General features: G+C 58.5%; 34 protein-coding genes and 4 tRNA genes. 6 read left to right on the forward strand and 32 right to left on the reverse strand.

The window, feature by feature from the left end; all coding sequences use genetic code 11:
* Positions 1 to 10: 10 nt before the first annotated feature.
* The 12 genes from CBW22_RS08950 to mltB form a co-directional block, all read right to left on the reverse strand.
* Positions 11 to 87, reverse strand: a tRNA-Arg gene (locus CBW22_RS08950).
* A gap of 58 nt (positions 88 to 145) precedes the next feature.
* Positions 146 to 222, reverse strand: a tRNA-Arg gene (locus CBW22_RS08955).
* A 233-nt stretch (positions 223 to 455) separates the two neighbouring features.
* Positions 456 to 532 (reverse strand) — tRNA-Arg (locus tag CBW22_RS08960).
* A gap of 9 nt (positions 533 to 541) precedes the next feature.
* Positions 542 to 634: transfer RNA gene (locus CBW22_RS08965), tRNA-Ser, on the reverse strand.
* A gap of 307 nt (positions 635 to 941) precedes the next feature.
* Positions 942 to 1,127 (reverse strand): carbon storage regulator CsrA, encoded by a 186-nt coding sequence (gene csrA, locus CBW22_RS08970; RefSeq protein ID WP_088516490.1) that lies wholly within the window; start codon positions 1,125 to 1,127, stop codon positions 942 to 944.
* A gap of 249 nt (positions 1,128 to 1,376) precedes the next feature.
* Positions 1,377 to 4,004 carry an alanine--tRNA ligase gene (gene alaS / locus CBW22_RS08975; RefSeq protein WP_088516491.1) on the reverse strand — a complete coding sequence of 876 codons (2,628 nt, stop codon included), beginning with the start codon at positions 4,002 to 4,004 and terminating at the stop codon, positions 1,377 to 1,379.
* A 135-nt stretch (positions 4,005 to 4,139) separates the two neighbouring features.
* The gene (locus CBW22_RS08980; protein ID WP_223815705.1) at positions 4,140 to 4,655 is read right to left on the reverse strand and encodes a regulatory protein RecX; all 516 of its coding nucleotides are present in this window, start codon (positions 4,653 to 4,655) and stop codon (positions 4,140 to 4,142) included.
* Between the two features lie 107 nt (positions 4,656 to 4,762).
* On the reverse strand, positions 4,763 to 5,833 hold the full coding sequence (gene recA, locus CBW22_RS08985; RefSeq protein ID WP_021507334.1) for a recombinase RecA: 1,071 nt from the start codon (positions 5,831 to 5,833) through the stop codon (positions 4,763 to 4,765).
* 93 nt (positions 5,834 to 5,926) lie between these two features.
* A complete protein-coding gene (gene pncC / locus CBW22_RS08990) occupies positions 5,927 to 6,421 on the reverse strand; it encodes a nicotinamide-nucleotide amidase (RefSeq protein WP_058776003.1) in 495 nt (164 codons plus the stop codon).
* A gap of 102 nt (positions 6,422 to 6,523) precedes the next feature.
* Complete coding sequence (gene tam, locus CBW22_RS08995) at positions 6,524 to 7,300, reverse strand: trans-aconitate 2-methyltransferase (RefSeq protein ID WP_088516492.1); 777 nt, start codon at positions 7,298 to 7,300, stop codon at positions 6,524 to 6,526.
* Positions 7,301 to 7,513: 213 nt separating this feature from the next.
* Positions 7,514 to 7,849: a zinc ribbon domain-containing protein YjdM gene (locus CBW22_RS09000; protein ID WP_088516493.1), complete on the reverse strand. Its 336-nt coding sequence runs from the start codon at positions 7,847 to 7,849 to the stop codon at positions 7,514 to 7,516.
* 86 nt (positions 7,850 to 7,935) lie between these two features.
* Entirely contained in the window at positions 7,936 to 9,018 is a 1,083-nt protein-coding gene (gene mltB / locus CBW22_RS09005) for a lytic murein transglycosylase B (RefSeq protein ID WP_031279678.1), read from the reverse strand.
* A 323-nt stretch (positions 9,019 to 9,341) separates the two neighbouring features.
* On the opposite strand from mltB, the gene CBW22_RS09010 reads away from it, so the two are divergent.
* The 4 genes from CBW22_RS09010 to mutS all read left to right on the forward strand — a co-directional run bounded on the left by CBW22_RS09010 (position 9,342) and on the right by mutS (position 16,046).
* Entirely contained in the window at positions 9,342 to 9,884 is a 543-nt protein-coding gene (locus tag CBW22_RS09010; protein WP_088516494.1) for a fimbrial protein, read from the forward strand.
* A gap of 43 nt (positions 9,885 to 9,927) precedes the next feature.
* Positions 9,928 to 10,644, forward strand: coding sequence for a fimbria/pilus periplasmic chaperone (locus CBW22_RS09015; protein WP_088516495.1), 717 nt, complete (start codon positions 9,928 to 9,930; stop codon positions 10,642 to 10,644).
* 123 nt (positions 10,645 to 10,767) lie between these two features.
* A complete protein-coding gene (locus CBW22_RS09020; protein ID WP_176428099.1) occupies positions 10,768 to 13,248 on the forward strand; it encodes a fimbria/pilus outer membrane usher protein in 2,481 nt (826 codons plus the stop codon).
* A 254-nt stretch (positions 13,249 to 13,502) separates the two neighbouring features.
* Positions 13,503 to 16,046, forward strand: coding sequence for a DNA mismatch repair protein MutS (gene mutS, locus CBW22_RS09025; protein ID WP_088516497.1), 2,544 nt, complete (start codon positions 13,503 to 13,505; stop codon positions 16,044 to 16,046).
* Between the two features lie 95 nt (positions 16,047 to 16,141).
* Here mutS and rpoS read toward each other — a convergent pair whose 3' ends face one another.
* The 17 genes from rpoS to cysG all read right to left on the reverse strand — a co-directional run bounded on the left by rpoS (position 16,142) and on the right by cysG (position 33,982).
* Positions 16,142 to 17,134 carry an RNA polymerase sigma factor RpoS gene (rpoS, locus tag CBW22_RS09030; protein WP_021507339.1) on the reverse strand — a complete coding sequence of 331 codons (993 nt, stop codon included), beginning with the start codon at positions 17,132 to 17,134 and terminating at the stop codon, positions 16,142 to 16,144.
* A gap of 51 nt (positions 17,135 to 17,185) precedes the next feature.
* A complete protein-coding gene (gene nlpD / locus CBW22_RS09035; protein ID WP_058776000.1) occupies positions 17,186 to 18,310 on the reverse strand; it encodes a murein hydrolase activator NlpD in 1,125 nt (374 codons plus the stop codon).
* Between the two features lie 166 nt (positions 18,311 to 18,476).
* Positions 18,477 to 19,103 (reverse strand): protein-L-isoaspartate(D-aspartate) O-methyltransferase, encoded by a 627-nt coding sequence (locus CBW22_RS09040; protein WP_021507341.1) that lies wholly within the window; start codon positions 19,101 to 19,103, stop codon positions 18,477 to 18,479.
* 385 nt (positions 19,104 to 19,488) lie between these two features.
* Positions 19,489 to 21,333, reverse strand: coding sequence for a glycoside hydrolase family 9 protein (locus tag CBW22_RS09045; RefSeq protein ID WP_088516498.1), 1,845 nt, complete (start codon positions 21,331 to 21,333; stop codon positions 19,489 to 19,491).
* 11 nt (positions 21,334 to 21,344) lie between these two features.
* Positions 21,345 to 22,736 carry an OprD family outer membrane porin gene (locus CBW22_RS09050; protein WP_088516499.1) on the reverse strand — a complete coding sequence of 464 codons (1,392 nt, stop codon included), beginning with the start codon at positions 22,734 to 22,736 and terminating at the stop codon, positions 21,345 to 21,347.
* A gap of 79 nt (positions 22,737 to 22,815) precedes the next feature.
* Complete coding sequence (locus tag CBW22_RS09055; protein ID WP_088516500.1) at positions 22,816 to 24,183, reverse strand: PTS transporter subunit EIIC; 1,368 nt, start codon at positions 24,181 to 24,183, stop codon at positions 22,816 to 22,818.
* A gap of 30 nt (positions 24,184 to 24,213) precedes the next feature.
* Positions 24,214 to 25,284: an SIS domain-containing protein gene (locus CBW22_RS09060; RefSeq protein WP_088516501.1), complete on the reverse strand. Its 1,071-nt coding sequence runs from the start codon at positions 25,282 to 25,284 to the stop codon at positions 24,214 to 24,216.
* Between the two features lie 157 nt (positions 25,285 to 25,441).
* Entirely contained in the window at positions 25,442 to 26,485 is a 1,044-nt protein-coding gene (locus tag CBW22_RS09065; protein ID WP_088516502.1) for a LacI family DNA-binding transcriptional regulator, read from the reverse strand.
* 15 nt (positions 26,486 to 26,500) lie between these two features.
* Complete coding sequence (gene truD / locus CBW22_RS09070; protein WP_088516503.1) at positions 26,501 to 27,544, reverse strand: tRNA pseudouridine(13) synthase TruD; 1,044 nt, start codon at positions 27,542 to 27,544, stop codon at positions 26,501 to 26,503.
* Positions 27,541 to 28,023, reverse strand: a complete 483-nt coding sequence (gene ispF, locus CBW22_RS09075) for a 2-C-methyl-D-erythritol 2,4-cyclodiphosphate synthase (protein ID WP_031279680.1) — start codon at positions 28,021 to 28,023, stop codon at positions 27,541 to 27,543. Before ispF ends, truD begins: the two co-directional genes overlap by 4 nt.
* A complete protein-coding gene (ispD, locus tag CBW22_RS09080; protein WP_021507349.1) occupies positions 28,023 to 28,739 on the reverse strand; it encodes a 2-C-methyl-D-erythritol 4-phosphate cytidylyltransferase in 717 nt (238 codons plus the stop codon). The genes ispF and ispD overlap by 1 nt, the downstream gene beginning before the upstream one ends.
* Before the next feature lie 3 nt (positions 28,740 to 28,742).
* Positions 28,743 to 29,060, reverse strand: coding sequence for a cell division protein FtsB (gene ftsB, locus CBW22_RS09085; RefSeq protein ID WP_021507350.1), 318 nt, complete (start codon positions 29,058 to 29,060; stop codon positions 28,743 to 28,745).
* Positions 29,061 to 29,230: 170 nt separating this feature from the next.
* On the reverse strand, positions 29,231 to 29,551 hold the full coding sequence (locus CBW22_RS09090) for a DUF3561 family protein (protein WP_021507351.1): 321 nt from the start codon (positions 29,549 to 29,551) through the stop codon (positions 29,231 to 29,233).
* Positions 29,552 to 29,605: 54 nt separating this feature from the next.
* Positions 29,606 to 30,211, reverse strand: coding sequence for an adenylyl-sulfate kinase (gene cysC, locus CBW22_RS09095; protein ID WP_021507352.1), 606 nt, complete (start codon positions 30,209 to 30,211; stop codon positions 29,606 to 29,608).
* Positions 30,211 to 31,638: a sulfate adenylyltransferase subunit CysN gene (cysN, locus tag CBW22_RS09100; RefSeq protein WP_058759743.1), complete on the reverse strand. Its 1,428-nt coding sequence runs from the start codon at positions 31,636 to 31,638 to the stop codon at positions 30,211 to 30,213. The genes cysC and cysN overlap by 1 nt, the downstream gene beginning before the upstream one ends.
* Positions 31,639 to 31,648: 10 nt before the next feature.
* Complete coding sequence (gene cysD, locus CBW22_RS09105; protein WP_021507354.1) at positions 31,649 to 32,557, reverse strand: sulfate adenylyltransferase subunit CysD; 909 nt, start codon at positions 32,555 to 32,557, stop codon at positions 31,649 to 31,651.
* 9 nt (positions 32,558 to 32,566) lie between these two features.
* Positions 32,567 to 33,982, reverse strand: a complete 1,416-nt coding sequence (gene cysG, locus CBW22_RS09110; RefSeq protein ID WP_088516504.1) for a siroheme synthase CysG — start codon at positions 33,980 to 33,982, stop codon at positions 32,567 to 32,569.
* 248 nt (positions 33,983 to 34,230) lie between these two features.
* Here cysG and CBW22_RS09115 point away from each other — a divergent pair, with 248 nt between their 5' ends.
* Positions 34,231 to 35,250 carry an aminopeptidase gene (locus tag CBW22_RS09115; RefSeq protein WP_088516505.1) on the forward strand — a complete coding sequence of 340 codons (1,020 nt, stop codon included), beginning with the start codon at positions 34,231 to 34,233 and terminating at the stop codon, positions 35,248 to 35,250.
* 55 nt (positions 35,251 to 35,305) lie between these two features.
* On the opposite strand, the gene CBW22_RS09120 is transcribed toward CBW22_RS09115, so the two are convergent.
* From CBW22_RS09120 to cysJ, 3 genes are read right to left on the reverse strand one after another with little or no spacing between them, the layout of a single operon-like run.
* Positions 35,306 to 36,040: a phosphoadenylyl-sulfate reductase gene (locus tag CBW22_RS09120; protein WP_088516506.1), complete on the reverse strand. Its 735-nt coding sequence runs from the start codon at positions 36,038 to 36,040 to the stop codon at positions 35,306 to 35,308.
* Entirely contained in the window at positions 36,037 to 37,761 is a 1,725-nt protein-coding gene (gene cysI, locus CBW22_RS09125) for an assimilatory sulfite reductase (NADPH) hemoprotein subunit (protein ID WP_021507358.1), read from the reverse strand. Before cysI ends, CBW22_RS09120 begins: the two co-directional genes overlap by 4 nt.
* Positions 37,761 to 39,563: an NADPH-dependent assimilatory sulfite reductase flavoprotein subunit gene (gene cysJ / locus CBW22_RS09130; protein ID WP_088516507.1), complete on the reverse strand. Its 1,803-nt coding sequence runs from the start codon at positions 39,561 to 39,563 to the stop codon at positions 37,761 to 37,763. The genes cysI and cysJ overlap by 1 nt, the downstream gene beginning before the upstream one ends.
* A gap of 293 nt (positions 39,564 to 39,856) precedes the next feature.
* Here cysJ and queD point away from each other — a divergent pair, with 293 nt between their 5' ends.
* Complete coding sequence (gene queD / locus CBW22_RS09135) at positions 39,857 to 40,219, forward strand: 6-carboxytetrahydropterin synthase QueD (protein WP_176428100.1); 363 nt, start codon at positions 39,857 to 39,859, stop codon at positions 40,217 to 40,219.
* The last annotated feature ends 263 nt before the right edge of the window (positions 40,220 to 40,482 follow it).

The following is a 40,482-nucleotide window of genomic DNA, read 5'->3' on the forward strand; positions in this document are numbered from 1 at the left end:
TCGGAGAAGATGGTGCATCCAGGAGGATTCGAACCTCCGACCGCTCGGTTCGTAGCCGAGTACTCTATCCAGCTGAGCTATGGATGCATTGAGAGATTTTCTTACGATGGACTAACTGAAATCAACCTGGGAATGATACAAAGAATGGTGCATCCAGGAGGATTCGAACCTCCGACCGCTCGGTTCGTAGCCGAGTACTCTATCCAGCTGAGCTATGGATGCATTAAATGATTCTTGTACAACGCAGGGTGCTAACAACTCACCATGAAAGGAACTGCTCGTTCACTCTTACTACTCTGAAGTAAATACCATATCCGAAGATTGTGCATCCAGGAGGATTATTCGGCTTGCGCCTCACCCTGCGGGCCGTTGCTGAAGCAACGTTATCCTCCTTAGTACGCCCTGAAAGCTCATCGCTTCATGACACACTGAGGCACTTTCCATCCCGAAAAAGATGGTGCATCCAGGAGGATTCGAACCTCCGACCGCTCGGTTCGTAGCCGAGTACTCTATCCAGCTGAGCTATGGATGCATCGGAAAATGGCGGTGAGGCGGGGATTCGAACCCCGGATGCAGCTTTTGACCGCATACTCCCTTAGCAGGGGAGCGCCTTCAGCCTCTCGGCCACCTCACCTTACGCGTTCTTGCGAACCGTGCTTTTGAACTTTGTTTCCGCTCATCGGCACTGCGTGGCGCACATATTACTTTCCCGGACTTATAAGTCAAACAATTTTTCCCGACTTTTTACCGATTAAGGTTTGATTGCGCAAATGACGTGCAATCCGCATATTTTGCGGGCAAAAAGAGTGATTTATCAACAGTAAAAGCGTGCGGCAGCCGACATAATTCGCGGAAAAATCAGGAAAGCGTGAACGGATAAAAACAACGACGGGAGGGAGAGAAGCGGTAGCGCCTCGCCACACAGCGAGGCACTGAATACGTTATTGAGATGTACTCTGTGTTTTTTCAGCCTGAATACGCTGATAGATCTCTTCACGGTGAACCGACACTTCTTTTGGCGCGTTTACGCCTATGCGGACCTGGTTACCCTTAACACCCAGCACCGTTACAGTTACCTCATCACCAATCATGAGGGTTTCACCAACTCGACGAGTTAGAATAAGCATTCTTTGCTCCTTGAAAGATTAAAAGAGTCGGGCCTGTTCGGTCTCCCGGCCATATCCATCATATAACGCTGAACAATGCCTATGACAAATACACCATTGTATTCTGCCATGCCAATACATTCTGCTGATAGTTAGTTTAGCCGAAATACACTACATCAACCGGACTTTGTCATTACCTGGTGCACACCGCGTTAAAAAGCGCCGAAACAGATGTTTCTGGCGCTCTTCACGATGCTTAATTTTATTTCGTTACAGCCGGTTACTCACCCACTCCGGCACGCCAGCCAGCGCGCCAGAAAGTGCCTGGGCGTCGGTTCCGCCAGCCTGCGCCAGGTCCGGACGCCCGCCGCCTTTACCGCCGACCTGCGCAGCCAGTTCGCCAATCAGCTCACCGGCCTTCACCCGATCGGTCAGATCTTTGGTGACGCCAGCAATCAGCGACACCTTACCTTCTGCAACGGTTGCCAGTACGATGACAGCAGAACCAAGCTGATTTTTCAGATCGTCCACCATCGTGCGCAGCATTTTTGGCTCGACATTGCTGAGTTCGCTTACCAGCAGTTTCGCGCCCTTCACCTCAACCGCTTTGCTACTCAGTGAAGCGCTTTCCTGCGCCGCTTGCTGATCGCGTAGCTGTTGCAGCTCTTTCTCCAGCGCACGCACGTTTTCTACCAGTCCGCGCACTTTCTCGTTCAGATTACTGTGGTTGGCTTTCACCACCTGAGCAATGTCGGTTAGCTGATCGCTCTGCGCATGCAGTTGTGCAATCGCGGCTTCACCGGTCACCGCTTCGATACGGCGAATACCCGCCGCCGTGCCGGCTTCGCCCTGAATGCGGAACAGGCCGATGTCACCGGTGCGGGCCGCGTGCGTACCGCCGCACAGCTCAATGGAGTACTCGCCCATGCTGACCACGCGCACACGCTGATCGTACTTCTCACCGAACAGCGCGGTGGCGCCCAGCGCTTTCGCTTCTTCCAGGTCCATCACGTTAGTGGTGATAGGCAGGTTGCGGCGAATCTGGGCGTTAACGATATCCTCAACCGCACGAATCTGCTGCGGCTTCATGGCTTCGCCGTGTGAGAAGTCAAAACGCAGGTACTTGTCGTTGTTGAGCGAGCCTTTCTGACCAACGTGATCGCCCAGCACTTCGCGCAACGCTTCGTGCATCAGATGCGTCGCTGAGTGGTTGAGAATGATGCGCGAACGACGCACTTCATCAACCTGCGCTTGCAGGCGATCGCCCACCCGCAGCTGCCCCTGACGTAGCTTACCGATATGACCAAAGGCTTTGCCATATTTTTGCGTATCCTGCACGCTAAATTCAGCATTTTGCCCGGTCAGAGTGCCGGTATCGCCCACCTGGCCGCCAGACTCACCGTAGAACGGGGTCTGATCCAGAATCACCACCGCATCCTGCCCGGCTGTAACCTGCTCAACCTGCTGGCCGTCCACAAACAGCGCCTGCACCGTCGCCTCAAGCGACAGGTGGTCGTAACCTTTGAATTGAGTTGGCGTATCGAAGCGGATAACCGTGTTGTAATCGGTACCGAAGCCGCTGGCTTCACGCGCACGCTGACGCTGCTGCTCCATCGCCGCTTCAAAGCCCGCCTCGTCAATCTTCAGATTGCGCTCACGGCATACGTCAGCAGTCAGGTCCGCCGGGAAGCCGAAGGTGTCATACAGACGGAACACCGTTTCGCCGTCGAGGGTGTCGCCTTTCAGCTTCGCCAGCTCGTCGTCCAGCAGTGCCAGGCCACGCTCCAGCGTTTTAGCAAACTGCTCTTCTTCATTTTTCAGGGCGTTTTCAACGTGCTTCTGCTGACGCTTGAGATCCTCACCTGCTGCGCCCATCACCTCGATCAGCGGAGCCACCAGTTTGTAGAAGAACGCTTCTTTCGCGCCCAGCATGTTGCCATGACGCACCGCGCGGCGAATGATGCGACGCAGCACATAGCCACGGTTTTCATTCGACGGGATGACACCATCGGCAATCAGGAAGGCACACGAACGGATGTGGTCGGCGATCACGCGCAGTGATTTGTTGTTCAGATCGGTGGCACCGGTTACCTGCGCCACCGCGTTAATCAGCTTCGCGAACAGATCGATTTCATAGTTGGAGTTCACATGCTGCAGTACCGCGGCGATACGCTCAAGGCCCATACCGGTATCCACCGACGGTTTCGGCAGTGGCTGCATGGTGCCGTCGGCCTGACGGTTGAACTGCATGAACACGATGTTCCAGATTTCGATATAGCGATCGCCATCTTCTTCCGGACTGCCCGGAGGACCGCCCCAGATATGGTCGCCGTGATCGTAGAAGATTTCGGTGCACGGACCGCAAGGGCCGGTATCACCCATCTGCCAGAAGTTGTCAGAGGCGTAAGCACCGCCTTTATTATCGCCAATGCGGATAATACGTTCGCGCGGTACGCCGATGTCATTGGCCCAGATTTCAAAGGCTTCGTCATCGGTTTCGTATACGGTTACCCACAGACGCTCTTTCGGCAGCTTAAACCACTGCTCGCCCGTCAGCAGTTCCCAGGCGTAGGCAATGGCTTCTTTCTTGAAGTAGTCGCCAAAGCTGAAGTTGCCCAGCATTTCAAAGAAGGTGTGGTGACGCGCGGTGTAGCCGACGTTTTCCAGGTCATTGTGCTTACCGCCGGCACGCACGCAGCGCTGCGACGTGGTGGCACGCGAATAATCGCGCTTGTCCTGACCAAGGAAAACGTCTTTAAATTGCACCATGCCGGCGTTAGTAAACAGCAACGTCGGATCGTTGTTTGGTACGAGGGAGCTGCTGGCTACAACCTGATGTCCCTTGCTATGAAAAAAGTCGAGAAACGCTTGACGGATCTCAGCAGTGCTCTTGCTCATAAAATTCCTGGAATCACGCTAACGAACGTTCCCTTTCGCTGGCAAACCGCATGCGCCCGGCCCGCCACTGACTGAGGAACAAAAAGTGGGAATAAGATAAATTTTCTTCAATGGGAAGTAAAATCCCATCGCCTTTCAGTCGTCAATATTTCTGAAAATCGCCTGAATGTCTTCCATCATAAAGCCTTTCGACATCAGAAAGCGCTGGACTTTGCTTTTTTCCGCCCAGCTTTGCGGCAGCGGTTCGCCGAATTTACGTTTAGCGACCTCGGCCGCGCACTGGCTCCAGTCAACCTCGCTATCGAACAGCGCCTGGTTGATCTCATCGCGGTCGATGCCTTTTTGCTGCAGCTCCATGCGCACCCGCTGTGGACCATAGCCTTTACGCGCGCGACTCTGAATAAAGCGTTCGGTAAAACGCTGGTCGTTGAGCCAGCCATTCTCCTGACACCAGTCGAGCACTTTCTCCAGCAGCGCTTCCGGTATCGGCTGGCTCTCCTGTTGCTGTAGCCAGGCCGCACGCTGATTGTTCAGCTGCAGTTTGCGTTTCAGCTCGTCGCGGCTATGGTCGCGCTGCGACAAAATACGCATGGCACGATCGAGTACCCGCGAAAAGGTTGGCTCCGGAGCCTGTGATGAGGTCGATGACATAGGATTACCTTGTTGTGACTGTTGCGCAGGGTAAAGCAAGAAGGCAGAGAGGAAAAGCACGGGCGGGAAAAAGCAAAACGGGAGCATTGCTGCTCCCGTGGGTATGGTTAGAAATCTTCGTTGGTTTCGCTGGCTTCTTCGTATTTATCAGCCGCGCTATCCGCTGTCGCCGCTTCCGCCGTTGCACCGGTCAGCAGCATGTCACGCAGCTTAACGTCGAGCTCATTGGCAATCGCCGGGTTCTCTTTGAGGAAGTTGGTAGCGTTCGCTTTACCCTGGCCGATTTTATCGCCGTTGTAGCTGTACCACGCACCGGCTTTTTCCACCAGCTTGTGCTTCACGCCGAGGTCAACCAGCTCGCCGAAGGTGTTGATGCCTTCACCGTACATGATCTGGAACTCAGCCTGCTTAAACGGTGCTGCCACTTTGTTCTTCACCACTTTAACGCGGGTTTCGCTCCCCACCACTTCGTCGCCCTCTTTAATGGCGCCGATACGGCGGATATCCAGACGCACAGAGGCGTAGAATTTCAGGGCGTTACCACCGGTGGTGGTTTCCGGGTTACCGAACATCACACCAATCTTCATACGAATCTGGTTGATGAAGATCAGCAGCGTGTTGGACTGCTTAAGGTTACCCGCCAGCTTACGCATCGCCTGGCTCATCATACGCGCAGCCAGACCCATGTGCGAATCACCGATTTCACCTTCGATTTCCGCTTTCGGCGTCAGCGCCGCCACGGAGTCAACGATGATCACGTCTACCGCACCAGAACGGGCCAGCGCATCACAGATCTCCAGCGCCTGCTCACCGGTATCCGGCTGCGAACACAGCAGGTTATCAATGTCGACGCCCAGTTTCTTGGCGTATACCGGATCCAGCGCGTGCTCGGCATCGATAAAGGCACAGGTTTTGCCTTTACGCTGCGCAGCAGCAATGACCTGCAGGGTCAGCGTGGTTTTACCGGAGGACTCAGGTCCGTAAATTTCAACGATACGGCCCATTGGCAGGCCACCCGCGCCCAGCGCGATGTCCAGCGACAGGGAGCCGGTAGAGATGGTTTCAACATCCATCGAGCGGTCTTCACCCAGGCGCATGATGGAGCCTTTACCAAATTGTTTCTCAATCTGGCCCAGCGCGGCAGCTAAAGCCTTCTGTTTGTTCTCGTCAATCGCCATTTCCACTCCTAATCATGCCGGGTGAGCGGGCACCGTGTATGCCTGCTCGTTCTGTTGCCGCTAATTATACTGTATAGTCATACAGTATCAAGTTTAATTTGTCAGAAATTCATCCAGCAGCGCCTGCAGCGCCCAGCTGACCGACTGACGCCGGACAGCATCACGATCGCCGGCAAATTGCTGGCGCTGTGCCAGCACGCGGCCCTCCGGACCTGCCAGCGCAAACCAGACGGTACCGACCGGCTTTTCTGCCGTGCCGCCATCCGGTCCGGCGATGCCGCTCACCGCAATACCGTAGCCAGCGCCGGCCGCGGCACAGGCGCCGGTCACCATTTCGCGTACCGTTTGCTCACTGACGGCACCGTGCTGCGCCAGCGTCGCCGCCTGCACGCCAACCATCTGCTGCTTGGCCTCATTGCTGTAGGTAACAAAGCCGCGCTCAAACCACGCCGAACTGCCGCTGATGTCGGTAAATACCTTGGCAATCCAGCCGCCGGTACAGGACTCCGCCGCCGTCACCGTCGCCTGACGATGCCTGAGCTGTTCGCCAATACGTCGGCTGAGCTGCTGAAGTTGTTCGTCGTTCATCGCCTTCTCCTGTTGTGGCGCTTCACGTTAGCAGTAAATGGTGCGGCAACAAGCCCTTTTCAACCGCCGCCGTCGCATTTTGCGCGCTGCGTTCCGGCAGGGTCAGCGCGTTTTCACCGCCACCATAAATAAACGCGGGAAGGCCAGCAAAACCTGTCCATTACTGCGCGTCGGGTAAGCGGGCAGCAGCGCCTGATGATAATCGTGTAAAAAGTCAGCCTGCTGCACCTCATCCAGCGCGGTAAGGAACGGACGCAGCCCGGTGGCGCGCAGCCAGCTGATGATCGCCTGCGCATCCGCCATCGGATGATAGTAAGTGGTGCGCCAGATATCGACCTGACAGCCTGCATCGCTTAATAAATCATAGTAGCGATCGCTGCTCAGCAGGCGTTTACGCTCTGCCGCCTGAGGCGAAATATGCGCCTGCCAGCGTGAGCTGGCGGCCACCTCACGCATCAGACGATGCGACGGCTCCTGCAGGTTATCCGGCATTTGCACCGCCAGTGCACCGCCCGGTGCCAGCTGGTTTACCAGATGCGGCAACAAGGTTTCGTGGTCGGTCAGCCATTGCAGCGACGCGTTGGCATAAATGACCTGTTGCGGCTGCTCAGGCTGCCAGCTGCGGATATCGGCCTGACAAAAGTCACAGTCCGGCAGGCGTTGCCGCGCCTGTTCCAGCATCGCCTCAGAGCTGTCGATGCCGGTGATGTGCGCCTGCGGCCAGGCCTGCGCCAGCAGTTCCGTGCTGTTGCCCGGGCCACATCCCAGGTCCGTAGCAAAGCGCACCTCGTTGACGGGAATACGCGCCAGCAACTCCTGTGCCGGACGCGTACGCTCAGATTCAAACTGACGATACAGCTGGGGATTCCAGTCTTGCATAGCAACGCTCCTGTCTGTATGGAAGAGTCACACACTACCTGTTTTGCTGCGCGAGGTGCGAAGAGAAAAGTGCGGTTGCCGAAAAAGTGTGGGTGGCGCAGCGGAGTCAGGTGCTGCAGGCTCAGGCGAGGTGATAGCGCGCACGGGCGCGGATGTCATTACTTCCGCATCCTGCGGGGGAAAGCAACAGGACGGCGCATGGCCGTCCTGCAATTAGTTCTTTTTCACAAACTCAGATTTGAGTTTCATCGGACCGAAGCCGTCGATTTTGCAATCGATATTGTGGTCACCTTCAACCAGACGGATGCTTTTCACTTTAGTGCCGATTTTCAGGGTGGAAGAGCTGCCTTTCACCTTGAGATCTTTCACTACGGTTACGCTATCGCCATCTGCCAGCAGGTTACCGTTGGCATCGCGCACTACCAGACCTTCGCTGCTGTCATCCGCGCTGGCGGACCAGATATGGCCGCAGGAGGGGCAGTTCAGGTTATCACCCTCCTGCCAGGTGTAGTCTGCCTGGCAGGCCGGGCAGGCAGGTAAAGTCGTCATACATATTCCTCAGTGGTCGGTATGCGATGAAGAAGGCACCGCAAAACGGACGCCATCTTATACCCTCATACTTTATAAGGACAGTATTAAAGCATGTTGCCCTGACGCGCCTGGGCGACCGCCTGCCCCAGCTGCCATACCGCCATGGCATAGTGCGTGCTGTGGTTGTAGCGCGTAATCACGTAGAAATTAGGCAGACCGTACCAGTATTGATAGCTGGTGCCGAGATCCAGCCGCAGCAGGCTGACCTGGCTGTTGCCATCCAGCGAACCCTGCGGTGCCAGACCGCTGGCCGCCAGCGTATTCACTGAATAAGAGGTTTTGAAACCGTTCTCCAGCGCCGGTGCCTGACCGCTGGCGGGCACGGCGACGTTTTCACCGGAACGCCAGCCATGCGCTTTGAAGTAGTTGGCAACGCTGCCGATGGCATCCACCGGATCCCACAGATTGATATGGCCGTCGCCGTTAAAATCGACCGCATACTGCTTATAGGAGGACGGCATAAACTGGCCGTAGCCCATGGCACCGGCGAAAGAGCCGCGCAGATCCAGCGGATCGTCCTGCTCGGTGCGCGCCATCAGCAGGAAGGTTTCCAGCTCGCTGCTGAAGTAAGCGGCACGGCGCGGATAGCTAAACGAGAGCGTCGCCAGCGCATCCAGCAGACGGGTTTTGCCCATCACCCGACCCCAGCGTGTTTCCACCCCGATAATCCCGACAATGATCTCCGGCGGTACGCCATACACCTGCTGGGCGCGCTGCAGCGCATCCTGATACTGATTCCAGAAGGCGACGCCGTTCTGCACGTTATCCGGGGTGATAAATTTATTGCGATAGCGAATCCACGCGCCGTTCGGCCCACTCGGCGGCGTATAGCTCGGCGCCTGCTGATCCATCAGGCGCAGCACGTAATCCAGTCGCTTCGCCTGGCCAATGACCGCATGCAGCTGGTCGCGGTTGAAACCGTGCTTCGCCACCATCTGATCGATAAATTGTTCTGCCGCCGGATTACCGGCAAAGTCGCCAAACATCGGCTGAATGGCGTGAGAAGGTTCCAGTAAAAACCCCCCTTTCGGTGCAGGCACAACGGCGGATTGCTGCTGGGGAGCAGGCTTACTGCTGCAGGCAGCAAGCAAACAAATAAGCGGAAGAAGAGCAACCTTAAAACGCATCGGATATCCATAAGCCAGATGAAACACGAATGCTCATGGTAATCGTTCAACGAAGCGACTTACAGAGCAATGTCGTAAATTTACGCCGCCATACACCGGGTTCAGTTTTTGATCATTTTGTAGTCCGCAACTTACAAGTCGAAACACCCCGTCTGATTTTTCTCATCTTCACGCTGACTGAATATATCCCCGTGCCGGAGATACCGGACGCGCCAGTGTCGGTGCCTTAGGTACCTTCAGCAAAGAAAGGACGCTTCGTCCCGGAGTGCTCACCTGCACGCAGGCACTCCGCTCCCCTCATAACACGCATATGGATAGTAAAAATGAAAAAATTAACCCTTCTTTCTACTCTGGTCGCGATGGCTGCCGTATCAGGTGCACAGGCCGCCTCTTCAGGCACCATTACCTTCAACGGTGAACTGACCGCGTCTACCTGCGACGTCTCCGTCGACGGCAAAGGCCCAAGCTCGACTGTCGTGCTGCCAACGCTGAGCACCAGCGCTTTCCAGAAAGCTGGCGAAACCGGTGGTACGACGAAGTTCCTGATGACGCTGACTAACTGTAAGGGCACGCTGCAGACCGCGTCCGCCTTTTTCGAAGCCGGTCCGAGCGTAGACATGACCAGCGGCCGTCTGAAAAACACTACCGGCAGCGCCACCAACGTACAGCTGCAGCTGCTGGATGGCTCAAGCACCACTCAGGCACCGATTGATGTAGGTAACAGCAACCAGATGACCAACACCCAGTACGTGGATATCTCCAGCGGTAAAAACACCCTGCCCTATGCCGTACGTTACTACGCAACTAACGCCGCGACGGCCGGCACCGTGGTGAGCAACGTCACCTACTCCATTCAATACAAATAATTTTTCGGGGGCTGATGCTGCCCCCTTTCTTTCTGGAGCTTCCATGCGTTGCAACACCGGGCGCGCGGCCATGTCCGCGCTTTTATTGACTCTGCTTGTCCTGCTGTCCGGTGGTGCGCAGGCAGGGGTGGTTATCAACGGCACGCGGGTTATCTATCCGCAAAAAGAGAAGAACGTCACCGTTCAGCTGAGTAATGAAGGCACGGCGCCGGTACTGGTGCAGAGCTGGCTGGACAAGGGCGATATGAATGCCAACCCGCAAACGCTGCAGGTGCCCTTTGTCCTGACGCCGCCCATCAATCGCATCGAGCCGAAACAGGGGCAAACGCTGCGCATCAGCTATACCGGTCAGCCGCTACCGGCGGATCGTGAAAGCGTGTTCTGGCTGAACGTGCTGGAAATACCGTCGAAGCCAGCGGATGCCAGCAGTAACAACTTTCTGCAGATGGCCTTCCGCACGCGCATCAAGCTGTTTTTCCGGCCGACCGGACTGGCGGGCACGCCAGCGGAAGCCGCCAAATCGCTGCGCTGGACGCTGCATAACGGCGAAGTCACGGCAACCAACGCCTCGCCCTGGCATGTTTCGCTGGTCTCGGTGCGCCTGAAAGAGAGCAATGCCAAAGCCGCCAGCGCAGAGATGGTGGCGCCGGAGAGCAGTGCCAGCTTCAGGCTGACGGGCGCGGCGAGCGGAAAAACCCTTGTTGCTGATTGGGTAAATGATTACGGCGCCATCGTCTCCAGCGAAGCCGTTATTCACTGACGATCGGCCTGAACCTGCATAAACAAGTCTGTTATGACCACTAAAAACCCATTATTAAAAGCAGCGCGGCCCTCAGCCGCCGTCAAAACATTGTTATTATGCTCAGGCTTTCTGCTTCCCGCCGTGGCAGGCGCGGAGGCGGAAAGAGACGTCGCCACCCACGCGCAATTTGATCCTGCCTTTCTGAATAGCTTCGGCGGCCAGCACTATGATCTGTCGCGTTTTGCCGACGGGGCCAGCGCCACGCCAGGACGCTATCCGGCAACCGTTTATCTCAATGACAGCTTCATTGCCAGCGAAGACGTGGAGCTGCGGCAGCAAGGCAAGCGCGTCGCGCCCTGTTTATCGCCGGGGCTGCTGGCGCTGATCACTTTTCGCGAGTCGCAGCTCTCTGCGGCTATGCGTCAGGCACTGGCTCAGCCCGCAGCCTGTACCGACCTGGCGGCGATCATGCCGGATGCTCGCGTCAGCTTTAATAGCAGTGAACAACGTCTCGATATCTCCGTACCGCAGCGTTATCTGGATAATCATGCCTTTGGTGAAGTCAGTCCGTCGCGCTGGGACCGCGGTATTAACGGCGGCCTGCTCGGCTATAGCCTCAACGCCTGGCAAAATACCACGCGCTACGGCAACGAAAACTCTCTGTATGCGCAGGTTAACGCTGGCTATAACGTCGCAGGCTGGTATTTTCGCCATAACGGCGTGTTTAATCAGGGCAGTACTACGGGTGCCCGCTACAGCGCGCTGAACAGCTATATGCAGCGCGACATTACGCCGCTGCGCGCGCGCCTGCTGGCCGGTGAATCGGCCACCTCCGGCGTCTTGTTTGATACCCTGCCGTTTACTGGCGTGGAGCTGGCCACTGATGAACGCATGCTGCCCGCGTCACAGCGTGGCTATGCGCCCGATATTCGCGGCATCGCACGCACCAACGCCCGCGTCACCGTACGCCAGGCCGGCCAGGTGATTTATGAAACCACGGTTTCACCCGGTGAATTCCTGATCAATGATCTCTATCCCACCGGCTACGGTGGCGATCTCGAGGTGACCGTAACCGAAGCGGACGGTAGCGTGCAGCGTTTCAGCGTGCCTTATGCTTCAGTCGCGCAGCTACTGCGTCCCGGCACTTCGCGCTACTCACTGACCGCAGGCCGGCTGCGCAGCGATTTTGTCGCCGGACGTCCCGCACTGTATCAGGGCACTATCCAGCATGGCCTGACCAACGCTCTCACCGCCTACAGCGGGATGCAGCTCAGCCAGAACTACTATGCGCTGCTGTTCGGCGGGGCGGTATCCACGCCGATTGGCGCTGTCGCGGCCGACGTAACGCAGGCGCGTGCGCATCTGAGTAATCGTGGCGACAGCATGAGTGGGCAAAGCTACCGTCTGAGCTGGAACAAAACCATCACCGACACCGGCAGTAATATTTCGCTGGCCACCTACCGTTTCTCCACCAGCGGCTTTATGGATTTCATGACCGCCATCCAGTCACGCGAAGCGGTCCTGCAGGGGAGTGATGCCCGTGGCTTTAGCCGGATAAAGAATCGCGCCACGCTCACCGCCTCGCAGACATTACCGCCAGCGTGGGGGCAGTTTTATGTCAGTGGTTCGGTGCAAAACTACTGGAACAATCACGGTAGTGATGTGCAGTATCAGCTGGGTTATAGCAACCGCTACCGTTCCGTCACCTGGGGCATCAGCGCTGGCCGCTCACGCAATCGTCAGGGCATGCAGCAGGATACCTGGTTGTTCTCACTCAGCTTCCCGCTGGGGAGCGATGACAATGCGCATCAGCCTTACGTGCGCCTTGACTGGAACCGTGATAGTCAGGGCGGCAACAGTCAACAGGCGTCGGTCTCAGGCAATCTGGGTGACGACAATCAGTTTGGCTATAGTGTCACCGGCAGCCACGACGTGCGTAACGGCGACAGCGGATCGCTCAACGGTCAGTACCGTGCGCCGTGGAGCAGCCTGAATGCCAGCGCAGCCCAGGGTAACGGTTACCGCAGCCTCTCGGCAGGTGCCAGCGGCACGCTGCTGGTGCACAGCGGTGGTATCACCCCGTCGCCTTACAGCGGTGAAACCTTCGCACTGGTTGAGGCGAAAGGTGCGCACGGTGCGAATGTTTCCGGCTATCCGGGCGTGGAAATCGATAGCGCAGGCTATGCTGCCGTGCCGTACCTCAATCCCTATCAGCTCAACGATATTGCCATCGACACCAAAAACGCGCCGGAAGATCTGGAGCTGAACAACACTCAGCAGCGCGTCGCCCCCTGGGCCGGTGCTGTGGTGAAAGTGAATTTCAACGCTCAGCGCGGCCTGCCACTGCTGATCAACGGCAGCTTTGCCGGTAAACCATTGCCGTTTGGTGCGGAAGTGGTGGATGAGAGCGGTGCCAGCGTTGGCAGTACCGGCCAGGGCGGGCAGCTGTACGCGCGCGTGCACCAGCCGCAGGGTGTCCTGACGGTACGCTGGGGTAGCAACAGCAATGAACGCTGCCAGCTGCCTTATCGCCTGCCCGACGTGCGGGAAGGCGAGAAAGTGACGCTGACCGAACTGACGCTCACCTGTAGCGCGGCCGCGGCCTCGCCCGGCCGCGGCTAAGCGCCGAATTTGCGCGCTGGCTCCACAGTTTTCCCCGCCGCGTAAAATTTGCTTTTTACCGCCTGTCGCAATTTGATATGGTCGCCAGCCAGAAACATCGGCTGGCGGATGAAGCGGGCTGCGCAAAAATGCTAACATCTGCCCTTTCGTTATCCGCCAGTGTGATAACCATCCATCCCCGGCTGCCCCTGTCCAGCCAGCGGAAATCAAAAGAGTGAATCCTGAGTGAGAATGAGATGAAAGGAGCAGAGCAAATGGACTTCAGTGGCCACACCCCCATGATGCAGCAATACCTGCGCCTGAAGGCCGATCATCCTGACATCCTGCTGTTTTATCGCATGGGCGATTTCTATGAGCTGTTCTACGACGATGCCAGACGCGCCTCGCAGCTGCTGGAGATCTCGCTGACCAAACGCGGTGCGTCCGCCGGTGAACCGATCCCGATGGCCGGCGTGCCCTATCATGCCGTTGAGGGCTATCTGGCGAAGCTGGTGCAGCTGGGCGAATCGGTGGCGATCTGTGAACAGATTGGCGATCCGGCACTCAGCAAAGGGCCGGTTGAGCGTAAAGTGGTGCGCATTGTAACGCCCGGCACCATCAGTGATGAAGCGTTACTGCAGGAGCGCCAGGATAACCTGCTGGCAGCCATCTTCCAGAGCCAGCGCGGTTTTGGCTATGCCACGCTGGATATCAGCTCCGGGCGTTTCCGCCTCAGCGAACCGGGCGATGTCGAGACCATGGCGGCCGAACTGCAGCGCACCAATCCAGCAGAGTTGCTCTATCCGGAGGATTTGCAGGCCATGACGCTGATCGATCAGCGCCGCGGGCTGCGGCGGCGTCCGCTGTGGGAATTCGAAATCGACACCGCACGTCAGCAGTTGAACCTGCAGTTTGGCACGCGCGATCTCAGCGGCTTTGGCGTCGAGCAGGCGCATCTGGCGCTGCGCGCGGCGGGCTGTCTGCTGCAGTATGTCAAAGATACGCAGCGCACCTCGCTGCCGCATATTCGCTCGCTGAGTATGGAGCGCCAGCAGGACAGCGTCATTATGGATGCGGCTACCCGGCGCAATCTGGAAATCACCCAGAATCTGGCGGGCGGCAGCGAAAATACGCTCGCGGCGGTGCTGGATAAAACCGTCACGCCGATGGGCAGCCGCATGCTGAAGCGCTGGCTGCATATGCCGCTGCGCGACGTGGCCACCATCACGCGCCGCCAGGAATCAATTGCCGAACTGCAGTCGCTGAGCGAAGAACTGCAACCGGTGCTGCGCCAGGTGGGCGATCTGGAGCGTATTCTGGCACGTCTGGCGCTGCGCACCGCGCGTCCGCGCGATCTGGCGCGTATGCGTCATGCCTTCCAGCAATTGCCAGAACTCAATACCCAGTTAGCAGACGTGGCCGCGCCCCATCTCAATGTGCTGCGCGATCGGATGGGGGATTTCAGCGAACTGCGCGAACTGCTGGAAAGCGCCATTATTGAATCGCCGCCGGTGCTGGTGCGCGACGGAGGTGTTATCGCGCCCGGCTATAACGCCGAGCTGGACGAGTGGCGCGCGCTGGCCGACGGTGCCAGCGACTACCTTGACCGCCTGGAGATTCGCGAGCGCGAAAAACTGGGGCTGGATACGCTGAAGGTTGGCTTCAACGCTGTGCACGGCTATTACATTCAGGTCAGCCGCGGACAGAGCCATCTGGTGCCTATCCATTACGTTCGCCGCCAGACGCTGAAAAATGCTGAGCGCTATATCATTCCCGAACTGAAAGAGTACGAAGACAAGGTTCTCACGTCGAAAGGCAAAGCGCTGGCGCTGGAAAAGAGCCTGTATGACGAGCTGTTTGATCGCCTGCTGCCGCATCTCGAAGCGTTGCAGCAGAGCGCCGCGGCGCTGGCAGAGCTGGACGTACTGGCCAACCTGGCCGAGCGCGCCTGGACGCTCAACTACTGCCGCCCGGTGCTGCAGGAGAAAGCCGGGATTCGCATCACTGCCGGTCGCCATCCGGTGGTGGAACAGGTGCTGAAAGAGCCGTTCATTGCCAACCCGCTGTCGCTTTCGATGCAGCGTCGCATGCTGATCATTACCGGCCCCAACATGGGCGGTAAGAGTACTTACATGCGGCAGACGGCCCTGATTGCACTGATGGCCTGGATCGGCAGCTATGTGCCGGCGGAAGAGACAGTGATCGGCCCCATCGATCGCATCTTTACCCGTGTCGGTGCCGCCGACGATCTCGCCTCCGGGCGCTCTACCTTTATGGTCGAGATGACCGAGACCGCCAACATTCTGCATAACGCCACCGAAAACAGCCTGGTGCTGATGGACGAAATCGGCCGCGGGACGTCCACTTATGATGGCCTGTCGCTCGCCTGGGCCTGTGCCGAAAGCCTGGCGAATCGCATCAAAGCCATGACGCTATTTGCTACCCACTACTTCGAGCTCACGACCCTGCCGGAGAAAATGGAAGGCGTGGTGAATGTGCATCTTGATGCGGTGGAACACGGTGACACCATCGCCTTTATGCACAGCGTGCAGGATGGTGCCGCGAGCAAGAGCTACGGCCTGGCCGTGGCGGCGCTGGCCGGTGTGCCGAAAGAGGTGATTAAGCGTGCGCGCCACAAGCTAAAAGAGCTGGAAGCGCTGTCGGGCAGTTCTGCCGGCTCAACGGTGGAGGGCTCACAGCTGCCGCTGCTGGTGGCGGAAACCTCGCCGGCAGTGGAGGCGCTGGAAGCGCTCGACCCGGACAGCCTGACGCCCAAACAGGCGCTGGAGTGGATTTACCGTCTGAAAACCCTGATGTAACCTGCCACCGGCGCGTGCACGGCGCGCGCCGGCCTGAATGTCAGGCATAAAAAAACGGTGACCTTATGGTCACCGTTTTTATTGCCAGCTACGGCTTATTCGCGGAACAGTGCTTCGATATTCAGACCCTGCGTCTGCAGAATTTCGCGCAGACGACGCAGACCTTCTACCTGAATCTGACGGACACGCTCACGGGTTAAACCGATTTCGCGGCCCACATCTTCCAGCGTTGCCGCTTCATAGCCTAACAGGCCGAAACGACGTGCCAGCACTTCACGCTGCTTGGCATTAAGTTCAAACAACCACTTAACGATGCTCTGTTTCATATCATCGTCCTGCGTGGTGTCTTCCGGACCGTTGTCTTTCTCATCGGCCAGGATATCCAGCAGCGCTTTCTCGGAATCACCACCTAACGGCGTATCAACCGACGTAATGCGCTCGTTGAGACGCAACATACGGCTTACGTCATCAACTGGCTTGTCCAGCTGCTCGGCGATCTCTTCCGCACTCGGCTCATGGTCCAGCTTGTGCGACAGTTCACGCGCGGTACGCAGGTAAACGTTCAGTTCTTTAACAATGTGAATCGGCAGACGAATAGTACGGGTTTGGTTCATGATAGCCCGTTCAATGGTCTGACGAATCCACCAGGTGGCATAAGTTGAGAAGCGGAACCCGCGTTCCGGGTCAAACTTCTCTACGGCGCGAATCAGGCCGAGATTACCCTCTTCAATCAGATCCAGCAGCGCCAGACCACGATTGCTATAACGACGGGCAATCTTTACCACCAGGCGTAAGTTACTTTCGATCATGCGACGACGAGAAGGAATGTCACCGCGTAATGCGCGACGGGCGAAGAACACCTCTTCTTCCGCCGTTAACAGTGGTGAATAACCAATCTCGCCGAGGTAAAGCTGCGTCGCATCCAGAACGCGTTGCGTCGCACCCTGTGACAGCAACTCTTCTTCAGCTACTTCATTATCACCAGGTTCGTTCTCAACGAGAGCCTTCTCATCAAAAACCTCAGCTCCGTTCTCCTCGAATTCCGCATCATCGTGTAACTCATTAACTTTCAGCGTATTCTGGCTCATAAGCGGCTCCTACCCGTGATCCAAGGGCAGAACACCTAAGGTTCTGCCGGATTATCGCTGCGGTAAATAACGCAACGGGTTTACGGATTTCCCCTTGTAACGAATTTCAAAGTGCAATCTTACTGAACTGGTTCCGGTGCTACCCATGGTAGCGATTTTTTGCCCCGCCTTAACTTCCTGTTGTTCCCGGACCAGCATGGTATCGTTGTGGGCGTAGGCACTCAGGTAATCATCGTTGTGTTTGATGATGATTAAATTACCGTACCCGCGGAGCGCGTTGCCTGCGTATACCACTCTTCCTGATGCAGTGGCGACGACAGGTTGTCCACGCGACCCGGCGATATCGATCCCTTTGTTTCCGCCTTCCGCAGCGGAGAAGTTATCGATGATCTTCCCATCAGTCGGCCAACGCCAGCTTCCCACTGGTGTTGTGCTATTAGTTGTGCTGCTAACTGTGGGCGGTGCGGTAACCGGAGCTGTGGTCGTTGCCACATTATTTGCCCCTTTCGACGGCAGCATTTTCCCGCCTGTCGAACCCGAATCATCAGAATACGTAATAACAGGTTGCTGTGCAACAGGGGTGGATTTAATTTGCGTCTGATTCGATGCCACCGGAACGCCGCCCTGCGTGGCATCCGCTGCGGTTATCGCGTTACCACCGGTGATGGTCTGACCGTTACCGTTACCCACCTGTAACGTCTGCCCGGCGCTCAGGCTATAGGGCGCCGCGATATTATTGCGCTGTGCCAGATCGCGGAAATCATTGCCGGTAATCCAGGCAATATAGAACAGCGTATCGCCTCGCTTAACGGTGTAGGTTTCACCGCCGTAGCTGCCTTTAGGAATATTCCCATAATTGCGATTGTACACAATACGACCATTTTCGGTGGTCACATTATTATTGCCACTAACCATTCCACCCGCAGGCGCGGCTGATGGTGTACCACCGCTTAACATTCCACCACGCGGCATCGCCGGCACGGTGCTGTTCTGCGCGGCGATCATGCCGCCGCCTGTGGTGGGAGCAGCAGCCATCCCGCTGTCGCCGCTGTTGCTGCCAATCTGGCTGATGGGGGCTTGTGTGTTGTCGCCAGAGCTACAGCCTGCCAGCCAAAAACCGACCAGTGAAAGTGCCGCCAGACGGCGTAATTGAAATACTGTGCTTCCCGTGCTCATTGATCCCCCGTGATGGCAATCCTGGATAAAACTGTGTGTCGACGTTGACCGCATGATTCACTATCTGTGCCGTCAAAAACGCGCTTTCGCATTGATTAACAAGGATAGTAACAATATCAACTGCGCCATGCCATGTAACGATTGTGAAGAAATACGTAAGATGGCTTTATGCCAGATCGCCCTGAACCAGCGGCACAAAACGCACCGGCTCAATCGTTTCTTCAATAATTTCACCACCCTGACGACGCAGGCGCTTAAGTACCTGCTGGTCCTCACCCACCGGCAGCACCATTTTGCCGCCTTCTCCCAGTTGCGCTATCAGCGCAGTCGGAATTTCTGGCGGTGCGGCAGTCACAATAATGGCATCAAACGGCCCCCGCGCGGCCCAGCCCTGCCAGCCGTCGCCGTGGCGTGTGGAAATGTTATGCAGATCGAGCTGCTTCAGGCGGCGTTTCGCCTGCCACTGCAGCCCTTTGATGCGTTCAACCGAGTAAACGTGGTTAACCAGATGCGCGAGAATGGCGGTCTGATAACCCGAGCCAGTGCCAATTTCCAGCACGCGCGAGGTCGGGTTCAGCTCCAGCAGCGCCGTCATGCGCGCCACCATATAAGGCTGAGAAATAGTCTGGCCATTGCCAATCGGCAGCGCCACGTTCTCCCAGGCTTTATGTTCAAAAGCCTCGTCAATAAAGCGTTCACGCGGGACATCAGCGATGGCTTTCAGCAGATGCTCATCGTGAATACCCTGCGTGCGCAGTTGGGCCAGAAGCGTTTCGATGCGCCGGTTTACCATGCCGGATTCACCTCAGCCTGGTACAGCCCGTCGCCTGCCCTCTTCCGCGCCACGCCGGCGCCAGGATCAACCTGTCGTAATGTCTTCACGCCAGGGAACACGCCAATGCCGGGAGTCTGAATTCCATCATCGTTGCTGAGCCGTATCCGCATCTGATTCTGACCTTTTTCATTAACCGGTCCACCGACCGCCGCGCCCGTTTTGCACCTTCAGCGGCGCAAGCGGTCCTGCGCTGGCGGCACAAGGATGTTTGCATTCTAGCGGTGAGGCGCGGGAAGTGGTAGGCGTAAATCACGCAACCGTCGGCAGTTGTCGCAACAATAAGCAGTCAAACGCAATGGCACCCAGTAAAAAGCCCGGCGAAAAGCCGGGCTGATTTATCACCTCAATGACGATCCGGTAAGCTCACCGCATACAGATACCAGGCCGAGTGCGGTAGCCAGCCTTCCGCCCAGCGCCAGTCGTCATCCTTCCTTGTGACCGCATAACCTTCATCAAAGGCGATACCGTCCGCCACCTGATTCGACGCGCCGGTGATGCCGTTGACGATACCGCCCGGCAGCGTGGTGTATTTCCACGAATTGAAGAACAGATAGCTGATGTGACGATAGCCGCTGCCGGTCAGCATGCTGACGTCGTACGGATTATGACCGAGGATCCAGTTGAGCTGATCCCAGGCATAGCTCTGCAATTGCTGCGTAAAGGCTTTATCGTCCGCAAACAGCGGCATCGCCTGACGGGCGGCGGCGGCCAGCGAGGCGATACGCGCGTTTTCGCCCTGCCACCACGGCGCAGCTTCGCTGTCGTGCGGGAAGAAGAAGCTGGTGCGCTTCACGCCGTCTTTCAGCTGAATCAGCTGGCGCGCATAGCCAAACGGGTTACTGCTCTCTTTAGTCACCGCCAGTTCAAAGCCCAGCGAGCGTTTCACCGTCTGGCGGATGTTCGCCTGCTGCGCCTGCGGTGCGATGCGCGCGTACTCCAGCAGCGCGATCACCGGCAGACCGGCATCGGACGGATGGAAGAACGGGCGTTTTTCGCCGTCGGCACGCCAGTAGTCATGCCAGTTATCCAGCGACGTCAGTCGCGCCATCAGGCTCTCCGCGCGCTGCTGCGCCGCAGCCAGATAGACCGCTTTTTGCGAGGCACGATACAGTTCGGTTGCCGCCAGCAGCGCGGTGTAATCATCCACGATGTTCTCTTTGCCGTCGTTCACCATGCGCAGATTATTTTTCTGCAGGAAGGCAAAGGCATCTTCTGCGGTTTGCAGATACTGCTGCCGCGTAAAGTTACCGTCATTTTCCATGGTGCTGGCCAGCGCCAGCGCGGCAATTGACATGCCGGCACCGGAGCGGAAGCTGGCCTGCCACGCCAGCGGGCCGACCGCCTCTTCTTCAACAATGGTGGAATCTGACTCCTTCTCTTTGATCTGCGTGCGCCAGTTGGGATTGGCGATCACCCGGTCCTGAGCCAGCTTCTCTTTGCCCGGCGACGAGATCGCCTGGAAGAAGGATTCCCCCGGCCGCTTCATGCGCACCAGGAAATCGGCACCGTACAGCCCTTCGTCGAGCATGCGCCGGCGATACTCATCAAAGTTCGGGTTGTCACGCGCACCAAGATTTTGATAACCGCGCAGTAAGCTCCACGCCACCAGCGGCGCCTGCTGCGGATTGAAATAAGAGGTCAGATTCTGGTGCGACAGGTGCACGCCGTAATCGCCGGTGGCGTCATACCAGCCGCCGTGGACGTCAACCGTACCGCTGCCGGTGCCCGGTGGCAGCGGCAGTTTGCGGTCCGCCTTATCGAACAGGCCGGTGACGCGCTGGCTTTTGAAGTAAGCAATTACATCGGACAGCGTATAGCGCTCGAGCAGATCGGCACCAATAATGAACGGCCCGGAGCGCACATCGCCGTCGCTGCTGGTGGTTTGCAGCACGTAACGGCCCGGCGTTTGCCAGCCGGAGAAATCGGCACGATAGAAGGTGCGATCGCCCCAGCCCGGCACATCACCCTGCGGCTGCAGCGTGCCGCTCAGCACCGCTTTATTGGTCTCATTATCCAGCAGGGTAAATTTCACCGGCGGTTTGGCGCGCGAGTCGCCGGTCAGCTGCACGATGGCGTTTTTCGGCGCGGCAACATCGTAGCCCACCTGATTGATTAAAACGTGGGTTTCGGCGTGCGCCAGCCCGGCCAGTAACAGCGCTGCGGTCAGCGCGGAGAAGCGAATCCTCATGGTCATCATCCTTAGTGTCGTGAGTGATTGAACAGGCTAAAAGGGGCAATCATCATGAATTTGACGTCCTTTTCATCCTGGAAAACGTTGCCATAGCCGCCGCCCCAGCTGGGGTTATCGCTATGGTTGTTGTAGGCGGTGAGATGCAGCTTAAATACCGTGTCTTTGGCCCAGCCGGACTGCACCTGCCACACCAGATCGCCATTGATGGCGGTTTCCGTCAGGCGCTGCTGCTGCGACCAGTCGCCGCCGCGCGCCGGTTTACCGTCCCAGCCCCAGGCAAACGAGCCACCGATGCTGACGCCCGGCCAGACGATGTCGCTGAGATCGATCATCAGGCCTGCGAACAGCGCTTTTTCGCCGTCGGCGTTGAAGTCAGAGCGCGAATCCCACCACATATCGATGCGGCCCGCGGAGTTGGGATAGATCGGCGTCATCGCCACGGTGTAGTAACCCTGTTTCCCCGGTGCGTGTACTGAGCTGCCCTCGAGCCGGAACTGGTAGCGATCCCACTGGTACGCCAGCGTCAGGCCCTGCTGCCAGGCAAACTCATCGTAAACATCATGGCGGCCGGTACGATCCTGCGAGCCGTAGAACTGCCAGCTGACGCTGAACGGGTTATCCCACAGCGTGGTCTGGCGTGCCGCTTTGGCGAAATATTTGTCGAGATAATGCGGAGATTCCCCCCACGCCAGCTCCAGCGTGTTGCCGTTTTTGAAGTCATACTTCGCGCCCAGCGAGTGCAGATAAGGAATGCGTGTTTGCCGGTCGATTTCGCGAAACTCGTACATTTTGCGATACCACGGTGCTTTGTACTTGTTGGCGCCCATCCACGACAGCGACAGCGCGCCGGCAGCGCCATAGTCATAGACCGCCCCGACTTCCACGCCCTGGTAGGTGCCGGGCAGAAATCCCCATTGGGTGCCAAGCAGCGTCTGGCCGCTCGGCTGGATATAACCGGCCCGCAGCCAGTAGTCGCCGGCTTTGAGTTTCAGCGCGGCACGGTAGAGATCCAGCCCGTTACGTTCGCCGACGCCACGGTCTTCCCACATCGAAGGCCCGTGACTGAAGCTGATCTCGTTGGGATGCGCCGGGCTGCCTTCAAACAGATCCCAGGTGGCGAAGGCCGCCACATCAATGCCCACGGTATCGGCCAGATAGCCGGACTGATAATCGAGCGCGCCGGTCAGCGTGCTGTGATGCAGGTTGGTCTGATAGTGCTGATAGTGCGTGCTGTGCGGATCGAGATCTTTACGCTCACGGTGGCGCTGCCAGTAATAGACGGTGCCCTCCAGCGTGCTGTCTTCAACAAATCCTTCCGCCAGCGCCGGCGGTGCCGCGCCCAGCATCAGGGTGGCCAGCGGCAGCAGCGCTGCCTTTTTTCTCCTGGTGAATGTGTTCATGACCTTTCCTTAAGGTGCACGCGGCCCTGCGAAGCAGCCGCATGCGATTTCCCTGTTTTGGTGTTAACGAATCAGCGCATCAGGCGCCGGTTTTATTCACGCTGCGCAGCGTCCAGCGGCCGTAAATCAGCGTCAGAATGAATGGGGTGAGGAAAGCCACGGCAATTGCCGCCACTTCATAGATCATCTTCGACTCAGGACCTTCGAACAGGCCAAGTTCAAACACGTTCAGCACCGGCAGGAAACTGTAGGTTTTCACCTGCAACAGCCCGGTGATGCCACCGCCGAGCGCCGCGCCGATGCAGCCGAAGATAAACAGCATGCGGTACTTGAGATTGACGCCGTACAGCGCCGGTTCGGTGATGCCAAAGAACGCTGACAGCGACGCCGAGATTGCAATCTGCCGGTCGCGCAGGCTGCGGGCGATGAAGATCGCGCCGGTAACCGCGCCAAACTGCCCCATCACCGCCGACATAAACATCGCCATGATGGTGTCGTAGCCCTGCACCTGAATATTGATCAGCGCCAGCGGGATGATGCCCCAGTGCACACCAAACACCACGAACAGCTGACCAATGCCCGCCAGCAGCGCGCCGGAGATCATCGGGCTAAGCTGATAAAGCCAGCTGTAGCCACTGGCGATGCCGACGCCAACGTAATCCGCCAGCGGGCCAATCACCGTGAACACCACAAAACCACAAATCAGCAGTGACAGGCACGGCACAAACACCAGCGCTGCCACCTCGGGGATCCACTGTTTCAGCCGGCGCTCAACCTTGCTCAGCAGCAGCACCGCCAGAATCGCCGGAATCACCGCGCCGCCGTAAATCTTCAGGCTGATGCTCAGGCCGAACAGCGCAAAGTGCGCCGGCAGATCCGGCTGGGTGAGCGGAAACACCATCGCTGCCGTCAGCGCCAGCGCGGTGAAACGGCTGGCACCGAAACGATCCGCCGCGGTAACCGCAATAAACAGCGGCAGAAAGACAAACACGCCGCTGGCCAGCGCGTTGAACATGGCGAATAGCAGGTCATCGTCCGCCACCCAGCGCTGCGTCTGCAGCAGCACCATGATGCCTTTGATCACCCCGATGCCGGCCAGTACGCCAATGTAGGGCGTGAAGATAGCGCCGAGCGTGGCCAGCATTTTGCCCGCAACGCCGCGCTCGTCTTTGCCGGGCTTCACCGGCTCGGCCACCGGCGCTGCGCCCTGCTGCATCGCCTGAAACAGCTGTTCGACCTGCGGCCCGACCACAATCTGCAGCTGTCCGGACGCGTTCACCACGCGGATGACGCCCGGCAGGCTACTGATGGCCGGCATATCGACACTGGCCAGATCGTTTATCGTCAGCCGCAGCCGCGTGGCGCAGTGTGAAATGTGGCTGATATTATCGTCGCCGCCGACCTGTTCCCTGATGGCCTGCGCCAGCTTCACGTAATCGAGTTTCATTGTTGTTATCCTTATGGCTCGCGCCCGGCGTTAGTCGTAATCACCCGGTTTGGTTTTGCTCTTCATCGCCACGCCAAAATCAGTGAATATGCGCTGCGGCAGATTGTTGCCTTTGGCTTCAGCGATGTGATGCGCGAGGATCTGGAACGGAATCACCATCAGCAGCGGCGCCATCCATTCGCTGACCTCCACGCCGAGCGCCAGCGTGCGCGTATCATCACTTTCCCCGAGACACAGACTCCAGACGTGCGGCGTCACGCGCTGCTCATACTGGCGCAGCAGCTGCAGGCGTTCGCGCACCGGCGCCTCGACGTCGATAAAGAACAGTCGGTGCTGCGGATTGATTTCGAAATAGGGGCCGTGCATGAATGCTTCCAGTTCAATGCCCTGCGACGGCACGCGCACCGTTTCGCTGAATTTGGTCTCCATTTCTTTGATCACGCCAATCGCCGGACCAAAGCCAATCGAGATAAAGCGTGGCGCCGCAGTGAGATCGTCCTGCCAGCGCTGCCAGAAGCGCTCGGTGCGGGCGATGATGTCCGGAATCGCGTCGACGCCGTGCTGCAGTTGCGCCAGCGCCTGCTGCTCCTGCTCTGCGCTGAGGCGACCGCTGTGGCGCGCGCTGTGCACGCCAATCAGCATCAGCGTCAGGATCGTGGCGACATAGCCTTTGGTGACATACCCGACGCGCTCCTCGCCGTTCATGATGTCTACGGCATGATCCACCGCCTGCGCCAGCGGACTGGTGATTTTGCTGGTGATGCCCCAGGTTGCCACGCCGTGCTGTTTTTTCAGCGCGTCAATCGCTGCCAGCGTCGAAGTGCTCTCGCCGCTCTGTGAAATCGCGATCACCAGATCGGTCGCCGGATCCCACTGCTCGTAGTGCTGAAAATGAAACGGCTCCTGCACGCTGATGCGTACGCCGGTCAGTTGCTCAACGTAATATTTGGCGCTGAGCGCGGCGTTGATGCTGGAGCCGGTGGCCAGAATCAGCACTGTTTTTGCCTTGCCCAGCACCGGTAATCCCTGCGGATAGCACGCCAGCAGATGGCTCAGCACCTCGGGTTGCTGGTGGATGTAGGTCATCATGGTGGGTTTCATTACCGCTCCTTAAACTGTTTTCCCGCCAACCTGAAAACGTTTTCAGGTTGTGAGTCAACTTATTTAATGGCGCATATTAAGTCAACGTGAGGATCGTGAAATTGCGATCGCGCTAACAAAGCGCAACGAAAGCAGGCGGAACGTTAAGGGGAGAAGATCAGGCGGATTCGCCGGGGATCAATACCGGCTTTAGCGGTGCGCTGCAGCGCGCGTGCGGGCTTAAGCTGCCGTCCAGCTGCGCCATCATCATGGTGATAATGTTTTGCCCCAGCTGCGGATTCTGGTGATCGACACTTGTCAGGCGCGGGATAAAATACTCGCTGCCGGGGAAGCGCTCGCAGCTGATGACCGCGACCTGCTCAGGCACGTCAATGCCGCGATCGCGTAACGCGCGGATCGCGCCCATCGCCACGCGATCGTTGATTGCCACCAGCGCCTGCGGTTGCTCTGCCTGCTGCCACAGCGTATCAATCGCCTGATAGCCGTGTTCAGGATAGAAGTTATTCAGGCAGATCCAGCTGTCGCACGGCGTAATGCCGGCCTGCTGCAGCGTGGCGTGGAAATGACTGACGCGCTCGCGCGTCACCCACACTTTGCGCGAACCGCCAATAAACGCGATATCACGCAGGCCGCGCGCCAGCAAATGATTCACCGCCAGCCCGACGCAGTGCTGCTGGTCGCGCATCACGCACGGCCAGCGGCCAGCAGGATGCGGCTGCCCCACCACCACCACCGCCATTTTGTCCATCAGCGATTCCAGCAGCGTCAGGTAGCCGGCCGGAATCGGCGCATAGTCGCTGTGGCCGCCGAGCACGATCACCCCATCGATCTGGCTATCGATAATCGACTGAAAAATCGCGCTTTCATCATCGTCGTGCTGAGGGCTGCGGTTGGCCGACTGGGTATCGTACAGGGTGATTTTGTAACCGATGGCCAGACAGGCCTGCTGAATCTGCGCCACCAGCGTGACGAAGTAAGGGTTAGTGATGTCAGAGACGATCACCGCGAGGGTGTAGCTCTGGCGCGATATCATGCCGCGCGCCATCAGGTTGGGGCTGAACTGATGCTCGGCGATCACCTGTTCCACCCGCGTGCGGGTTTTTTCCGACACCCACGCATGCTTGTTGAGCACGCGCGAGACGGTGGTGATCGACACACCGGCGAGTACGGCAATATCCTTGATGGTAAGATTTTTGCTCATCGTCGCCGGGTTCGCTTATTCGTCGCCGAGCGGGGCCGCCGCGCCGTTGCTCAGCAGCTCACGCACTACGCTGGTGGCAAAACTGCCGGCCGGCAGCCAGAACTGCAGCTCGAGCGTGACGTCATCCCACCAGTTCCATTGCAGATCTTTCGGCACCACCAGCATGGCGCGCCGCGCCGCATCGACGCGTTCACGCTCCAGCAGACCCAGCAGATCGGCCGCGCCCGCCAGCTGCTGCTGTTCAAACGCCAGCGTTTCGCCCTGAGTGCCCAGCTCGCCGCGCCCGGCCAGCGGCCCGGTAATGCGCAGCTCGTGGTTATCCACACGCTGCTGCAGCGCAGGTAACTCGTCCGCCTGGGCAACAAACCAGCTGCCGCGCCCGCTGAGCTGCAGCGCATCGCCGGGCTGCACGCGATCCAGCGCACCGTCACGCTGCAGGCGCGCGCTGGTCAGCTGATTGAACAGCTGGCTGCGCGCCGCCGACAGCAGAATGCCTTTCATACTGCGGTCGCGTGGACGGAATTTCTCCTCTGCCCACAGGCGCGCCTGCGTCAGGTTATTGCCGCCGCGGCCAAAGCGCTGTTCGCCAAAGTAGTTGGGCACGCCCTGCTGCTGAATCCGCTGTAGCCGCGATTCCACCTGCGCGCGATCGGACACCTGACGTACCACCAGACGAAACGCATTGCCCGCCAGCGCGCCGGTGCGCAGTTTACGCTTGTGGCGAATCACCTGCAGGATCTCCACGCCTTCCAGCTGGAAGCCGGCAAGGTTGGGCATCGCCGTGCCCGGCACGCGGAAGCACAGCGTCTGCTCGGTGACCGCGTGGCGATCTTTCATGCCGGCGTAGCTGAGATCGCGCTGATGCACGCCGAGAAATTTGGCGATTGCCTCAGCGACAAAACGCGTATTGCAGCCAATTTTACGGATGCGCACCAGCAGCTGCTCGCCTTCGCCATCATAGGGATAGCCGAGATCTTCAATCACCACGAAATCTTCGGGACTGGCTTTGATCACCCCAGTGGCAGCGGGCACGCCGTGCAGGTAGAGCAGCTCACTCATGCCCGATCGGCCTTCACCAGCAGCGCCACGGCTTCGCAGGCGATGCCTTCACCGCGACCGGTGAAGCCCAGCTTCTCGGTGGTGGTGGCTTTGACGTTGACATCATCCATGTGGCAACCGAGATCTTCGGCGATGTTGACGCGCATCTGCGGCACGTGCGGCAGCATTTTCGGTGCCTGAGCGATGATGGTGACATCGACGTTGCCGATGCGGTAGCCCTTCTGCTGGATGCGACGCCAGGCTTCGCGCAGCAAACCGCGGCTGTCGGCGCCTTTGAATGCCGGATCGGTGTCCGGGAACAGTTTACCGATATCGCCCATCGCCACCGCGCCCAGCAGCGCGTCGGTCAGCGCATGCAGCGCCACATCGCCGTCGGAATGCGCAATAAAGCCCTGTTCGAAGGGAATACGCACCCCGCCAATCACCAGCGGACCTTCGCCGCCAAACGCGTGCACGTCAAAACCGTGACCGATACGCATCATGCGTGCTCCTTTAACTGAATCTGAGTGAGATAGAAGGCCGCCAGCGCCAGATCTTCCGGCCGCGTTACCTTAATATTGTCGCTGCGTCCGCTGACCAGCTCAGGATGATAACCGCAATACTCCAGCGCCGAGGCTTCATCGGTGATGGTCGCGCCTTCATTGAGCGCGCGCGTCAGGCAGGCGGTCAGCAGCGCATGCGGGAAAAACTGCGGCGTCAGCGCATGCCACAAATCATCGCGTTCGACGGTATGCGCAATGGCACCTTTGCCGGGCTCCGCGCGCTTCATGGTGTCGCGCACCGGTGCCGCCAGAATCGCGCCGACTTTGCTGTGCTCACGCACCGCCAGCAGACGCGCTAAATCATCGGGATGCAGACACGGACGCGCCGCGTCGTGCACCAGCACCCAGGCACTGTGGCGGATGGTCTGTAATCCGGCCAGCACCGACTCGGCGCGGGTTTCGCCGCCGGTGACGCGCAGCACGCGGGCATCCTGCGCCAGCGGCAGGCTATCGAACCAGCCGTCATCCGGGCTGACTGGCACCACCACCTGCTTTACCGCCGGATGCGCCAGCAGGCGCGCCACGCTGTGTTCGAGCAGGGTTAATGGACCGATAGTGAGATACTGCTTCGGACAGGCGGCCTGCATGCGGCTGCCGATACCGGCAGCCGGCACCACGGCAATCACATCCGCAGAGGAAGAGAGCTGATTCATGGTTTATCGTTGTTGGTTCTGCGCCGCTTGTTGCGCATTACGTTTGTTTTGGTCTGGCACCAGACGATAGAAAGTCTCGCCAGGCCTGATCATGCCCAGCTCGCTGCGTGCGCGTTCCTCGATCGCCTCTGAACCGCCATTGAGATCGTCAATTTCGGCAAACAGCTGATCGTTACGCGCTTTGAGTTTGGCGTTATTCGCCTGTTGTGACGCCACGTCTTCGCTGACGCGCGTGTAATCATGGATACCGTTCTTGCCCAGCCACAGAGAGTATTGCAACCATCCCAGCAGCACGAGCAGCAGTAACGTCAGTTTTCCCATCCCCGCCCCCTGAAAAACGGCTCAATCATCCCATAACTTGACGCCGGACTCCACTGCGGCAGCGAAAATGGCGCGCAAGCAGATTTGTCTGGACAAATAATGACGGGGAAAGCGCCGGACGGCAGGTAAAGTTTTGTAACCTGCCGATGCGTTTGCACATCAGCGCCGGATTACCAGCCGGAGAGAAAGGAGAACAGCAGCCAGAACAGGCACACCACCACCAGGGCGGTGATCAGGCCGCTCCACCACAGCCGGCCACGCAGCATCAGGCTGAGCACGATGCCAATCAGCACCGAAACCGGCAGCAGCGCGAGGAAAAAAGGCCAGGTGTAAAGAAAGAAAAACAGCGTGTTAGAGCCGTACAGCAGAAACGGGATGCCCAGCGCACACCAGTACGAGAGAAAGCCGATCACGCCGCCCGGCAGCGATGAGCGTGGCTCATCCGGGGTGCGTTCATCTTTGCGTGCCAGCATGGGGGTAACGTTCTGCATAGAGATCCTGTTGACGCTAAAGCGCGGCAAACCGTGAGATTTGCCGCTGTCGGTTCAGGATCTGATGATATCGTGGTGGCGCAGCAGGTCTAACAATTGGCCGGTCAGTTTTGTAACCAATTGTTCACCATCCAGCTGGATTTCCGGCGCGTCTGGCGCCTCGTAAACGCTGTCGATACCGGTGAAGTTACGCAGCTCGCCGGCACGGGCTTTTTTATACAAGCCTTTCGGATCGCGCGCTTCGCACACCGCCAGCGGCGTATCGACGAACACCTCGATAAACTGCCCGTCACCGAGCAGATCGCGCACCATCTGGCGCTCGGCACGGTGCGGCGAGATGAACGCCGTCAGCACCACCAGTCCGGCATCCACCATCAGTTTCGCCACTTCACCCACGCGCCGGATATTCTCTTTGCGGTCTTCATCGCTGAAACCGAGATCGCGGCACAGGCCGTGACGCACATTGTCGCCGTCCAGCAGATAGGTGCTGACGCCCAGCCGGTGCAGCGCCTGCTCCAGCGCACCGGCCACGGTGGATTTACCCGAGCCTGAGAGCCCGGTAAACCACAGCACCACGCCACGATGGCCGTGCTGCTGTTCGCGTTCAGCGCGCGTGACCGGATGGTCATGCCACACCACGTTTTCGTCGTGCTGCGCCATTACTGACCGCCCAGCAGGTCGCGCGCGTTCCAGTGCGGGAAGTGACGGCGCACCAGCGCGTTCAGCTCCAGCTCGAAATCACTGTACTGGCCAGCCTGACTGCGCGCGGCGCTCAGCGGCTGATGGATCATGCCGGCACCGACGGTCACGTTGCTCAGGCGATCGATAAAGATCATGCCGCCGGTCACCGGGTTCTGCTGGTAAGCATCCAGCACCATCGGTTCATCGAAGGTCACTTCTACCAGACCGATGCCGTTGAGCGGCAGGCTGTCGACCGCGCGTTTTTCCAGCGTATTGATCTCCACCTGATGGAGAATCTTTTCGATGCGGCCACGCGCTTTCTTGCCGGCAATTTTCACTTCATAGCTTTGTCCCGGCTGCAGCGGCTGCTCCGCCATCCACACCACGTCGACGGTCGCGGACTGCACCGCCTGCAAATCGGCGGCGGCATCCACCAGCAGATCGCCACGGCTGATGTCGATCTCATCGTTCAGCACCAGGGTAATCGCCTCACCGGCGGCCGCCTGCTGCAGGTCGCCGTCAAAGGTGACGATACGCGCAACGCTGGATTCCACGCCGGACGGCAGCACTTTCACCCGCTGGCCGACGCTGACCACGCCCGACGCCAGCGTACCGGCATAGCCACGGAAGTCGAGGTTCGGCCGGTTAACATACTGCACCGGGAAGCGCATCGGCTGCGTGTCGACCACGCGCTTCAGCTCTACCGTCTCCAGCACGTCGAGCAGCGTCGGGCCGCTGTACCACGGCATGGTTACGCTCGGGGTGGCGACGTTATCGCCTTCCAGCGCCGACATCGGCACAAAGCGGATATCAAGATCGTCCGGCAGCTGCGCGGCAAAATCGAGGTAATCCTGTTTGATCTGCTCGAAGGTCTCCTGGCTGTACGCCACCAGATCCATCTTGTTGATCGCCACCACCAGATGTTTGATGCCCAGCAGCGTGGCGATGAAGCTGTGGCGACGGGTCTGATCCAGCACGCCTTTACGCGCATCGATCAGCAGGATCGCCAGATCGCAGGTTGAGGCACCGGTCGCCATGTTGCGGGTGTACTGCTCGTGCCCCGGCGTGTCGGCGATGATGAACTTGCGCTTCTCGGTGGAGAAATAGCGATAGGCCACATCGATAGTGATGCCCTGCTCGCGCTCGGCCTGCAGGCCATCAACCAGCAGCGCCAGATCGAGTTTCTCGCCCTGGGTGCCGTGGCGTTTGCTGTCATTGTGCAGCGATGACAGCTGATCTTCATAAATCTGGCGCGTATCGTGCAGCAGACGGCCAATCAGCGTACTTTTGCCGTCGTCGACGCTGCCGCAGGTGAGAAAACGCAGCAGGCTTTTGTGTTGTTGCGCGGTCAGCCAGGCTTCAACGCCGCCCTGCTCGGCAATCTGTTGGGCAATAACGGTATTCATCGGCGTCTCCTTAGAAATAACCCTGACGTTTTTTCAGTTCCATCGAACCGGCCTGGTCGCGGTCAATCACGCGCCCCTGACGTTCACTGGTGGTGGAGACCAGCATCTCTTCAATGATTTCCGGCAGCGTCTGCGCCTCGGATTCCACCGCGCCGGTCAGTGGCCAGCAGCCGAGGGTACGGAAACGCACCATACGCTGCTTAATCACTTCACCCGGCTGCAGGTTGATACGATCGTCATCAATCATCATCAGCATGCCGTCGCGCTCCAGTACCGGGCGCGGTGCTGCCAGGTACAGCGGCACGATTTCGATGTTTTCCAGGAAGATGTACTGCCAGATATCCAGCTCGGTCCAGTTGGAGAGCGGGAACACGCGAATGCTTTCGCCTTTGTTGATCTGACCATTGTAGTTGTGCCACAGCTCCGGACGCTGGTTTTTCGGATCCCAGCGGTGGAAACGATCGCGGAACGAATAGATACGCTCTTTGGCGCGCGACTTCTCTTCGTCACGGCGTGCGCCACCGAATGCCGCATCAAAACCGTATTTGTTCAGCGCCTGCTTCAGGCCCTCGGTTTTCATGATGTCGGTGTGTTTGGCGCTGCCGTGCACGAACGGGTTAATACCCATCGCCACGCCTTCCGGGTTACGGTGCACCAGCAGCTCTGCGCCCATCGCTTTCACGGTGCGATCGCGGAACTCGTACATTTCACGGAATTTCCAGCCGGTATCAACGTGCAGCAGCGGAAACGGCAGCGTGCCCGGATAGAAGGCTTTGCGCGCCAGATGCAGCATCACCGAGGAGTCTTTACCGATGGAGTACATCATCACCGGATTGCTGAACTCGGCCGCCACCTCGCGGATGATATGGATACTCTCTGCCTCCAGCTGGCGCAGATGAGTGAGACGATTTTGGTCCATAATTTTTCCTCAAGCCAAATTGACAACGGCGGACTCGCGAGCCCCCTGCTGTGCCGAATGTTGGAACCAGGCAAGTTGCCCGTGCAGATTCACCACTTCGCCAATCACTAATAGCGCTGGCGTCGGCGCGGCAGCTGCCAGCGCCTCGAGTTGTGCTAAGGTGCCGGTCAGCACCTGTTGATCCTGGCGCGTGCCGCGACCAATCACCGCCACTGGCGTTGATGGCGCGCGGCCGTGTTCGATCAGCCCGGCGGCAATTTCCGCCGCTTTCACCGTGCCCATGTAAATTGCCAGCGTCTGCCGCGCGCGCGCCAGCGACGGCCAGTCGATACCGTCGCCGTCGGCGCGGCAGTGACCGGTAATAAACAGCACGCTCTGGGCATAATCGCGGTGGGTTAACGGAATACCGGCATACGCGGTAGCACCCGCGGCCGCGGTGATGCCCGGCACCACCTGGAACGGAATGCCCGCCGCCTGCGCCGCCTGCAGCTCTTCGCCGCCGCGGCCAAAAATAAACGGATCGCCGCCTTTCAGGCGCACCACGCGCTTGCCCTGCTGCGCCAGCGTCACCAGCAGCTGATTGGTCTCTTCCTGCGGCACCGAATGGGCGCCGGCGCGTTTGCCGACGCAGATACGATCGGCATCGCGTCTTACCAGCTCCAGCACTTCGTCGCTGACCAGATGGTCATACAGCACCACATCGGCCAGCTGCATCACCTGCAGCCCGCGCAGCGTCAGCAGACCGCTGTCGCCCGGGCCGGCACCGACCAGCGTGATTTCACCCTGATTATCAGAGGTGTTTTCCAGTTCGCGATCGAGCGTGCGGCGCGCCTCGTTGACGTTACCCGCCGCCATCTGGCTGGCAAACAGGCCATTAAAAGCCCGCTCCCAGAAGCGACGACGGTCAGACATTTTGTGGTAGCGCTGTTTGACTTTGTCGCGCCACTGACCGGCCACTTCGGCCATCTGCCCGAGATTGGCGGGCAGCAGCGCTTCGATTTTTTCACGCAGCAAACGCGCCAGCACCGGCGCGGTGCCGCTGGAGGAGATCGCCACCACCAGCGGTGAGCGGTCAACAATCGACGGGAAGATAAAGCTGCATTTCGGCTGGTCGTCGACCACATTCACCAGCTTGTGGCGCGCATTGGCGGCATCAAATACCTGCGCGTTGAGGGCGTTATCGTCGGTGGCGGCAATCACGAGGAAAACATCGTCCAGCTGCGCCGCGTCGAAGTGCTGAGCAATCCACTCGATGGCGTTAATGTCGCGCAGCGCCTGCAGTTCATGGCCGAGCTCGCGCGCGGCCACTTGCACGTGCGCACCGGCACGCCGCAGCAGCTCAATTTTACGCGCAGCGATTTCGCCACCGCCGACCACCAGCACCGGACGGTTTTTGAGATCGGCAAAGAGAGGCAAGTAATCCACGTTAACCTTGTTAGTTTTACAATAAGTTAACGCGACTATACGTCCCCGCCTTCTGGCAGATGAAATTACGAATTAGCATGAGTAGTTACCAAATGGAATAACGCACCGGGATTGCTGATAACAATTTGTGCTTAACAAATGATATTGCTGGTGTTTCGGAGCGATACAAATTGTGCAGGCGGCGTCACAGTTTCATACTAACTCAGAATTTTTTTACCCTGACGGGATGTCAGAAAAGGACAACCACTATGTTTGCCACTCTCCGCCGCAGCGTGCTGGCAGCACTGATTGCCGGCGGTTTGCCTCTTTTGGCGCAGGCTGCAGCGATCGCCCCTGGCCACTTTGCCGAACAGCAGTTGCGTCACATCGCCACTTATTTCCCCGGCCGCATGAGCGGCAGCCCCGCCGAGCTGATGACGGCAGATTATCTGCAGCAGCAGTTCACCCAGCTTGGTTATCAGAGCAATACCCGGCAGTTTAACACCAGCTATAACTGGCTGGAGAAACAGGGCATCACGCGCCGCCATAAAGTGACGGCGACCTCGGTGATCGCCGCACGCGCCGGCAGCGTGCCGCAGGAGATTCTGATCGTCACCCATCTGGATACCTGGACGCCGCTCAGCCAGCACGAGGCAGATAATAATCTCGGCGGCCTGCGATTGCAGGGCGTGGACGATAACGCTTCCGGGCTGGGCGTGATGCTGGAGCTGGCGCAGGCGCTGAGTCAAACGCCGCTGCACTATGGCGTGCGCTTTGTGGCACTGAGCGCAGGCGAAGCCGGTTTACACGGTATGGATGATTATCTGGCGCGCATGAGCGTGCAGGAGAAGAAAGATACGCTGCTGGTGATCGATCTGAATAGCCTGATCGTTGGCGATCGCCTCTACTTTAATAACGGCATGAATACGCCAGCGGCGGTACGCAAGCAGACCAGCGCGCGCGCCCTGCAGATTGCGCACCGTTACGGCATCACGGCCGCCAGCCACGCGCTGACCGCACGCGATTACCCGGGCGTTAATCCGTTTGATAAAGCCGGGATTCCGCTGCTGGACGTTACCGCAGCCAACTGGGCGCTGGGCAATAAAGCCGGTGAGCAGCAGCGCGCTCGGTCACCTCACTTTCCGGAGGGTACGGTGCGCCACCAGACCGGGCGCGATAATCTGACTTACATCGACCACTGGCTGCCGGGGCGCATCCATCAGCGCACGCGCGACAGCGTACGCATTTTGCAGCCGCTGCTGACGGAGCTGGCTAATCCGACGTTGTAAGATCTTGCCGGTTTTGCGGGTGCGCACCGCTGCGCACTCGCAGCAATTGCGCCCGTCAGCCTTCGTGTAACCCGCATTCGCGTTTGAGGCCGAAAAAGCGCGTCTCTTCCTCGGCCATCCCCGGCTCCCACTTGCGTGTGGTGTGCGTGTCGCCCACGGACAGATAACCTTCGTCCCACAGCGGATGGTACTTCAGCCCATGCTGCTTCAGATACTGGTGCACCTGGCGATTATCCCAGTCGATGATCGGCAGGATTTTGAACACGCCACGCTGCACGGCCAGTACCGGCAGGCTGGCACGGCTGCCAGACTGATCGCGGCGCAGGCCGGCAAACCAGGTCTGCGCACCCAGCGTTTGCAGCGCGCGGTTCATCGGTTCGACTTTGTTAAGCTGGTTGTACTGCTCGATCCCTTCAACGCCCTGCTCCCACAGCTTGCCGTAGCGCGCTTCCTGCCACGCCGGTGAGGTTTCGGCGCGGAAGATCTGCAGATTCAGGTTCAGCTGCTGCGTCAGTTCATCAATGAAGCGGTAGGTCTCAGGGAACAGATAACCGGTATCGGTGAGGATCACCGGAATATCCGGGCGCTGCTGCGTGACCATGTGCAACAACACCGCCGCCTGAATACCAAAACTCGACGACAGCACAAAGGCGCCCGGCAGCTGCTCCAGCGCCCAGCTGACGCGCTGTTCGGCAGAAAGCTTTTCCAGATGGACGTTGCTTTCCGCCAGCGCCATGATGCGATCGACTTTGCTGCCGCTGTTCAGGCTGGCGAGATCGGGTAGTGTCATACTGCCTCCGGGTCCCAGAAATCACGGGCGGGATCGACCACCGGCTGCACAATGCCCGCGCGAATCACGAAGTCACCAAACCCTTCATCCGCCGTGCGCTCGCTGGCCCAGCGCGCCACCAGCTCATCGATGCTGGCGAGGATTTCGTTTTCCGTGATGTTTTCGCGGTACATGCGCGGGATGCGCGTGCCGATGCGATTACCACCAATATGCAGGTTGTAACGGCCCGGCGCTTTGCCCACCAGGCCCAGTTCGGCCAGCATGGCACGCCCGCAACCGTTCGGACAACCGGTAACGCGTAACACTATGTGCTCTTCGCCGACGCCGTGGCGGTGCATGATCTCCTCCACTTTGCTGACAAAGGACGGCAGGAAGCGTTCGGCTTCAGCCATCGCCAGCGGACAGGTCGGGAAGGCCACGCAGGCCATGGAGTTTTCACGCTGCGGCGTGACCGCTTCCATCAGGCCGTGCTCACGCGCAATGGCTTCGATCTGCGCTTTCTGCGCCTCCGGTACGCCGGCCACAATCAGGTTCTGATTGGCGGTCAGGCGGAAATCGCCCTGATGCACTTTGGCAATCTCCGCGATACCGCGCTTCAGCGGACGGCCCGGATAATCCAGCAGGCGACCGTTTTCGATAAACAGCGTCAGGTGCCATTTCTTGTCGATGCCCTTCACCCAGCCGATGCGATCGCCACGGGTGGTAAATTCGTACGGGCGAATCGGCTCGAAGGTCAGGCCGGCACGCTTCTCGACTTCGGCTTTAAAGGTCTCGACGCCGACGCGCTCCAGCGTGTATTTGGTTTTGGCATTTTTACGATCGGTGCGGTTACCCCAGTCGCGCTGCGTGGTGACCACCGCCGCAGCCACATCAAGGATCTTCTCCACCGGCAGGTAACCAAACTCGCTGGCGGTGCGCGCGTAAGTGGCTTTGTTGCCGTGCTCAATCGACAAACCGCCACCGACCAGCAGGTTAAAGCCAATCAGCTTGCCGTTCTCCGCAATGGCGATGAAGTTCAGATCGTTCGCATGCAGATCGACATCGTTATGCGGCGGCACCACCACGGTGGTTTTAAACTTACGTGGCAGATAGGTCTCACCGAGGATCGGCTCCTGATCGGTGGTGGCGACCTTCTCCTGATCCCACCAGATCTCGGCGTAGGCGCGCGTCTGCGGCAGCAGATGCTCGGAAAGCTTTTTCGCCCACTCGTACGCTTCCTGATGCAGCTCTGACTCCACTGGGTTCGAGGTACACAGCACGTTACGGTTGACGTCGTTGGCGGTAGCCAGCGCGTCCAGTCCGACTTCATGCAGCATCTGGTGAGTTGGCTTGACGTTCTTCTTCAGAATGCCGTGAAACTGGAACGTCTGACGGTTAGTCAGGCGAATGCTGCCGTACAGCGTTTTGTCGGTGGCAAATTTATCAATCGCCAGCCACTGCGTTGGCGTGATGATGCCGCCCGGCAGACGGCAGCGCAGCATCATGGCATGACGCGGTTCCAGCTTCTGCGCGGCGCGCTCGGCGCGGATGTCGCGGTCATCCTGCTGGTACATGCCGTGAAAACGGATCAGCAGGAAGTTATCGCCGGTAAAGCCGCCGGTCAGGCCATTGTCGAGATCTTCTAAAATGGTGCCGCGCAGGTAGTTGCTCTGCTTTTTCAGACGCTCGGCGTCAGAAAGTTTGCCTTCAACCACCAGCGGTCCAGGATGTTTTTCGCTCATTAGTAAACGTCTCGCTGATAACGGCGCTCAATGCGCAGCTCACTTAAAAATTCGTCAGCGGTTTCACGATCCATGCCGCCGTGTTCGACCACCACATCCAGTAATGCCTGTTCAACGTCTTTCGCCATGCGATTGGCGTCGCCGCAGACGTACAGGTGCGCGCCCTCTTCAATCCAGCGCCATACTTCCGCCCCTCTGGCGCGGATTTTATCCTGTACGTAAATCTTTTCGGCCTGATCGCGTGACCACGCCAGATCGATATGGGTCAGCAGACCGTCTTTAACGTATTTCTGCCACTCTACCTGATAGAGGAAATCTTCGGTGAAGTGCGGATTACCAAAGAACAGCCAGTTTTTGCCGCTGGCACCGTCGTTTTCACGCTGCTGCATGAAGGCGCGGAACGGGGCAATGCCGGTGCCCGGGCCGATCATGATCACTGGCGCATCCGGATTGGCCGGCAGGCGGAAATTATCGTTATGCTCGATGAACACGCGGATTTCGCCATCTTCTTCCAGCCGATCGGCCAGCCAGGTGGAAGCGCCGCCGCCGCGCTGACGGCCGTCAATTTCATAACGCACCGCGCCGACGGTGATATGCACTTCGGTTTCGTTCTCCGCCTGCGACGAGGCGATGGAGTAAAGCCGCGGCGTCAGCGGACGCAGCAGGCCAGTCAGCTGGCCGGCGTTCAGTTCAGTGGGTGCCTGGCGCACCATGTCGACAATCGGGAAACTCTGCGCGAAGCTTTGCAGCTTCGGCTTGTCGCCCGCCAGCGCCAGCAGCGCCTCGTTGCGCGACAGGGCCGCATACTGCTCGACAATCTGCGGCGTGTTAACCGTCAGCTCAAAATGTTTCTGCAGCGCCTCGGCCAGCGGCAGAGTTTCTCCGCGCACCTCGACCTGCTCATCGCCTTTCAGCCATACCAGCTGCAGCAGCTCCTGCACCAGTTCCGCATCGTTTTCATACCATACGCCGAGCGCATCGCCTGGCTGGTAACGCAGACCGGAATCCCCCAGATCGATTTCGATATGGCGCACGTCTTTATCTGAGTTGCGACCGGTAATTTTCTGGTTTAGGGCAAAGCTGGCGGTGAGCGGCGCTTCTTTGGTGTAAGGACTGCTGTCCACCAGGTTGACGCTGCCAGCCGCGCTGGCTGCCAGCTGCGCTGCCGGTTCCGCCGGCACGCGCGCTTTGAGAATATCGGTGAGCTGCAGACGCCAGGCGCTGGCCAGCTCGCTGTATTCAACATCGGCATCCACGCGATCCAGCAGGCGTTCGCCGCCCAGTTCGGCCAGACGCTGGTCGAAGTCTTTACCGGCCTGACTGAAAAATTCATAGGAGGTATCGCCAAGACCGAACACGGCAAAGGCGGTATCGCTCAGCTTCGGCGCTTTCTTCGACAGCAGGAATTTATGCAGCGCTACCGCCTCTTCCGGCGGTTCGCCCTCGCCCTGCGTTGAGGTCACGATGACCAGCAGTTTTTCCTGACCGATCTGTTTGAATTTGTAGTCGCCGGCATTCACCAGGTTGACGCTCAGTTTCGCCGCCAGCAAATCGTCACGCAGCTGCTCGGCCAGCCGGCGCGCATTGCCGGTTTGTGAGGCGGAGATCAGCGTAATGCCCGGCACCTCAGCGGCGGCTGGCGCAGGCGCGGCAACGGTGCCCGGTGCCTGATTAACCATGCCCCAGAAGTAGCCAGAGAGCCATGCCAGCTGCGTTGGATTGAAATCGGTGGTCGCGGCCTGTAAGCGCGCAATTTGCTCCGGGGATAGCGGAAGCATCGCTGGGGGTGCCTGAGTCGTCATCGCGTTAAAAATTCCAGTGTCAGAAATCCGTACCGGGAAGCGGCGGAAGAGTGGGTAGGTTACCGACCTGTATATTAACGATTAAATAAGGCTTCGACATAATAAATAACCAAAATGACTAAGTGGTTTTTTGGGTCAACCTAACCAGTAAAAGTGGTAAATAAAGTTGTCATAATTCAATCAGTTAATTTACGGCGTAACCGGCAGATCGGCAGAAATGCCCTTTTCAGCGCTGGCGGGTGCGAAAAATCTGCTTTTCAGGTAGACTTCAGCGGTTTTTACGTCTGAGAGCCATTATGTCTACCACGCTGTTTAAAGAGTTCCAGTTTGAAGCGGCCCACCGCTTACCTCACGTGCCGGAAGGGCATAAATGCGGTCGTCTGCACGGCCATTCATTTCTGGTGCGACTGGAAATTACCGGTGAAGTGGATGCGCATACCGGTTGGGTAATGGATTTTGCCGAACTGAAGGCGGCGTTCAGGCCGATCTACGATCGCCTCGATCACCATTATCTCAACGATATTCCCGGTCTGGAGAACCCGACCAGCGAAGTGCTGGCGAAATGGATCTGGGATGAGATGAAGCCGATTCTGCCTGAGCTGAGTGCAGTGATGATCAAAGAGACCTGCACCGCAGGCTGCGTCTATCGCGGCTGACAGTCGCGGTAAAGGTCAGAAGGTCGCCATCAATGGCGACCCTGTGGTGCAGTGCGGATTTTTACTGGGTGCGCATTAATGCGCATCGGCTACCATTGGCCAGGTCGCCATCAATGGCGACCCTACGGTGTAATGAGTTTTACAGGGTGCGCATTGAGGTACGACCGGGCACATGGGTAACAGATCAGACCGGGCACACAGGTAACACTTTTTGTGGTCAGTCGATCCGGATAATACGCTTTTCTGCCCGGTCATAATACGCA

This window comes from Pantoea sp. VS1 (assembly GCF_002207995.1).
Taxonomy (GTDB): Bacteria; Pseudomonadota; Gammaproteobacteria; order Enterobacterales; family Enterobacteriaceae; genus Pantoea; species Pantoea dispersa.

Excerpts from the sequence above, each read along its gene's own strand:
- CBW22_RS09120 (WP_088516506.1), bottom strand. The coding sequence starts at position 36,040 with ATGACACTACCCGATCTCGCCAGCCTGAACAGCGGCAGCAAAGTCGAT.
- CBW22_RS09090 (WP_021507351.1), bottom strand. The coding sequence starts at position 29,551 with ATGCAGAACGTTACCCCCATGCTGGCACGCAAAGATGAACGCACCCCG.
- CBW22_RS08980 (WP_223815705.1), bottom strand. The coding sequence starts at position 4,655 with ATGTCATCGACCTCATCACAGGCTCCGGAGCCAACCTTTTCGCGGGTA.
- CBW22_RS09055 (WP_088516500.1), bottom strand. The coding sequence starts at position 24,183 with ATGAAACTCGATTACGTGAAGCTGGCGCAGGCCATCAGGGAACAGGTC.
- cysN (WP_058759743.1), bottom strand. The coding sequence starts at position 31,638 with ATGAATACCGTTATTGCCCAACAGATTGCCGAGCAGGGCGGCGTTGAA.
- CBW22_RS09040 (WP_021507341.1), bottom strand. The coding sequence starts at position 19,103 with ATGGTAAACCGGCGCATCGAAACGCTTCTGGCCCAACTGCGCACGCAG.
- CBW22_RS09050 (WP_088516499.1), bottom strand. The coding sequence starts at position 22,736 with ATGAACACATTCACCAGGAGAAAAAAGGCAGCGCTGCTGCCGCTGGCC.
- CBW22_RS09010 (WP_088516494.1), top strand. The coding sequence starts at position 9,342 with ATGAAAAAATTAACCCTTCTTTCTACTCTGGTCGCGATGGCTGCCGTA.
- csrA (WP_088516490.1), bottom strand. The coding sequence starts at position 1,127 with ATGCTTATTCTAACTCGTCGAGTTGGTGAAACCCTCATGATTGGTGAT.
- CBW22_RS09000 (WP_088516493.1), bottom strand. The coding sequence starts at position 7,849 with ATGACGACTTTACCTGCCTGCCCGGCCTGCCAGGCAGACTACACCTGG.
- CBW22_RS09065 (WP_088516502.1), bottom strand. The coding sequence starts at position 26,485 with ATGAGCAAAAATCTTACCATCAAGGATATTGCCGTACTCGCCGGTGTG.
- mutS (WP_088516497.1), top strand. The coding sequence starts at position 13,503 with ATGGACTTCAGTGGCCACACCCCCATGATGCAGCAATACCTGCGCCTG.
- cysC (WP_021507352.1), bottom strand. The coding sequence starts at position 30,211 with ATGGCGCAGCACGACGAAAACGTGGTGTGGCATGACCATCCGGTCACG.
- mltB (WP_031279678.1), bottom strand. The coding sequence starts at position 9,018 with ATGCGTTTTAAGGTTGCTCTTCTTCCGCTTATTTGTTTGCTTGCTGCC.
- CBW22_RS09045 (WP_088516498.1), bottom strand. The coding sequence starts at position 21,333 with ATGAGGATTCGCTTCTCCGCGCTGACCGCAGCGCTGTTACTGGCCGGG.
- truD (WP_088516503.1), bottom strand. The coding sequence starts at position 27,544 with ATGAGTGAGCTGCTCTACCTGCACGGCGTGCCCGCTGCCACTGGGGTG.
- cysD (WP_021507354.1), bottom strand. The coding sequence starts at position 32,557 with ATGGACCAAAATCGTCTCACTCATCTGCGCCAGCTGGAGGCAGAGAGT.
- recA (WP_021507334.1), bottom strand. The coding sequence starts at position 5,833 with ATGGCGATTGACGAGAACAAACAGAAGGCTTTAGCTGCCGCGCTGGGC.
- CBW22_RS09060 (WP_088516501.1), bottom strand. The coding sequence starts at position 25,284 with ATGAAACCCACCATGATGACCTACATCCACCAGCAACCCGAGGTGCTG.
- alaS (WP_088516491.1), bottom strand. The coding sequence starts at position 4,004 with ATGAGCAAGAGCACTGCTGAGATCCGTCAAGCGTTTCTCGACTTTTTT.
- cysI (WP_021507358.1), bottom strand. The coding sequence starts at position 37,761 with ATGAGCGAAAAACATCCTGGACCGCTGGTGGTTGAAGGCAAACTTTCT.
- CBW22_RS09015 (WP_088516495.1), top strand. The coding sequence starts at position 9,928 with ATGCGTTGCAACACCGGGCGCGCGGCCATGTCCGCGCTTTTATTGACT.
- tam (WP_088516492.1), bottom strand. The coding sequence starts at position 7,300 with ATGCAAGACTGGAATCCCCAGCTGTATCGTCAGTTTGAATCTGAGCGT.
- cysJ (WP_088516507.1), bottom strand. The coding sequence starts at position 39,563 with ATGACGACTCAGGCACCCCCAGCGATGCTTCCGCTATCCCCGGAGCAA.
- ftsB (WP_021507350.1), bottom strand. The coding sequence starts at position 29,060 with ATGGGAAAACTGACGTTACTGCTGCTCGTGCTGCTGGGATGGTTGCAA.
- nlpD (WP_058776000.1), bottom strand. The coding sequence starts at position 18,310 with ATGAGCACGGGAAGCACAGTATTTCAATTACGCCGTCTGGCGGCACTT.
- CBW22_RS09115 (WP_088516505.1), top strand. The coding sequence starts at position 34,231 with ATGTTTGCCACTCTCCGCCGCAGCGTGCTGGCAGCACTGATTGCCGGC.
- ispD (WP_021507349.1), bottom strand. The coding sequence starts at position 28,739 with ATGAATCAGCTCTCTTCCTCTGCGGATGTGATTGCCGTGGTGCCGGCT.
- pncC (WP_058776003.1), bottom strand. The coding sequence starts at position 6,421 with ATGAACGACGAACAACTTCAGCAGCTCAGCCGACGTATTGGCGAACAG.
- rpoS (WP_021507339.1), bottom strand. The coding sequence starts at position 17,134 with ATGAGCCAGAATACGCTGAAAGTTAATGAGTTACACGATGATGCGGAA.
- ispF (WP_031279680.1), bottom strand. The coding sequence starts at position 28,023 with ATGCGTATCGGTCACGGTTTTGACGTGCACGCGTTTGGCGGCGAAGGT.